General features: G+C 45.2%; 49 protein-coding genes (1 of these 49 running past the window's edge). 22 read left to right on the forward strand and 27 right to left on the reverse strand.

The window, feature by feature from the left end; genetic code table 11:
* The 4 genes from ACFI6J_RS07685 to minE form a co-directional block, all read left to right on the forward strand.
* Window positions 1-213 (forward strand): hypothetical protein (locus tag ACFI6J_RS07685; RefSeq protein WP_462585971.1); only part of this gene is annotated, 213 nt, incomplete at its 5' end.
* Between the two features lie 109 nt (window positions 214-322).
* Window positions 323-1,105, forward strand: a complete 783-nt coding sequence (gene minC, locus ACFI6J_RS07690; RefSeq protein WP_462585973.1) for a septum site-determining protein MinC — start codon at window positions 323-325, stop codon at window positions 1,103-1,105.
* 30 nt (window positions 1,106-1,135) lie between these two features.
* Window positions 1,136-1,945: a septum site-determining protein MinD gene (gene minD / locus ACFI6J_RS07695; protein ID WP_014977272.1), complete on the forward strand. Its 810-nt coding sequence runs from the start codon at window positions 1,136-1,138 to the stop codon at window positions 1,943-1,945.
* Window positions 1,945-2,205 carry a cell division topological specificity factor MinE gene (gene minE, locus ACFI6J_RS07700; RefSeq protein ID WP_014950572.1) on the forward strand — a complete coding sequence of 87 codons (261 nt, stop codon included), beginning with the start codon at window positions 1,945-1,947 and terminating at the stop codon, window positions 2,203-2,205. Before minD ends, minE begins: the two co-directional genes overlap by 1 nt.
* Window positions 2,206-2,253: 48 nt before the next feature.
* On the opposite strand, the gene ACFI6J_RS07705 is transcribed toward minE, so the two are convergent.
* A complete protein-coding gene (locus ACFI6J_RS07705; RefSeq protein WP_014980167.1) occupies window positions 2,254-3,087 on the reverse strand; it encodes a polyphosphate kinase 2 family protein in 834 nt (277 codons plus the stop codon).
* Window positions 3,088-3,335: 248 nt separating this feature from the next.
* Here ACFI6J_RS07705 and erpA point away from each other — a divergent pair, with 248 nt between their 5' ends.
* Together erpA and ACFI6J_RS07715 are read left to right on the forward strand one after the other, a co-directional pair.
* The gene (gene erpA, locus ACFI6J_RS07710; RefSeq protein ID WP_014950570.1) at window positions 3,336-3,680 is read left to right on the forward strand and encodes an iron-sulfur cluster insertion protein ErpA; all 345 of its coding nucleotides are present in this window, start codon (window positions 3,336-3,338) and stop codon (window positions 3,678-3,680) included.
* A 191-nt stretch (window positions 3,681-3,871) separates the two neighbouring features.
* Window positions 3,872-4,444, forward strand: a complete 573-nt coding sequence (locus tag ACFI6J_RS07715) for a glutathione S-transferase family protein (RefSeq protein WP_014980166.1) — start codon at window positions 3,872-3,874, stop codon at window positions 4,442-4,444.
* 72 nt (window positions 4,445-4,516) lie between these two features.
* Here ACFI6J_RS07715 and ACFI6J_RS07720 read toward each other — a convergent pair whose 3' ends face one another.
* Window positions 4,517-5,509, reverse strand: coding sequence for a D-2-hydroxyacid dehydrogenase (locus ACFI6J_RS07720; protein ID WP_462557674.1), 993 nt, complete (start codon window positions 5,507-5,509; stop codon window positions 4,517-4,519).
* A gap of 155 nt (window positions 5,510-5,664) precedes the next feature.
* Between ACFI6J_RS07720 and ACFI6J_RS07725 the strand changes: the two genes are divergently transcribed.
* Both ACFI6J_RS07725 and ACFI6J_RS07730 read left to right on the forward strand, forming a co-directional pair.
* The gene (locus tag ACFI6J_RS07725; protein ID WP_252118991.1) at window positions 5,665-7,476 is read left to right on the forward strand and encodes a trans-sulfuration enzyme family protein; all 1,812 of its coding nucleotides are present in this window, start codon (window positions 5,665-5,667) and stop codon (window positions 7,474-7,476) included.
* A 201-nt stretch (window positions 7,477-7,677) separates the two neighbouring features.
* The gene (locus ACFI6J_RS07730; RefSeq protein WP_014950566.1) at window positions 7,678-8,124 is read left to right on the forward strand and encodes an SRPBCC family protein; all 447 of its coding nucleotides are present in this window, start codon (window positions 7,678-7,680) and stop codon (window positions 8,122-8,124) included.
* 100 nt (window positions 8,125-8,224) lie between these two features.
* Here ACFI6J_RS07730 and ACFI6J_RS07735 read toward each other — a convergent pair whose 3' ends face one another.
* Complete coding sequence (locus tag ACFI6J_RS07735) at window positions 8,225-9,346, reverse strand: alkene reductase (protein WP_156086864.1); 1,122 nt, start codon at window positions 9,344-9,346, stop codon at window positions 8,225-8,227.
* Window positions 9,347-9,557: 211 nt separating this feature from the next.
* A complete protein-coding gene (locus ACFI6J_RS07740) occupies window positions 9,558-10,877 on the reverse strand; it encodes a carbohydrate porin (RefSeq protein ID WP_282763015.1) in 1,320 nt (439 codons plus the stop codon).
* A 499-nt stretch (window positions 10,878-11,376) separates the two neighbouring features.
* Here ACFI6J_RS07740 and fucP point away from each other — a divergent pair, with 499 nt between their 5' ends.
* Complete coding sequence (gene fucP / locus ACFI6J_RS07745; RefSeq protein ID WP_014950563.1) at window positions 11,377-12,714, forward strand: L-fucose:H+ symporter permease; 1,338 nt, start codon at window positions 11,377-11,379, stop codon at window positions 12,712-12,714.
* Window positions 12,715-12,961: 247 nt separating this feature from the next.
* Window positions 12,962-14,215 (forward strand): ArsB/NhaD family transporter, encoded by a 1,254-nt coding sequence (locus tag ACFI6J_RS07750; protein ID WP_039235284.1) that lies wholly within the window; start codon window positions 12,962-12,964, stop codon window positions 14,213-14,215.
* Window positions 14,216-14,278: 63 nt separating this feature from the next.
* Here the strand turns inward: ACFI6J_RS07750 and ACFI6J_RS07755 are convergent, their stop codons facing one another.
* A complete protein-coding gene (locus ACFI6J_RS07755) occupies window positions 14,279-15,481 on the reverse strand; it encodes an anhydro-N-acetylmuramic acid kinase (RefSeq protein ID WP_039226165.1) in 1,203 nt (400 codons plus the stop codon).
* A gap of 10 nt (window positions 15,482-15,491) precedes the next feature.
* On the reverse strand, window positions 15,492-16,817 hold the full coding sequence (locus ACFI6J_RS07760) for an OapA family protein (protein ID WP_014950560.1): 1,326 nt from the start codon (window positions 16,815-16,817) through the stop codon (window positions 15,492-15,494).
* Between the two features lie 316 nt (window positions 16,818-17,133).
* Between ACFI6J_RS07760 and tyrS the strand changes: the two genes are divergently transcribed.
* From tyrS to ACFI6J_RS07780, 4 genes are all read left to right on the forward strand, one after another.
* Window positions 17,134-18,333 carry a tyrosine--tRNA ligase gene (gene tyrS / locus ACFI6J_RS07765; protein WP_069944833.1) on the forward strand — a complete coding sequence of 400 codons (1,200 nt, stop codon included), beginning with the start codon at window positions 17,134-17,136 and terminating at the stop codon, window positions 18,331-18,333.
* A gap of 374 nt (window positions 18,334-18,707) precedes the next feature.
* Entirely contained in the window at window positions 18,708-19,415 is a 708-nt protein-coding gene (locus ACFI6J_RS07770; protein WP_278347238.1) for a hypothetical protein, read from the forward strand.
* A gap of 70 nt (window positions 19,416-19,485) precedes the next feature.
* Window positions 19,486-20,013, forward strand: a complete 528-nt coding sequence (locus ACFI6J_RS07775; RefSeq protein ID WP_278347239.1) for an RNA polymerase sigma factor — start codon at window positions 19,486-19,488, stop codon at window positions 20,011-20,013.
* Window positions 20,010-20,615 (forward strand): hypothetical protein, encoded by a 606-nt coding sequence (locus ACFI6J_RS07780; RefSeq protein ID WP_462585977.1) that lies wholly within the window; start codon window positions 20,010-20,012, stop codon window positions 20,613-20,615. Before ACFI6J_RS07775 ends, ACFI6J_RS07780 begins: the two co-directional genes overlap by 4 nt.
* 15 nt (window positions 20,616-20,630) lie before the next feature.
* Here the strand turns inward: ACFI6J_RS07780 and ACFI6J_RS07785 are convergent, their stop codons facing one another.
* The 13 genes from ACFI6J_RS07785 to gltB form a co-directional block, all read right to left on the reverse strand.
* On the reverse strand, window positions 20,631-20,984 hold the full coding sequence (locus tag ACFI6J_RS07785; protein WP_014950555.1) for a DUF1428 domain-containing protein: 354 nt from the start codon (window positions 20,982-20,984) through the stop codon (window positions 20,631-20,633).
* A gap of 97 nt (window positions 20,985-21,081) precedes the next feature.
* Entirely contained in the window at window positions 21,082-22,440 is a 1,359-nt protein-coding gene (locus tag ACFI6J_RS07790; protein WP_462585979.1) for an NAD(P)/FAD-dependent oxidoreductase, read from the reverse strand.
* 30 nt (window positions 22,441-22,470) lie between these two features.
* Window positions 22,471-23,076, reverse strand: coding sequence for a GNAT family N-acetyltransferase (locus ACFI6J_RS07795; protein ID WP_039235276.1), 606 nt, complete (start codon window positions 23,074-23,076; stop codon window positions 22,471-22,473).
* Window positions 23,073-23,474: a DUF2721 domain-containing protein gene (locus ACFI6J_RS07800; protein ID WP_061486467.1), complete on the reverse strand. Its 402-nt coding sequence runs from the start codon at window positions 23,472-23,474 to the stop codon at window positions 23,073-23,075. The genes ACFI6J_RS07795 and ACFI6J_RS07800 overlap by 4 nt, the downstream gene beginning before the upstream one ends.
* Before the next feature lie 136 nt (window positions 23,475-23,610).
* On the reverse strand, window positions 23,611-24,015 hold the full coding sequence (locus ACFI6J_RS07805) for a rhodanese-like domain-containing protein (protein ID WP_014950551.1): 405 nt from the start codon (window positions 24,013-24,015) through the stop codon (window positions 23,611-23,613).
* A gap of 133 nt (window positions 24,016-24,148) precedes the next feature.
* On the reverse strand, window positions 24,149-25,072 hold the full coding sequence (locus tag ACFI6J_RS07810) for a cobalamin-binding protein (protein WP_462585982.1): 924 nt from the start codon (window positions 25,070-25,072) through the stop codon (window positions 24,149-24,151).
* Window positions 25,072-26,016, reverse strand: a complete 945-nt coding sequence (locus tag ACFI6J_RS07815) for a cobalamin biosynthesis protein CobD/CbiB (RefSeq protein WP_462585984.1) — start codon at window positions 26,014-26,016, stop codon at window positions 25,072-25,074. The genes ACFI6J_RS07810 and ACFI6J_RS07815 overlap by 1 nt, the downstream gene beginning before the upstream one ends.
* Window position 26,017: 1 nt before the next feature.
* A complete protein-coding gene (locus tag ACFI6J_RS07820; RefSeq protein WP_014950548.1) occupies window positions 26,018-26,719 on the reverse strand; it encodes a 5'-methylthioadenosine/adenosylhomocysteine nucleosidase in 702 nt (233 codons plus the stop codon).
* A 164-nt stretch (window positions 26,720-26,883) separates the two neighbouring features.
* Entirely contained in the window at window positions 26,884-27,471 is a 588-nt protein-coding gene (locus ACFI6J_RS07825) for a DUF2726 domain-containing protein (protein ID WP_014950547.1), read from the reverse strand.
* A 209-nt stretch (window positions 27,472-27,680) separates the two neighbouring features.
* Window positions 27,681-28,130: a hypothetical protein gene (locus ACFI6J_RS07830; RefSeq protein WP_014980147.1), complete on the reverse strand. Its 450-nt coding sequence runs from the start codon at window positions 28,128-28,130 to the stop codon at window positions 27,681-27,683.
* Window positions 28,131-28,289: 159 nt separating this feature from the next.
* Window positions 28,290-29,807 (reverse strand): zinc-binding metallopeptidase family protein, encoded by a 1,518-nt coding sequence (locus ACFI6J_RS07835; protein WP_462585986.1) that lies wholly within the window; start codon window positions 29,805-29,807, stop codon window positions 28,290-28,292.
* Between the two features lie 128 nt (window positions 29,808-29,935).
* A complete protein-coding gene (locus tag ACFI6J_RS07840; RefSeq protein WP_014950544.1) occupies window positions 29,936-31,351 on the reverse strand; it encodes an FAD-dependent oxidoreductase in 1,416 nt (471 codons plus the stop codon).
* 13 nt (window positions 31,352-31,364) lie between these two features.
* Window positions 31,365-35,831, reverse strand: coding sequence for a glutamate synthase large subunit (gltB, locus tag ACFI6J_RS07845; protein WP_075176848.1), 4,467 nt, complete (start codon window positions 35,829-35,831; stop codon window positions 31,365-31,367).
* 662 nt (window positions 35,832-36,493) lie between these two features.
* Between gltB and ACFI6J_RS07850 the strand changes: the two genes are divergently transcribed.
* The 5 genes from ACFI6J_RS07850 (at window position 36,494) to ACFI6J_RS07870 (ending at window position 43,997) form a co-directional block, all read left to right on the forward strand.
* The gene (locus ACFI6J_RS07850) at window positions 36,494-37,429 is read left to right on the forward strand and encodes an N-acetylmuramoyl-L-alanine amidase (RefSeq protein ID WP_156086855.1); all 936 of its coding nucleotides are present in this window, start codon (window positions 36,494-36,496) and stop codon (window positions 37,427-37,429) included.
* A gap of 99 nt (window positions 37,430-37,528) precedes the next feature.
* Window positions 37,529-39,883, forward strand: coding sequence for an aerobic respiration two-component sensor histidine kinase ArcB (arcB, locus tag ACFI6J_RS07855; RefSeq protein WP_014950541.1), 2,355 nt, complete (start codon window positions 37,529-37,531; stop codon window positions 39,881-39,883).
* 174 nt (window positions 39,884-40,057) lie between these two features.
* Window positions 40,058-40,612, forward strand: coding sequence for a PH domain-containing protein (locus tag ACFI6J_RS07860; RefSeq protein ID WP_061486464.1), 555 nt, complete (start codon window positions 40,058-40,060; stop codon window positions 40,610-40,612).
* On the forward strand, window positions 40,612-42,318 hold the full coding sequence (locus tag ACFI6J_RS07865; RefSeq protein WP_462585990.1) for a PH domain-containing protein: 1,707 nt from the start codon (window positions 40,612-40,614) through the stop codon (window positions 42,316-42,318). The genes ACFI6J_RS07860 and ACFI6J_RS07865 overlap by 1 nt, the downstream gene beginning before the upstream one ends.
* A 101-nt stretch (window positions 42,319-42,419) precedes the next feature.
* A complete protein-coding gene (locus tag ACFI6J_RS07870) occupies window positions 42,420-43,997 on the forward strand; it encodes a sodium:solute symporter family transporter (protein ID WP_462585991.1) in 1,578 nt (525 codons plus the stop codon).
* A 10-nt stretch (window positions 43,998-44,007) separates the two neighbouring features.
* Here the strand turns inward: ACFI6J_RS07870 and ACFI6J_RS07875 are convergent, their stop codons facing one another.
* The 6 genes from ACFI6J_RS07875 to ACFI6J_RS07900 all read right to left on the reverse strand — a co-directional run bounded on the left by ACFI6J_RS07875 (window position 44,008) and on the right by ACFI6J_RS07900 (window position 52,177).
* Window positions 44,008-45,264, reverse strand: coding sequence for a response regulator (locus ACFI6J_RS07875; RefSeq protein WP_014950537.1), 1,257 nt, complete (start codon window positions 45,262-45,264; stop codon window positions 44,008-44,010).
* Window positions 45,265-45,385: 121 nt separating this feature from the next.
* Complete coding sequence (gene prpF, locus ACFI6J_RS07880; RefSeq protein WP_462585993.1) at window positions 45,386-46,567, reverse strand: 2-methylaconitate cis-trans isomerase PrpF; 1,182 nt, start codon at window positions 46,565-46,567, stop codon at window positions 45,386-45,388.
* 11 nt (window positions 46,568-46,578) lie between these two features.
* On the reverse strand, window positions 46,579-49,170 hold the full coding sequence (acnD, locus tag ACFI6J_RS07885; RefSeq protein WP_252118983.1) for a Fe/S-dependent 2-methylisocitrate dehydratase AcnD: 2,592 nt from the start codon (window positions 49,168-49,170) through the stop codon (window positions 46,579-46,581).
* A gap of 18 nt (window positions 49,171-49,188) precedes the next feature.
* Window positions 49,189-50,313 carry a bifunctional 2-methylcitrate synthase/citrate synthase gene (prpC, locus tag ACFI6J_RS07890; RefSeq protein WP_462557336.1) on the reverse strand — a complete coding sequence of 375 codons (1,125 nt, stop codon included), beginning with the start codon at window positions 50,311-50,313 and terminating at the stop codon, window positions 49,189-49,191.
* 260 nt (window positions 50,314-50,573) lie between these two features.
* The gene (gene prpB, locus ACFI6J_RS07895; protein WP_014950533.1) at window positions 50,574-51,449 is read right to left on the reverse strand and encodes a methylisocitrate lyase; all 876 of its coding nucleotides are present in this window, start codon (window positions 51,447-51,449) and stop codon (window positions 50,574-50,576) included.
* A gap of 65 nt (window positions 51,450-51,514) precedes the next feature.
* A complete protein-coding gene (locus ACFI6J_RS07900; RefSeq protein WP_014977261.1) occupies window positions 51,515-52,177 on the reverse strand; it encodes a GntR family transcriptional regulator in 663 nt (220 codons plus the stop codon).
* A 797-nt stretch (window positions 52,178-52,974) separates the two neighbouring features.
* Here ACFI6J_RS07900 and ACFI6J_RS07905 point away from each other — a divergent pair.
* From ACFI6J_RS07905 to ACFI6J_RS07915, 3 genes are all read left to right on the forward strand, one after another.
* On the forward strand, window positions 52,975-55,239 hold the full coding sequence (locus tag ACFI6J_RS07905; protein WP_156086848.1) for a TonB-dependent receptor: 2,265 nt from the start codon (window positions 52,975-52,977) through the stop codon (window positions 55,237-55,239).
* A gap of 126 nt (window positions 55,240-55,365) precedes the next feature.
* Window positions 55,366-55,638, forward strand: coding sequence for a hypothetical protein (locus tag ACFI6J_RS07910; RefSeq protein WP_039226219.1), 273 nt, complete (start codon window positions 55,366-55,368; stop codon window positions 55,636-55,638).
* Between the two features lie 51 nt (window positions 55,639-55,689).
* Window positions 55,690-56,022: a hypothetical protein gene (locus tag ACFI6J_RS07915; protein WP_014950529.1), complete on the forward strand. Its 333-nt coding sequence runs from the start codon at window positions 55,690-55,692 to the stop codon at window positions 56,020-56,022.
* Window positions 56,023-56,029: 7 nt separating this feature from the next.
* On the opposite strand, the gene ACFI6J_RS07920 is transcribed toward ACFI6J_RS07915, so the two are convergent.
* Both ACFI6J_RS07920 and ACFI6J_RS07925 read right to left on the reverse strand, forming a co-directional pair.
* On the reverse strand, window positions 56,030-56,650 hold the full coding sequence (locus ACFI6J_RS07920; RefSeq protein ID WP_014950528.1) for a response regulator transcription factor: 621 nt from the start codon (window positions 56,648-56,650) through the stop codon (window positions 56,030-56,032).
* Window positions 56,647-57,671, reverse strand: the 3' portion of a protein-coding gene (locus ACFI6J_RS07925) for a sensor histidine kinase (RefSeq protein WP_014977259.1). Its footprint extends 166 nt past the window's final position; the window shows 1,025 of its 1,191 coding nt (coding positions 167-1,191); the start codon falls outside the window, past its right edge; the stop codon is at window positions 56,647-56,649. The genes ACFI6J_RS07920 and ACFI6J_RS07925 overlap by 4 nt, the downstream gene beginning before the upstream one ends.

Genomic DNA, 57,671 nt, shown 5'->3' on the forward strand with positions numbered 1-57,671 from the left:
GTGCGATCTACGATCGCATTTTTTTGTGGTGAAAGAGACGTTTTTATACAAACAGGACGCACTAAAAACTCGCATGATCCACGCTTGATTAAAAACTGCTCAATGATTGGCACGTTCTTGGCTTGTTCTAGGGTTATTATCAGGGTAAAACGTGTTTTAACCGGTATACAGTTGCTGTATGCGAACGGGATTTTTGATACAGTGACACAATAAATAAATTGTATAGCTGCGTAAGACAGCAACAGACACTAGCGCTAATAGGTTTTGCTTATTGTCATGGCTAATTGCTATGAGGAAAGTGACGCCTTTTCGGGAAGAAAAAATGACAGAAACTTGCTTTCGCATGAAGGGCACTACGCTCACCAGTATTGTGTTAGAAGTAATAGATTTTGAGCCAGATAATTTTGAAGCTCAGTTATCTCAGAAGGTCGCGAGCGCGCCGCAGTTCTTTACCCGTTCCTCACTGATTTTACATTTGATAAAGCCTTTATCTGCTACAGAGTTCGAGCTGCTGGTGGCGCTATGTCGTCGATTGCAATTACAGCCCATGGCCGTGAAAGGTGAGGTGGCAGAGCTGAAGCCTACCATCAATGATTTGGGGTTAGCCGATGTAAGCCAAAGCAAATTTACAGACAGCGCCCTTCGTTCGCACAAAGCGAATGGTAGTGAAAACAATAACGGAAGCGGCGAAAACCCGTCTCAAACCGCACAACAAGATCAACCCGTTTCTGCGCCGCCAAAAAGTGAACCGGCTCCTGCAGCCGCAACCACGCTCAAACCTGCCAAAGTAATTAACCGTCCGGTACGTTCTGGTCAGCAAGTCTATGCCGAAGGCGGAGACTTGGTGGTAACGGCTTCTGTAAGCGAGGGGGCTGAGCTGCTTGCCGATGGTAATATTCATGTTTACGGCACCCTGCGCGGCCGCGCGTTGGCAGGCGTAAAAGGCAATACGGGAGCCCGTGTATTTTGCCAGTCGTTAGACGCGGAACTTATTTCAATTGCAGGGCAATTCATTATGCACGAAACCGTGAAAGGTGAATGTTGGAAGAAACCTGCACAAGTATATTTAGAAGAAGAAACATTACGTATAGAGCCGTTGGCTTAATGCTTTGTACGCACCAATAGGAAAGAATAGATGGCAAAGATTATCGTAGTAACCTCAGGAAAAGGTGGTGTAGGCAAAACTACATCGAGTGCAGCAATAAGTACGGGACTTGCGTTAGCAGGCCATAAAACGGTCGTGATAGACTTCGATGTGGGCTTGCGAAACCTAGACCTTATCATGGGGTGTGAACGCCGCGTTGTTTACGATTTCGTAAACGTCATCAATAAAGAGGCCTCACTTAAACAGGCACTAATTAAAGACAAAAGAACGGAGAACCTTTTCATTCTTCCGGCATCACAAACACGCGATAAAGACGCGCTTACCGTTGATGGTGTGCAGGCCGTATTAGACGAGCTTAAGAAAGACTTTGAGTTTATTATCTGTGATTCGCCAGCGGGGATTGAGCAAGGCGCACAGATGGCGTTGTATTTCGCTGATGAAGCCATTGTGGTTACTAACCCTGAAGTGTCGTCTGTACGTGATTCAGATCGTATTTTGGGTATTCTTCAAAGTAAATCGATGCGCGCAGAAAAAGGCGAACCGGTTAAAGAACACCTTTTATTAACCCGTTACAACCCAAGTCGTGTTGAAAGTGCTGAAATGCTAAGTGTTGCAGACGTTGAAGAAATATTGGCGATTCCACTATTGGGTGTTATTCCAGAGTCTGAATCGGTGCTGAAAGCATCTAACCAAGGTCAGCCGGTTATTCTTGACGAAGAAGCTAATGCAGGACAAGCTTATGCTGACGCTGTAAAACGTCTGCTAGGCGAAACTGTTCCACATCGTTTCCTAGAAGCAGAAAAGAAAGGGTTCTTTAAGCGTCTGCTAGGAGGGAAGTAATGGGAATTTTCGACCTGCTCAAAAAGAAGCAAAAGCCAAGCACCGCAGCGGTCGCCAAAGAGCGGTTACAAATCATTGTTGCGCACGAACGTAAAAAGCGAACAGAGCCTGATTACTTGCCAATGATGCAGCAGGAAATTATTCAGGTAATTCGCAAATACGTGACGATTGCTGACGATCAAGTATCAGTACAGCTAGACAATAACGATGATTGCAGCGTACTTGAATTGAACGTGACTCTGCCAGACAGCAATAACTAAGGCTTAATCGCTTTATTAGTTATGGCTGCCTGCCAGCGTTCTTTCACCTTAGTCGCTCATTAGATCCTCATCGACATCTAGTTGTTTGGAGGCAAGCGCGATTAAACGCTCATCAAGTGGAGGCACAGAGATATCTACGCCTTCACTGAGTTTGGCGATAACGGCGTCAAGTACGTTAACCCTTGCTTGCCACTTAAACTCCCCGTTAATTACATGCCATGGCGCATAACGCGTGTGGGTGTGCTTGAACATGTCATTTGTAGCTTCTACGTAGGCGTTTCGCATCTTGCGGTTATGCAAGTCTTCTTCGGTTAACTTCCAGCGCTTGAAAGGATTGTGCAGCCGCTCTTCAAACCGCTCCCGCTGCTCGCTTGACGAAATATGCATAAAGAGTTTGATAATACGAACCCCGCTGTCACTGAGCGTTTTCTCAAATGCGTTTATTTCTTCATAACCGCGCTGCCATACCTCTTCATCAACCAACTTATCTACTCTTTCTACAAGCACTCTTCCGTAGTGTGAGCGGTCAAATATTTTAAGTGTGCCAGGGGAGGGGATGTGTTGCCAAAAGCGATAGAGAAAGTGTTTGTCCTGCTCTTCTTTTGCGGGCTTTGCCACAGGAAATACGCTCACGCCACGAGGGTCTAATTTCTCAGTAATACGCCTTATAGCGCCGCCTTTCCCTGACGCATCCCATCCTTCAAACACAATGAGTGCTCGTTTTTTCTGATGAAAGTAAGATTGCTGAACGTGAAAGAGTTTTTCTTGCTGTTTTACTAACGCGTCTTTGTATTCTTCTTTGCTCGTAAAGCAAGACTGTCCGAAATCGTCAAACAGCACTGGGGGAGAAGAAGGTAATTGGGAGTTGTCGGTTGTACTCATATGCCGCCCCTTTATTCGTGTATCGCCAATATTTTAGATACGTTGACCACACTGCTATTTTCTATCTGTTAGTGTTAACTAGTTTACTTAACTTTTCTATCTCAACGTGCCACTTAACAGAAATGCCGTTAATGTGCAGTAACTTGAATCGTTAAGTTTTGCCCCAATAATTGCTAACTATCCGCAAGTATTAGATAATTGCGACCAAGCACAAAGTGCGAAAGCACGAGGTTAATGTAGAGGTGGGTATGTCTGTAGAAACGGCGTTGCCAATTGAGTTTTCAGACGCTGCAGCAGCGAAAGTGAAAGCCCTTGTTTCAGAAGAAGAAAATCCTGATTTGAAATTACGTGTATACGTAACAGGTGGTGGTTGTTCTGGCTTCCAATATGGTTTCACGTTTGATGAGAAGGTGAACGAAGGCGATATGACCATTGAAAAAGACAGCGTAACTATGGTTGTCGACCCGATGAGCTTACAATACTTGGTCGGTGGCATTGTCGATTATGTAGATGGTCTGGAAGGTTCACGGTTTTTAGTTCAAAACCCAAATGCCACGACGACCTGTGGCTGTGGTGCAAGCTTTAGCGTTTAAGGGCTTAAGCTATACACTACTACGCTTTTTAAGCGTTGAACGTTCAGCTTTGAGCGCTTGATGTTAATACGATAGGCATACATCGCATCATTTTGTATGCCTGTCGGTTGTCTTGTTCTCAACACTTCCTTTTATTTTCAAATTCCGGCTACACTGATTTCATAGAACGACTACGGTTTAGGACAGCGTTTATGAAATTATATGGCTCCACCACTTCTCCCTACGTGCGCCGCATTCGCATCGTACTTGCGTCTACAGAACATAAATTTCTTAATCTTCAAATTTTTTCAGGTGAAGATCGCGAGTTGCTCGCCTCTCGCAACCCTACGCTTAAAGTGCCTTGTCTTGAAGATGACGGCCAAATGATTTTCGACTCTCGCATTATTTATAACTACCTTGCCGATAAGCTTGATCACGAAGGGTTAAGTTGGGAAGAAGAGAATCAACTAACCCTGATTGATGCAGCTAACGACTCCTTTGTTCAGCTTATGCTGCTGAAACGTTCAGACTTTGATATTAGCGAAGACAAAATGTATTACCGTCTTCAAAACGAGCGAATTGAAGCTGTGTTAGATGCGCTGTCAAACCAGCTTGATGCGGGTGGATTTAGTGGTTGGACTTATCCCGAAATCTGTTTGTACAGCATGATTGACTGGGTACTTTTCCGTGAGCTACACAGCATGAAGGATTATCCTCAGCTGTTATCATTTCATGAAAAGCACCATGATCGCATTGAGATAACGGCAACTGACCCTAGAATTTAAGCGTCAGCGTAACCAGCTACAGACAGGCTGTATTTTAGCCTTGAATGGATGACGAGAAGGGCTATTTAAACACTAATAGCCCTTTGCAAAATCAAACTGATAATTAAGCGATTCACCGTTGATGTAACGCAGCGCATTCTCTAAAAACACGTCGGCTACGTCGCTTGGCTGTGATTCCGCTGCAGTGTGAGCGGTTACTGAAATACGAGGGTGCTGCCAAAACGAATGAGCGGGGTCGAGAGGCTCGTTACGAAAGACGTCCAATACTGCATGGGCCAATGCGCCGTTGTCTAAAGCTTGCAAGAGCGCATCGTCGTCAACCGCACTGCCTCGCCCTGCGTTAATAAATACACTGTGGGGTTTCAGCGCACTAAAAAATTCGTGAGAAAGCATGTTTTGCGTAGATGGCGTGTCGGGCATTAAATTCACCACGTGGTCACATGCTCTGGCAAACGCTTCGATAGTGTCGGGTGTATAAACAGCATCGGCACCTTTCACTGCTTGCCTGCTTCGGGTTAAACCCACAACGCTCATACCCAATGCGTGAGCAACGGGAATCAATGCTTGCCCAATACTGCCCAGTCCAGCAATGCCAAGTGTTTGTCCATTTAGCGGCATACGCTTTGATGCTTCCCAAATTGGCTGGGCGGCACGCTGGTTTTGCTCAAAAGCCTTTACGTTTCTGGCATGCCCAAGCAAGTAAGCAAAAACATATTCCCGCATTAGCTTACCAAAAATTCCCTTTAGTCCGGTAAGTATGTAGTTCTTCTTATCGGCATTTAGAAGGGGAGCATTGCCTGCCCAGGTAGACTGACACCAGGTGAGTGCTGAACATGTATCAATGATTCGAGACGCAAGGTCGGGGTCTGCAAGCAGTACCGTAACGGTTTCTGGATTTACATCTCCTGGGCATTGAGCAATTTTTTTAAGCGTTAAAAGCGGGAGACCATCAGCGCCTATGAAGTCGTTATTATCTGCTATTCTTTGGCGAATCGCTTCGGCAATATCATTCGACTCATCGCTCAAAATAGTCAGTTCAATCCTCTTTGAACTCCTTGCTGTCATTTGCTTAACACTCCTAAAGTAAACTTTTCTTTCCTCTGTCTGACTGCATAATCGTAATGCCAATTGTTCTAAAAATGTGATTTAAGTTTTACATTTTTGTAAACGGTGTTGGTGTCATGTACATGCACCTGAAGTCAATTTGCAACGGAATCGCTATGCAGTCAGAAAACAAATTCCAAAACTCAACAGATGTTGATGTAACGCACGCTAAGGTGCTTTCACCTAAGCGTAACACGACCCAAGCCGAAACAACGCAGGCTTTAGTTGAGGAACAATTATCTCATTTCGGTATAAATGCTGAGAGCGACTACGGTAGGGCACTCGCCAACACCGCTCATCACTTATATGGTGCTCAAGCCAGCGTTATGCAGCTATGGGATATTACGAGTAATACGCTACAAGGACTTGATAAAGAAGACAGACTGGCTTATTTCAACGCTAAAAAGTTTCTGTCTTTTCAAATTGCGAAGATACTGGATACGTTGCAAAACCCATTTCGTGCCACGTACCAAAGTTTGTCGAGTGGCAATGGCTCGCAAGGGCACTATCCACTGTTCGACAATGTCACGGCACTTTTTTCTGCAACACCCGTGGTGGTAAGAACAGCGACTTATGTGTATGCCTGTACTGAATGGGTCGACGACGCGTTTCAAGGCAAAGAATTTACTCACCAAATTTATTCACGTCTGTTAAACCCAACGAATATTTCCCTTGCTAACGCCATTGTGGATATGGAAGCGGGTCCTTACGCTGCCGAATATCTAGCCTGGAACTTCAACTCGGGCATGGCAGCCATTGATGCGTGTTTATCAAATGTTCTTAGTCATGGCGATGTACTGATTGTTTCGAGGAACGTGTACGGCGGAGTGTACCAGCTACTTCATGATTATTTCGCCCGCAGCAACCGAATGGACATACAGATTGCGTGGTTTGACGGTTATGACGCACAGAGCTTTGCAGAGTTCATGCAGCAAACTAAAACTGAACATGCGGCGCGCTTAAGCAATGGTGCGAAAATGCACGTGTATTTAGAGTCGCCTTGTAACCCACACGGTTACGTATTGGATGTGCCTGGGATCTGTGAATTAGCGCATGCACAAGATGCGTTGGTAATGTTGGACTCCACCCTTGCTACACCTGTACTGCATCAGCCACTTCAGCATAAAAACAAAGCTGCACGACCTGACTATGTGATCCACAGCTACACTAAAGATTTGTGTGGTAGCGGTGCTACCACAGCAGGCGTAGTTATTGGCGAAGGGCACCGCATGTTCCAGCCAAAAGGCAGTTCAGCAAATGGTGTTGATTGGTCACAGACCATGTTTTGGGATGTGTACTACATCAAAGGTGCGTTCTTAGACTCTGAAAAGGCCTTTGACGTATTAAACGGCATGAAGACCTTAGAGCAGCGCATGATGACCAAGGTCATCAATACGCAAGTGTTTACTGCATTTTTGAATGCCCACGATCAAATTCGCGTTAACTGTCACGCACTGCCTGAACACAGTAATGCCGGTTTGCGTGAAAAGCAGCATACACACGGCTGGCCGTGTACTTTATTCACGGTTGATATGGCGCCGGCAAACCTGCCTCGCGATGTATTTGTGCGGTTCTTCGATGCCCTAGAGCCTGCATTCAGCCACCAAGTGAGTATTGGCCAGAATAATACGATAATTTTATGCCCAGCGCTGACCTCTCACTCTGAGCTCAGTTCAGACGAGCAGAAGAAAGCAGGGATAGAACTGACGACTATGCGTATCGCCATGGGTACCGACAACGTTAAACAGCTCATTGCCCACTTTATGCTAGCCGCCAAACATTTTATCGAGCCTCATGTTCCAGGATTTTGTGAAAAGTTTATGGCAAATGCTGACATCGACAATCTGTATTTGTCGGTAAGTGAAAGAGTAAGTTCACAGCACTTTGGCAGCAAGGCCAGTATGGATTCACTGATGAAAGGTGCGTAGGTTCATTTTTTAGCTCAAGAAGTTGCTTTGAGCTGTCGATAAAAAATATTGAGGATGTTCTCCTTCTCCCGGGCCTTTCCTTACGCGGGCTCGGGATTTTTTTATTTATAGCAAAGGTAAATGACGCTAGAGCGCCTAACTTTTGTTATAAGGTAAGATAGACACAGATCTTTAACGTCAAAGAATATCTAAGGCAGCCTTATGCACGAGTTTAAAATTGATGTAACGCTAGATGCATCATTGCCCTTTGTTTTTGCAGCATTTCACGAGCCTGAATATCTTAGTGAGTGGTTTGCGCCGGGCGATTGTTCGGTCACACAAATCATGAGTGATTTCAAGGAAGGCGGTCGCTATCGCATAAAGATGATGGATCCCAGCGGTATTGAAATGTCATTGACTGGTGAGTACGTGACTATTTTAGCGAACGAGCAGCTGTCGTTCTCTTGGGCGTGGGAAGATGATATGGAAGAGTCGGTGATGACATCAGTGGACATTCACTTCGAAAAGACTGAAGAGGGGAATGTAAGGTTGGTGCTCATTCAGCAAGGCTTTCTCAATAAGCAAGAGTGCGATCAGCACAACTACGCGTGGATGTCGTGCCTAGAAAAACTTGCCGTATTAGCCGCTAAGAAAAAGTCGTTTAACTAAGGCCATATTTAAATAGTGAGAACGCGTTAGCATTACGCATCGTGTTATTTCAAATAACGCTTTTGAAAAGGGCAGAGCGCTAGGCTCTGCCCAAAGACAATCAGGTCAGCGAAGTCATCGCGTCCTTCCCACTCTTCTCGCGGTAGGTTTCAAAATCGTTGTAGCCTTCAACACCACCTCCGTACCACGACGATGGATCGTCAAAGGACTCGAGAGGGTAATTATGCTTAAATCGTGTCGGAAGATCTGGATTCGTGATCCAAGGTCTTCCAAACGCAATCATGTCACCATCGCCATCAGATAAACGTTTCTCGGCTTCTTCTTTGGTGTAGCCACAGTTTCCAATGATCATACCGTCGAATAGTGCTCTAAATTCAGCAAGGGTCATGGCTTCGCCTCGTTCATGGAAGCCAAAGGCCAAGCCATCCATTACGTGTAAATAACCTATCTCCAATTTGTTTAGCTGTTGGGCAACAAAGGTAAAGGTTTCACGAAAATCATCGGCCCCCATATCGTTAAATACACCGTTTGGCGATAATCTCACGCCAACGTGCTCTTTATCCCACACGCTCAACACTGCGTCCATCACCTCGGCCAAAAAGCGGTAGCGGTTATCGACACTACCACCATAATTATCGGCGCGCTGATTGCTGCGGCTATCCAAAAATTGATTGATGAGATAGCCATTTGCAGCATGAACTTCCACACCGTCGAATCCGGCTGCCTTGGCGTTAACGGCCGCTTTTTTGTAGTCTTGCACTGTGCGTTTTATATCGTCAAAGGTCATCGCCTTCGGCACTTCGTAGGGCTTCTTGCCTTTAGGCGTGTGAATTTCGTCCCCTTCAATTTTTATTGCTGATGCAGACAGGGGCAAATTTCCATTGTGGAAATCGCTGTGTGATGCGCGTCCAGTATGCCAGAGCTGCAAAACGATTTTTCCCCCTGCCTCGTGCACTCTATTGACCACCGAGCGCCAGCCCTCGACCATTTTGTCGGTATAAATTCCAGGGGTATCAACCCAGCCTATGCCTTCTTCTGAAATGGCCGTTGCTTCAGTAATAATGAGCCCTGCATCTGCGCGTTGTACATAGTGATCGCCCATAATTTTATTGGGTATGCGGTCGGCGCCAGCTCTACCTCTCGTCATAGGGGCTAATACCATGCGGTTTTGCAATGTATTCTCTGCCCAATCAAACGAGCTAAAAAGTACTGAGTCTGTCATTCTTATTCCTTATTCAACGTAGAATAGATTGATGTTGAAGCGCTAAGCGTATTGGTGCTCAAAACGCTATAAGATAGTAGTGAATACAGAGATAGCGAGAAGTTGGATTTGTGGAAAGTTGTCCTTGAAACTAATTAAACACAACGGCAGGGAATGGCATCGGTTTGAAAAAAAGCGCCCGAAGGCGCTGTAAAGTGTATTGCAGGGAGATTTAAAGTATCAAAGCCGCTAGGTTTACGTCGAACCTTAGGCCCAGAACAATCGCATCATCAAGTGCTATGACTCTGTCGCGCTGTGCGAATTGGTCGGGGTTGATAATGTAATGAACGTTCGGCTGAATTCTTACGTGGTCGTTGAGTTGATAACCATAACTTAGCTCTAACATAGTTTGGCTGCTTGCTGGTGTACCAACCCCGCCGTTTATGCTTCTTAATATACGCTGGTCTTCCAACGCTTCGTCACTGTACTGTTGGCGGGTAAATACGAAGCCAATGGTATCGTCAGGGCGTGAGGCCAGTGTGCCTCGTAATACGAAGCCCGCTTTTATATAGTAGTCTTCAATCAGCTCGCCCGATGTACCGGTTAGCACTGCACCGAATAGTGTTAACCCTTCTTTCGTTAGTGGGTTAGGACGAGTAACAGTTTGTTCAAAACGTGCGAATATACCCGAGCGACCGTTTCTAACAGCGTAATCATTGCCTGACTGCGCCGCATAGTTGCCCTCCTCATCAAAGACTGGGTCGGTGTAGTCTGCGCCATCGTACCAACCGCCAATTTCGTAGCGTCTTGGAAGTTCGTCATTGTCCCACGTAGTTTGATAGCCCAGAGTGAAGGGCACAACAACACCTGTAGCCTCATTAGTCGCCCAATCGAAGCCGTGATCGCCTAAGTCTTGATGACTGGTGTTATCTTCATAGACGCCGGTATGAAAGTATGTTTTTGGCGAAAGCCAGTATTTCGCATGGCCACCCCAACTTGAAACCGGCCACCAAGTAAAGTTACTGGTTCTAAATACAAAGGTTGGGTTCCCACAAGCAGCATTGGTTTGAAAGTACTGACAAAGTTCAGAGCCTAAAAAGCTGATATTCGCTACTGTGCGGCCACCTTCCAGTTCTAAATCGCCATCTAAAAACGAGGAAGAAATCGTAAACCGTGCAAGACGGGTATTTTGGCCGCCAAAGATTTCTTGTACGGACGTACTGTTACCAATGTAGTGCTCGGCTAAGTTTTTGCCGTGTCGGTTTGTCATGGCAATATGAATTTTGGTGTCTTTCCAGCCCGCTAGCGTATTTAAATCTAATTCCCCACCTACAAAGAGCTGACCAGCATAGGCACTGCCTCTGCGTTCACCACCGTCAATATTGGTGGCTGACTCACCCGTATAACTTGCTTGAAAGTCAAACGCGTCTTGAAACTTACTTTGTGATGCTGACGCAGTGGCGGCAACAATGGCGGTGCTTGCGAGGAGCGCTGTTTGCAAGCCTGTCTTACATCCAGAAAAGCGACGGGTAACTGTAGGTGTTTTCATCATTATTCTCTCAATTAAAAATGTTTATCAACCGCAGCTTGTTATAAGCGTGTGACTGATGACATCTACGCATTTGTTGCTAACTCCTTGTTGACGCAAGATAAATCAGAGTTAGCTAACGTTACAACGCGTTAACATATGCTTGTTTTGAACGAAATCTAACTAACCTTTGTTATTAAATCAACCTTGTTTATTTATTTCTTTTGCTACATTTGTGTGTTTTTCGTTAATAGTGAGGAGATGCGATGGCAATATTTCAAGGTGAGTAGAAAGCGCTCAGTGAGGCTTGCTATCTTGGTTATGTCATTGTCTGTTAAGAAATTTTCAAAGGCGGTTTTATCCGTTTAATAACAGTCACGGATTGTCTGTTAACGGTCGTCTACATATAAAGTCTAATTTTTAACGCAATTTGAAATAAGTAAATCAAATTGATTTATTGACAGAGGTAAAGAGCAATGCTTAAATTGGTTAACTAATTTTTTACAAGCGAAAGGCCGTTCTTATGAAAAACAACGCCCCTTTGGTTTCCAAAGACACACTGATTCCCTTTGTATTGTTAACGATTTGCTTTGCTGCATGGGGTGTGGCTGCGAACATGACAGACCCTTTGGTAAAGGTATTTAGTAAAATATTTACCATGTCGTCTTTGCAATCGGCATTGGTTCAATTTGCCTATTATGGCGCGTATTTTTGCTTAGCCATTCCTGCTGCTTTTATCAACAAGCGCTTTTCTTATAAAACAGGTGTATTGACCGGACTGGGCTGCGCGGCCGCGGGGGCATTTCTGTTTTATCCAGCCAGTCAAACCATGACTTACGGTTTTTTCCTTGCTGCACTTTTTGTATTGGCTGGTGGATTATCCATTCTGGAAACGTCGGCGAACCCTTACGTCATGGCGATGGGAAATCAAAAAAGTGCGACACGCCGTTTAAATCTAGCTCAAGCATTTAATCCTGTTGGTACTAATTTAGGTGTGTTTTTGGCTGCAACGCTTATATTACCAAACCTGAATCAGGCATCTGCACAAGAGCGTGCCGCCATGTCGGTAAGCGAGCTTAAAAACGTGATAGGGGCTGAGCTTGATGCGGTAATGCTTCCTTATGTAGGTATGGCATGTGTACTCGTTTTGGTTTGGGTTGCAATCTTCCTGATCAAAGCGCCAATTCAAGAATCGGTTGAGTCTAGTGTGGAAGACGTTAAGTTGGGCGCTTCGCTTAAGCGGTTAGTAGCCAACAAGCATTATCGGTTTGGCGTATTGGCTCAGTTTTTTAATGTCGGAGCACAAACGTGCGTGTGGACCTTCACTATCCAATATGCAATGAAAGCGACAGGTGGCAACGAAGTGAGTGGTGGTGAAATTTTACAATACAGCATGATTGTATTTCTAATTTCTCGCTTCGTGATGACGTGGGTTATGCAGTACCTCTATCCAGCTAGACTGCTAATGATCATGTCACTGATTGCCATGGCGCTATGTATCTTCATGACACAGTCTCCTAATTTAGCAGGCGTAATCGCATTGGTATCTATCTCTGCCTGTTTGTCACTCATGTTTCCAACGATTTACGGCATTGCGCTTGAAGGTCTGGGGGAAGACACCAAGCTAGGCGCAGCAGGTCTTGTGATGGCGATTCTCGGCGGTGCCATTATGCCGCTCTTCCAAGCCGCCATTATTGATAGCGCAGGTGTTGTTGTATCATATATTGTTCCAGCTATTTGCTTCTTGCTTGTAGGTGGCTACGGCTACTTCGATATGCGCGCTAAAAAGAGTAGCGCTAAGCCTCAGTCCGATATAGACGCAGATGCCCTTAAAAAGATGGAAATGGGAATAGCTAAGTAGTATTTCTTCAGAAACGTGTACGGGGCCAGTGATTCTATCACTGGCCTTTTTTGTATATTGAATACGTTATGTATTCCACTTTTTTGAGGAATGCACTCAATTAGTTAACAGCATTTTTTCACCGTATTTTCATCAGTTTAGTGCATGTTGAATATAACTGATTTTTCCCCTTGTATAGCGCAGAACACCTGCTAAAGCATGAACAGCAATCGTATAATTCACCCCTGACAATTTGGGAGTAAAACGTATGCTGGACTATGTGCTCATTGGCATAGCGGTAATGGCATTATTGGGTGTGGTATTTGAAGAAGTGCTACACGTGAATAAAGCCAAAACCACATTATTTTTCGGAACATTCGCATGGATCCTTCTTTTCATAGATGCGAATAGGGGCCCTCACCTAGCAGAGCTCAATGAACACCTCATAGAAAACATAAGCGAAATATCCACCCTCTGGTTATTCCTTGTAGCGGCAATGACTTTCGTTGCTTACCTTAACCGCAAAGGCATGATTGAAAACATGTTAAACATTATCATGCCGCAAAAAATAACCCTCAAAAAACTCATATTCTTTACCGCTATTTTTAGTTTTTGCTTCTCCTCGCTAGCTGACAACATCACAGCGACCTTGGTGTCTATTGCCATGGTTTTATCCTTGGGTTTGCCCTTTAACCAAACCATGCGATTTGCCGTGCTAGTGGTATTTGCGGTGAACTCTGGGGGCGTGTCGCTAATAACCGGGGATGTCACCACTCTTATGATTTTCTTGGATGATAAGGTCACTATAACTCAGCTGCTCTTACTTATTATTCCTTCACTCACAGCAGTACTATTTCTAGCGTTACTGTTGAGTATAGGTATGAAGGGGGAGGTTAAAATAAAAAAAACACGCCATGAACTTAGGCCGGTTGATTACGTAATTGCGGGAATATTCCTGTCCACTATTGTACTGACGTTAATTGCCAATGTGCTTTTTGCTATTCCACCTATGCTTTCGTTTTTAGCGGGTATGGCGGTTATGTTTTTAGTGGCAACCTTTATGGGAGAAGAAAAATATGATGATCCTATCTTGGACTATATTCGCCTAATAGAATTCGACACGCTTCTGTTTTTCCTTGGGGTGTTGCTGCTTGTCGGAATGCTCGATCACATTGACGCATTGGGCGCACTTTTACATGTATATAGCGTAATGCCTTCAACAGGAGCCAACTTTGTGATGGGGGTGTTGTCTTCCATGATAGATAATGTGCCATTAACTGCTGCGTTGTTAAAAGCGGACATTGCCATGTCGACAGCTGAGTGGATGGCGTTCACGTATGCAGTAGGCGTTGGGGGCTCGTTACTTATTATTGGCTCATCAGCAGGTATTGTTACCATGAGTAAGGTTAAGGGCCTGACGTTCGCCAAATACGGCAAGTTCGTGTTGCTTCTTCTTGCAGCGTATAGCGTGGGTTACGCGCTGGTATTGGTAATGGCGAATTTGTTTGTTACGGCAAGTTAAGGTGGTGACGTTGCTTTTATAAACAGAACCAATAAAGCGTTTGAGGGCGATAGCCTGTCGCCCTTACGCTTTTTTATATAACGCTCCGAGTACCGTGGCTTTCGAAGCCCCTGTGACTGCAGGCACATTGCCTGGAATATCATTCATATACGCATGTGCAAACCACGCAAATGCTGCGCCTTCAACGTGCTGTGGATGGATGCCCAGAGCATGGCTGTCTGTTACTACATAATCGCTTAAAGCATTGCTCAAGTTATGCATTAATGCTTTATTGAAAGCGCCACCGCCACACACTATAACTTCGCTTTTTGCGCCTTCTCTATTTGTTTTAGGAAAATGCTTCACAATTTCCTGAGCGATAGTGCTACCTGTTAGCGAAAGTAGGGTAGCTTGCACGTCTTTAGGGGCTAAATTATTGTTCTTTTCTTCGCTTTGCAGCTCTGCACTAGAAGGGAAGTAATCGGCGAGCGCATTGCTTAACCAATTAATATTGAAATACTCTCTGCCAGTACTTTTAGGCGCAGGCAAAGCGAAGTAATCATCCAGTAAGAGCCTGTCTAACAGACCTGAGTGACAATGCCCTGACGCAGCCCATGCTCCATCTTCATCAAAGCTCTTATTTAAATGAAGGCTTATCCACTGATCCATCAAGGTGTTACCGGGTCCGGTATCAAACCCTTTAGGTGGCGAAGCATCTTGTTTTGGCGCAAGCAGTGAAACGTTTGCTATACCGCCAATGTTAACGAGTGCCCGGTGTTTATCATCACTGGCAAATACTGCATTGTGAAAAGCGGGCACTAAGGGAGCACCCTGACCTCCAAGGGCTATATCTTTGCGCCTAAAGTCGGCAATAACATCAATGCCGGTAAGAACAGCGATGGTATTAGGATCGCCTATCTGACAGGTGAAGCCGCGTATGGATGATTCTGCAAAGTGTGCTGACAATACATCGGAATTCGGATGATGACGTATGGTTTGGCCGTGCGAGCCAATAGCCGTAATATCCGAAGGATGTAGGTTGTTTTTCTCAAGCAGCGCTAAGGTGACCTTTGCAAAGGTTTCAGCAACCAGTCTATCAGCGATGGCCAAACTATTAAGTTCATCAGGACCTTCACTACAAAGTGCATTGAGTGCAGTAAGTAATTCGGCAGAATAAGGAATTGAATGGGCGGCGAGGGTGGTGCAAGACGTTTGCGAGATGTCGCACAGGACGGCGTCGACGCCGTCCATGCTAGTACCTGACATCAGGCCAATATATTTTGCCATTTAGTCGTCGCTATTTCATTGCAAGCATAATGCGCTTGTTATTATCTAGCTGCTCTTGGCGTATTGCGGCAATTTCCATAAACCTTTCTTTCTCTTCCTTAGCAATAGGAAGCGCCTTTGGTAGCTCAACCGTACGAGGGTTTCGGTGAACACCATCCACTAAGAACTCATAGTGAAGATGGGCGCCAGTAACCATTCCTGAACTACCTAAATAGCCCACGGTTTGGCCTTGCTTAACCGTATCTCCTACCTTAACTGCACGCTTTTTAAAGTGAAGATATTTGGTCGTGTATTTCTCGCCATGCTGAATGAATACATGGTGACCGTTATATTTATCGTATCCGGCTTTAATTACCTTACCGTCACCCGCAGCCATAATTGGCGTACCAACCGCAGCAACGTAATCTGTACCGCGGTGCGCTTTCCAACGCTTTTGCACGGGGTGGAAGCGAGCTTTTGTGAAGTTAGAGCTTACATATCTAAAATTCACCGGCGCACGTAAGAAGCTCTTACGCATACTGCGCCCTTCAGGCGTGTAGTATGTGCCATCTTCGTGAAGAATAGCGCTAAAATGCTCGCCTTGGTTGGTAAACTCCGCTGCAACGATGTCGCCGTAACCGACAAATTCACCGTCAATGTATTGCTCTTCGAATACTACGTTGAACGTATCGCCAGAACGGATCTCAATGGCGAAGTCGATATCCCAGCCGAAAATACCCGCCAAATTCATAATTTGGTTGCTGGTTAAGCCTGCATCACTGGCGGCGTTCCAAAAGCTTGAGTGAATTTCACCTTGGGCGAAGTTGTAGCGAATGTCTACATCTCGCTTTTCAAGCTCAGCGGTTAAGGCGCTGTTCTCATCCGACGATTCTGGACGTACAAACAGGGTTTCAGTCGAAGACAATTTGTACTTTAGCTCGCCGAAGCTGCCGTCTTTATTCGCTTTAAACGATAGTTCATCGCCGGGCAATAAAGTAACCAGCGTTTTTGTTAGCTCTCCTGCCTGCGTTACGTTATATACGTCACGCGAAGTGAAGCCAGCACGCTTAAATAGCTTTGCTAATGTATCGCCACTGCGCACCTTGTACGTCTGCCATGAAGATTCTTCTTCACCAGAAAATACGTTGGTTGACGGCGCAATATGAAGCTCCACCGGATAGCGGACACCCGCATCCAGAATGTGTGCTTCTTGATGGCGACTGGCTTCTACTGGTTCACTTGGAAAAAGAATAAGCCCACCCAGAAATAAGCTAGCTACTGCTAACCCAGTTCTGTGCTGTTTCGGTAATTTTTTAAATAAATTGAGCGCTTTAGAAGCGTCTAATTTCTTTCTCATACTACTGCCCACCTGAGAAATGTTATGTGCACAACACTATTTCACATACGTTGCTTAAAAATGCAACTTTTCTCATTATATTGTTAGCGCAAATTGTTACACCCAATAGCTCTTATCATGAAGACTATTTCTTGAGTTTACTGAATACAGTCCCCGTTAATTCAGCACTCTATTTCCACGTTAAAAGCTGTTGGGTTTAACAACATGACTGTTTGTAATCCGTTTTTTGACGCGCAAACCTTTTAATGGTTCCGTTGTACGCGTAAAATGCCCGCCAATATTGAATATACAGTTTTTTTAAGAGTGTGACGTACAAATGAAAGATTGGCAAACAGCGCTAGCTGAGATTAAACGGGGCGTTGATGAAATACTCCCCGAAGAGGATTTAATTGAAAAACTAAAATCCGGCAAAACCCTAACCATCAAAGCGGGTTTTGATCCAACTGCGCCTGATCTGCATCTTGGTCACACTGTGTTGATCAACAAGTTGCGTACATTCCAGCAACTAGGCCACAAAGTTGTTTTTCTTATTGGCGATTTTACTGGCCTAATTGGCGATCCTACAGGTAAAAATGTAACACGCAAGCCTTTAAGTAAAGAACAGGTATTAGAGAACGCGAAAACGTATCAAGAACAGGTGTTCAAGATCCTTGATGAAGATAAAACGGAAATACGTTTTAACTCAGAGTGGATGGACGACCTTGGTGCGGCGGGCATGATCAAACTTGCTGCAAGTCAGACGGTTGCTCGTATGCTAGAGCGCGATGACTTTAAAAAGCGTTATAACAACGGTCAGCCAATTGCTATTCACGAGTTTCTGTATCCGTTAGTGCAAGGTTGGGATTCTGTTGCGCTAGAGTCAGACGTTGAATTAGGTGGTACTGACCAGCGCTTTAACTTGCTAATGGGTCGTGAGCTTCAAAAAGAGCAAGGCCAAAAGCAGCAATCTATTGTAATGGTTCCGCTTCTAGAAGGTCTAGACGGCGTTCAGAAGATGTCTAAGTCTTTAAACAACTACATTGGTATTACAGATGCGCCAAACGATATGTTTGGTAAAGTGATGTCTATTTCTGATGATTTGATGTGGCGTTACTATGACCTTCTAAGCTTCCGACCGCTAGAAGAGATTGCTGAGCTTAAAACTCGCGTTGCTAACGGTGAAAACCCACGTGATATTAAAATCATGCTGGCGAAAGAAATTATTGCACGCTTCCATGACGACGCAGCGGCAGAAGGCGCGCATCAGGACTTTATTCAACGTTTCCAGAAAAACGCTATTCCTGACGACATGCCCGAGCTTGAAATTGCATTGAGCGATGAAGGTATTGCCATTGGTAATTTGTTGAAAGAAGCTAACCTTGTAGGTTCGACTTCAGATGCTATGCGCATGATTAAGCAAGGCGCAGTTAAAATTAACGGCGATAAAGTGGAAGACACCCGCTTAGTAATCACCGAAAAAGGTGAAAATGTGTATCAGGTGGGTAAACGCAAGTTTGCGCGTATTACGCTAGCCTAATGTTTTTCTGATAGTTTTTGAAAGCCCGCTTAGTTAAGCGGGCTTTTTTTTGCCTGAAATATAAGTACTAGTGGATAGTAGGGCGATTATTTTTTTAGAAGGCCCTAACTACTCATACAAAGTTAAGCATCAAGCCAAATTTGAAAGTGGGGGATATTGGCTTTAACGTTTATAAGTAATTGTCGTTAAACGTTTTTTATTTTTCTTACTTTTTTTTTGAAAAAGTTTGTCAGGATTTTGCAATCGCTATCGTCTATAGGGGAAAAATCAATCAATGAACCCAACCGTACGATAAGCAGTTAACGCGTAGCAGGCTGGGATGAAACAACAGTGAAACTCAATACTAACGCTTACGCAATGCAAAGGATAAAAACATGACAACGGTAACTTCAACTCGTGCAACATACCATCAGGCTAACAAGAGCCTTCCTGCGAAGGAAGCGTTCATATGGCTGAAAGAGGGGTGGCAGCTTTTTATAAAAGCACCTTTCAAATTATTGGGGCTTTCTTTTGTTACTTTATTTGCCGCGGGGCTCATTCAAGCGCTAGCAGGGCCAATTGGCTTAGGCATATCGAAATGGGTAGGTCCGCTTCTGGCTACCGTAATGTGGTTGGCCATTGCCAACTTAGCAGAGAACAACAAGCTGAGATTGTCGGGCGGTACCCTGCGCTCATGGACAAATGTCGCTTTGTGGAGTTTGACCGGGCCAGTGATCGCATGGATCCAATTTCAAATTGGCGCTATGTTAATGGGCGCAGATGCAGTGGCGGCGTTAGCAAATGGTGTTGTAGTAGATGTACCCGCTTGGAAGGTCGGGCTAATGATGGGCTCGGCAACACCAATAAATTTACTGCTTTTATTTGTACCTATGTTGCTTATTTTAAAACATCGCTCAATCCCAGCATCTTTTAAAAATAGTATTGCTGTAGTAGTGGGCGCTTATAAGCCGATGTTGATAATAGGTGCCATGATTTTCTTAACAGTTGCACTTGCGCCCTATACTTTCGCATTGTCGGGATTAGTGTTTGGCCCTATTGTTTCATGTATGTGCTTTATTGCTTACCAGCGCTTATTTCGCTAATCAGCTAGGAAGCGTAATTCAACTGCTCATTTAAAGCGTGGAATTAAAAAATAATAAAAATGGAAATGCAGTGAAAGAAACCATTCAAATAGAAAAACTGCTTAGTGAATACGCGCCGCTCATGGCGCGTATTGCGGCAACATTTGAGGCTAATAAATCACTTCAAGATGAGCTGATACAAGAAATGTCACTGGCGGTTTGGCGCGCTTTTGAAGGTGCCTCAAAAGACAGTGATAGTGGCTTTCGCGGTGAGGCAAGTGTGAAAACGTTTGTTGCTAAAGTTGCGCATAACAAGGCGGTTGATCACGTGATTAAAGAGCAGCGGCGTAAAGAGTTTACCCATGACGGCGAGTTTGATTCTTCTCATGCAACTAGCACCAGTTCATCTCGAGATGCCACGTTACAAGAGAATGCGATGGATCTTTTGACAGGCTTACGTCAACTAGAAATAAAGTACAGACAGGTACTGGCTTTGTTATTAGAAGGTTTCAGTCAGCTGGAAATAGCCAATATGTTAGGTATCAAAGAGAGTGCCGTTGCTAAGCGAGTAAGCCGCGCCCGCCAACAGCTAACGCAGATAATGGAGCAACAGCCTTGAGCGAAGAAAAATTAAGTATGGCCGAGAACAGCACGCAAATGAACGAATTAGATAAGCAACTCGCTCAGTGGCAAAGTGCCTACAAGGATGCAACCCCTTCAGTAGATACAGATTCACTGATAAAAGAAACCAAGAGCGCAAGATTTAAACTTAAACTAAAAGGTGCCGTTGATTTGGTGCTCGGGCTAGCGGTTTCTGTGTGGTGTTTAACTTTGGTGTTGTTCGAGCCACTTAGCACGTATCAATTTTTGCTTTTCATGGTACTTACACCTATTCCCGCCGCTTTCGGGGCATGGGGATATTGGGTAAGGCAAAAGCAGTGGAAGGTCCAGACGTTAGACGTTCAGTCAATGTTGGCGTTTAAACAAAACCAATTAAAACAGCAATTACATTACTGGAAAATCAGCCTCTATGGATGCTTAGCTTTGTGGTGTGGATTGCTGGCACTCGCCGTTTTTAATGTACTGATGTTTAATGCCTTCACACTGTGGGGAACACAGCTTTTGATAAACAGTGTGGTCGTTTTTATCGTATACCGCCGGTACAAAAAGTTAGCCGCCGACTTGCCGTCGGCGTTAGCGAAAATAGACGATATGAAATAGCTGAAATTAATAGTCTTATAATTCCAGCATTGGTACGAAGCCCCCATAAATAAGGCGCTTACCGTCGAAAGGCATGGGGTTTTCGTTTTCCTGCATTCTTGGATCTTCCATCACCTTTTTCCAAGCAGTATCACGTACTTCTTTTGAAGGCCAAAATGCAATGGAAAACACCACGGTTTCATTTTCTTTGGCTTTAACAGCCATCGGGAAAGACGTGACTTCTCCTTCAGGGACATCGTCACCCCAAGCTTCAAGTATTTTAGTCGCACCATACTCTTTAAAAATATCGCCAGCGAGTTTGGCGTGCTCAATGTATAACGCTTTATTTTCAGTGGGAACGGCTACAGCAAAGGCATCGATATATGACATGAGGTGACTCCGTCAAAGAATAGATACCTAAAATAGCCTAATTTATAGACAGCATGCAATGCTTAACATTAAGGTGAATCGTAATTTATAACCATTACTAGCGTTCTGCTATTTTCGCCCATTGGTACAAGCCATGCAGTGCTAGCCTTCTTGCTTTTGCAAAGGGGTAGGTTTTCAAAGGAGAACGATAAAGGGGAAGCGATAAATCGACGTCATTGTTACCCATCATACGTTGAGCGAGTCGCTGCCCTGCAAACGCGGCAAAAGATACGCCCGAACCGCAATACCCCATGGCGTAACCGATATTACCGCTAGAGCGGTTAGAATTGTTGCCGCTAACCTCATTGTCGATAAATATCCGCGGCATGCTGTCTAACGATACACTTACCCAACCACTCCAAAAATAATCCATGGCTATACCGCTAAGTGAAGGGAAACTTTTTACCATAGCGCGGTATAGTCGCTGTTTCTCTGACGCGTTATCTGCATCTTTACCTTTTACGGCACCACGACCGCCGAATAATAATCTGCCATCTGGCAAAACACGGTAGTAGTATTTCATCATCCGTGTATCCATAAAGCTCATTGGCGTGGTTAGGCCAGACTTTGCGCGCTGTTCGCTACTCAATGGCGCAGTGACAAAAATGCTCGACTGAACAGGAAATTGCTTATTGTCTACGCTGTCATGAAAGCGCTTAGGGGTATAAGCATTAGTAGCAATGAGTATGTGTTTGGCCGAAACTGACCCGCTGGGTGTTGCGACAACATATCCGGTTTTGTGCTTTTCAATGCGAATGGCTGGCGAGTCGTAAAAAAGCGTTGCTCCAAGCTCCTTTGCTACTCTTGCATATTCGCTTACTAATTTTAGTGGGTGTAAGCATGCACCCTTTAGCTCAACGCCACCATACGCCCCTTCAATACCAAAGCGCGCAGTAAGGTCTTTTTCACTAAGTGGAGAGCTCGTTACGTTGAAGTGTGACTCAAGATGCTTAGCACTGGCACAGAGTAGTTCGGCTTGCTTTGGGTTATGCGCCAGTTTTAAATATGGTCCTTCTACCAAATCGACCTGCATATCAAAGTCTGCAATACGTTGTTTAAGCAGGTGTACCGCGCCATCAAACTCGCCCTGCATAGCTTTGGCGATGTCACGACCCCACTTGTCCTCTATGGCGCTTAAGCTCAATCGGCCGCTACCCGAGAGGATAAAGCCTCCGTTACGGCCCGCACAGCCAAATCCCGGTGAATTCGCATCAAGTAGCGTGACTTCTTGTTTCGCTTGAGCAAGTGTGATGGCAGCTGAAAGACCGGTATAACCACCACCAATGACGAGGTACTCAGTGTTTACATTCTTGTTTAAAGGCGGCAGTGTTGGTGGTTTGTGTGTGGCATGCCAGTAGCTGTTTGCCGCGGGTAACATTGATGAAACGCCGCGTGAAATAAGAGGATCGTAGGTCATAGAATAAAAACGTTTTTACCTTTGGCGTACTTATGGGGCTTGAAATTGAAGTAGCATTTCCGCACCTTCACACTCGCAATAACCCTCGCATACAGGGCAATCGTAGCCTTCGTGAATAGATGCGTAGCGCCATTTATTGGGGTGTTTCTTGATAAGCTGCCCCCCATTTTTAGTGAAGTACTTAAATGCGCTGTTGCCAGGGCTTGCCAACCAAATATGTGCTAAACCCGCTTCTGCGCCTTGAATTTGCGCACATTCAATCGATTTACTTAATAGTCTGCTGCCAATTCCACAGCCCTGCATTGCGGGGTCTACCGTATTACATTTGAAATAGCACACGGTATTTGGATCTACTGGCCAAAGGGAAGGGCTGCACCACTCATCTGCTTCCCATTGCGTATGCGCAAAGGTGAGCCTGAAACCAACAACTTTTTGTTTGTATAGGGCTACCCAGCTAGCATTAGTATTGCCAACAAAGCTCTTTGCATAGTAATCAGCAAGTAGCTCGTTGGTTAGGTAGTTATCTCCGTGCACGTGATTGCCAAGAGCAATCACCCCTGCAAAAAACTCAGGCGCTAGAGACTCGTAGCTGATATCACTTTGAATTATGTGGCTCAAATGATTTGTGGGCTTCATACTTTTTCTTTACGCGGGGCGTTTTTCATCCCGTCAAGGTGCACATCCAAGGCTTCAACTGATATCAATATTTCTCTTACCGACATCCATAGTGAATATAGAAGTGATACTAAACTTGCAGCAAACACCCAGTTTCCTACCTGTTGATAGGTGAGGTATATCGCTAGCATGGATACTACACAAAGAAAAAAACTACCCACACCTGCTATTTGCATTCGCTTAATAAGTTGAATACGTAATCGAAGGTTTTTTATTTGTGCTTGAGTATTATCATCTCTCTCTTCTTTTGAAAAGTTTCGGATAATAGTTGCAAGCGTTAAAAAGCGATTGGTATAGGCTAGAAGCAATAAAGAAATCGCCGGAAATAACATGGCCGGAGTAGCAATATCTATTTTCATGGGTGTTTCATACAATCGTCGAGTAAAAAGAGTGTATCACAGGGGCTCAGTTACACACAGTAATCAGCCAAGAGGTTGAACTTACAACATCTTTAGTGCCAAAGACTAATACGAAGGAGAAGGCGGAATATTGAGTCTACATTCGGTCAACTGTCATGCCAGCGGCACTCCAGCCTAACATATCGCCTTCTAAATGCATGACTTCAGAAAAATCGAGTTCTTCCAATACTTTCATTGCCAGTTTGGCTCTTCTGCCTGAACGACAATAAATGATAATAGGCTTGTTTTTGTGGCCTTCTAATTCGCTAAGGTAGTCATTGATATTTTCATGGGGCATATTTACTGCGCCAGGAATGTGACCATCGGCGAATTCTTGCGGAGAGCGAACATCAATAAGGAGCCAGTCGTTGTTTGCAACTCGCTCGATAAGGTATGGTGATGCGGCAACAGAGGCTTGCGCGGTCGCTTTCGCTGTGCACTGAAGCGACACAAACAATGCAACACTGATAACAACTAGAAAACCCGCAACAACAATCCGCATGAATAAAAACTCTTACCTTTTTATAGAAGATTAGAACCTGCTCTTATTCTGTTACACAAAGGCGCTTAAATTGAGCCAAGTCGGTGTGTATCAATTGAAAACAGCCCAGCAGGTCTAGACTTAAGTATAACGCTTATGCGCTTTCTTTAATACCTTTACAGAGTACTTTTAGTTCATTTATTAATCGCAATGAAAACCGACTGGTTACGTCTGGATCCACAACAATTAAGGGGGCTTTGAGGAAAGAGCGATGATCACGCCAGAATACCTCAAGTTCTGAATGCGTACTTTTAGATGCCGCAATGAGTGCATGAGGTTGGCGAGTAAGTACATCTTTTAATGCGACTTGAGGATAGTCTACAGGACTGTCTGCAAATAATGTTTGAGCACCACACACATTCAGCAGTTGGTTACCCCACGCGTTGGGACCGATGGTCATAAGTGGAGCAGTCCACGAATAATAAAATACTGGTATAAGCGAGGATTTGTCGTATTTACTTCGAAGTTCGGCTAGTTCGTTGAGAAAATCATTGGAGAGCTGGGTCGCCTGCTTTTGCGTATTTGTAAGTGCCCCAAGCCTTTTAATTTCGCTGGCTATATCAGTGATATTTTCGACCTTGCTGCTAAATACGTTTAGACCCATCGAGGAAAGCTTATGGATATCTTGCGGCTTATTGCCTCCATCCCATGCAAGAATTAAATCAGGTTCTAACGCCACAATGGTAGCGATATCGGCACCTTGAAAATCCGCCACCCGCTTAATATTTTTCGCGGCGTCAGGATAGTCGCTATAGTCGCTTACACCTACAAGGTTAGGGCCTAAGCCCAAACTAAATGCCCATTCGGTAAGGTGGGGCGCAAGGCTGACTATCTTTTGCTCGACGGAATTTGATAAGGCGCTTGATTCCGAGCTTGGTGCAACATCGGCAGAAGCAAATTGATCTGAATGAGCTAGGTGCTTTGTCTCGGCATCTGATTCTGACTTAGCAAATGTGAGAAGAGGTAAATAGCTTAAAATTACAAAAAAAATGGTTTTCATCATAACTGCTGTTTTCATTAGGCTACGGCCATTGCCAGCATAGCTAACGATGCGAAGGCGCTAACCGCAATCATGGCATGAGTAACCGTATTTTTGGCTGTCAACATGTGAGAGTACTTTACCTCGTTAGCGCCTCCCACGCGGGTGTATCGAATCTTCTTGTTGGCATAAATTGCTGGGCCGCCGAGTTTAATATCAAGCACACCGCCCATAAGTGCAAGCAGTAGCGACGTTTTATCTTTCACTGGGGAGCGCTTTATGGCGCGAAACCCTTTAATAGGATGGCTGACCAGTAGTGTTGCTAGACCACCAATGACCGCGGGCGGCATATTAAGTAAGTAAACAAGATTGCGTACGGGTTTGGCAAAGAAAGTCATTGCAGGGGTTCGGTAATGCCACTGCCAAGATGTGAGCAAAAGCAATCGATAAATGAGTGCGCCTATGGGGCCTGCCACTACAAAGTAGAAAATAACGCCGCAATAAAGATAAAGAAACTTCAGCCATAGCGATTCTATCGCGGCTTTGGCAATTCCTATATCGGAAAGTGAATCGCATTGACGTGCAGTAATGGTTTGCGCCATTTCACGTGCGAGGGATTTTTTATTTCTTCCCACACTCGCCAGCACTTTTTTGTACTGTTGACGCTGGTAACCGTAGTCGAGCAGTGCGACAAGAATAATCGCCTCAAAGAATACGGGGTATTGGGCCATGTACACCAAGATGGCAACACATACTACCAATGGCGCAAGAAGAACTAGGGCGGCTAATGAGCCTGAAATATAGTGCTGAGACCTACCGTATTCATGAGAGGGCACCACTTTGCGCCCCATTTGCTGAACGAGGTAGCGCATGAGCGTTAATGGATGAGTACTTTGGGGCCAGCGCCATAATGCGTCAATGGCGATAGCCAGCCAAAGTACGAATAGCGACTGGTATTGCGGGTCGCTAATTACCTCTGTCATCTTATTTTGCAAGAGCCTTAATCATTGCCATAACTAATTGTGCTGAGTGTTTAGCGGCAGTGTCTAGATACTCTTTAAAGCTCACTGACGACGTTTTTCCTGCAATATCCGACAATGAACGAATGACAAGGAAAGGCGTGTCGAGCATATGGCAAGTTTGACCTATAGCTGCACCTTCCATCTCAACCGCTTTCATGTCTGGGAAGTTTTCACGCAGTTCTGCTACAGCTTCGTCGCTACCGATAAACGCATCGCCCGTACAGATTAAACCTGTTGTCGACTGAAGTGAGGTAATGCCTGTGGCAGCACTACGAGCGGCTTCCATTAACCTTGTATCGCAACGGAAATCTTCAGGCATACCTGCGCATTGACCGAGCTTGTAGCCAAAATGGGTTAAATCGGCATCATGGTGAATAACGTGACTGGCGATCACTAAATCACCGATGTTTAGATTCTTGTCGAAACCTCCGGCAGAACCGGTATTGACAACAGCATCAGGGGCGTACTGTTCGATAAGTACAGTAGTAGCAATTGCTGCAGCCACTTTACCAATACCGCATTTTACTAGCACCACTTCTATGTCGTTAAGTGTACCTTCGTAAAACGTCAGGTGCTTCCACTGGGTTTCTTTTACATTCCAAAGTGACGCTTTAAGTAGCGCAACTTCTTCGTCCATTGCACCTAAAATACCAATTTTTTTCATAACTTTACCGACGGTGTTGAGGGAATTTAACGCGTGAATACGCTGCTGAAAGCGTTAATTGTATAAGGAAAACGGGCAAACTGACAGAAAAATGCCTCTGTTACCGCTATTTGAGAGTAAGAAAATAGCAAAGCAACAAAGGCCAGGGGAAGTGGGGTTATGTCTTAAGCTGCAGCTGGTCTGCTTGAACGCACTGGGCGAGTCGGGCGCTTTGGTGGCTCTGGATTATGCGTTGGCAGCTGTGCCATTTTTTGCTGTAAACGGCGATATGGAATGAGTTTGTTTTCCAAACACTCGCGAATATCGTCAACGGTATAACCAGATTTCACTTTAATTCTTGCATGAGGAAGGCCGGCAGCATCAAGTGCTCCGGTTACAAACCAGTCTTTTTGTGATTTATAACCATCTTTGCCTTGGCTATGAACTAAGTCGATAGCAAGAACAGGACTCATGTCGTGTTTATCTACTAATACAAAGTCGAGCTGTCTGCTAGAAGCTCTGCTGATGGCTTGGCTTGCCGTCTTTTTATTTGCAGACTGGCGAACCGCCACTAAATCGTTAAGACGCACACGGCACACTATGCGAAACTCTCTTCCCATAGCCTGTTCGATAAGGTTTAAAAAAGAGTGCTCAACGGGGGTGAACAATTGCGGCTTTCGCCTAAATGGAAATGCGACACCGCCGTCTGACAACTTTATGGCACCCAGTGCAACGACAATAAGTAACATCATTAGAATAATTGCCAATTCCATCGTAACCCTCGCAAATATCAATAGTTAAAGCCCACGGAATGCGTAATAAAGAAGCCCGCTAAAGTGTTTATATCGAAAAAAGCTTGGGCTCCGTTTGCAGTTCGAGCGTCATAAAAATGACACTCACTGTTACCGTGGAGTGGTTATTGATGATTTTGCAAAGCAGATGCCAACATGAGTAGATTTCGTAGTTGTCTTGCTAAAAGGGCTTATTTCGTTGTGGATGTAACAAGAATATCCACTTGAGAGCCAGTATTATCTGGGCTGATTATTACTCTGACCCCTTTATCTTCTGAGGATAACAACGTGCGGCCGCTAACTGGCGTGTGAGTTTTTAAAGCGGGGTGCGCCGTTTGGTAAACATTCAGTAATTCACTCGGGGAGCGAGGAGAGTGGTAAACCATTACTGCTGTCTTGCTTTCGTCAAATGCTTGGCATTGTCTTGCATCATCAGAAATCTTAACTTGCTGAAAATCAGAAGGGCAAGACATGATGCTTGGCTTACTAGGTGAAGAGTTGACGCTTTGTTTCTTAGTTTGGTTGTTAACTTGCGCATTTAATGAAGCGTCAACAGCAATGGTATCAGCTAAGCTGGCATTGCTCGCTGCTATCGCCAGTGTTAGACAAAATGTAAGTTTCTTAATGTTTAAATGCTGCATAGATAGATTCTTCACCCGATGTGCGATGTCTTTAATTGCTTAAACGATAGTAGAGTCGTAACTCTCGCGCTTCAACTAAACCTTGGTCTATTAACGTATATTAGTGAGGTTTTTCGTATAGGTTTTGGTTTAAAGCATCACTTCATCACTACAACTCTATTACTGGTCATAAGGCGTGGTCAGTAATTGATACAGCGCATTTGTTCCACTGTAAAAGTTCCCTATACGTAAGTTTTCATTAGAGGCGTGTTGATTGTTATCAGCATTGACTAATGGAATAAGAATTACCGGCTTCTCTATACTGTTTACTAGCGGTGCGGTTGGAACAGTACCCCCCATCATTGGAATAACTACAACCTTCTCATCGCTTACAGATTCTAGTGCCTTTTGCGCCCATAGACCAACTGGCTCATCGAGGGACGTTTGTAGTGCTGCAGTGCCGGGGCTAACTTCTATAAGAATGAGTTTTTCATGCTTTAGACGGGTTTCTTTTGATGGCAATTCGTCCACAATGTGATATCCCTTAGCTGTTATATAGTCTTTTAACAGCTTAACTTGTCTGGACGAGTGAGCCTCTTTTGTAGTTCTAATATCGATGGACGCTGTAGCGCTAGCCGGAATGATTGTCCTTACTGCTGTTGTGCTTGCAGCGCTCAATCCATTGATATTTAAAGACGGAAGACTAATGGATTCATAGTAGTTGCCACCTACAGACTCTGACTTTGCTACCCCAAGGCGTGCCAATAGTGCAGTTTCATCAATAGGAATGTCTCGAAGCACCTGTTTTGTTTCTTCTGACAGAGGAGCGTCTCCGTAATAATTAGGAATAGTCACCTTACCATTTTCATTTTTCATCCCTGCTAAGAGTGTTGAGAGCATAAAAGCGGGGTTTTGAATGTAGTTGCCAAAGTGCCCACTATGGCTATCAGAGTTTGGTCCGAAAACAGTGAGCTTAACCAGTGTCGCACCGCGATGACCGAAAACCACGGTAGAAGCGTTGGATGGATGCATGGGACCGTCTAACATTACTACGGCATCTGCAGAAAGCTGCGCTTTGTTTTTTTCTATCACTTTTGCGAGGGTAGGAGAGCCACCTTCCTCGTTTGAATCAAGGAGCACTTTGATATTAACTGATGGCGTCACCTTATTCGTCGAAAGTGAGTTTATGGCTGCTAGTAACATCATAATTGGGGCTTTGTCGTCAGATGCCGAGCGCGCAAAAATACGCCAATTAGGGTCATAGTCTTTATCGAGTAAAGAGAGTGGTTTTTCAACCCAGCTGTCATTTTCTTCGATTTTTAGAACGGGCTGCCAAGGGCTGTCTTGTTCCCACAACTCAGCGTTAACCGGTTGACCATCCATATGTGCATAAAAAAGCAGGGTAGGGGCATTTTTCCCAGCTAGCATGTAATCAGCATACAGCATCGGCATGCCGTTGTTTTCCAGCAGCTGAGTATTAAAACCATACTCGCTGTATTTCGTTGCCGTCCAACGCGCAACCTTTTCTATATCAGTTGCTGATTGCGTTGCAACGTTGGGTAGCGTGAGATATTCCAAGTAGTCTGCGAACACTGCTTTAGCCGAGCGAGTGGTAAGTGCGTTACTTTCCTCTGCCTGGGCGCAATATGAAACGGAAACTAAAAATAACCCGTAAAGTAGCCCTGTCCGCAATCTCATGATGTCATCTCTTTATTCAATTATTCTATCTAATGTAAATCGTATCTCTTTAGTTTTAAATAAAAAAAGCTCGATAGCAGAACTATCGAGCTTTTCGTGAATGGACAATAGGCCTTAGTTAGCGAAGGTTAAACGCCAATATAGTCCATAATCCCTTCTGCGGCTTTACGGCCTTCGTCGATAGCAGTAACAACCAAGTCACTACCACGTACCATATCGCCACCGGCAAAGACTTGCGGGTGAGAGGTCTGGTAAGCAAATTTGCCAGCAGATGGCGCGCGTACGCGACCTTTTTCATCGAGCATAATGCCGAAGTCAGCAAACCATGGCGCAGGGCTGGGCTGGAAGCCGAAGGCGATAATTACCGCGTCTGCTTCTAGTACGTGCTCTGAACCTTCCACTTCAACAGGGCGGCGGCGACCATTGGCATCCGGTGGCCCCATTTCGGTTTTAACCAGCTTAACACCACATGCCTTACCGTTTTCATCTACTGCAATGTCTAGCGGCTGAAGATTGAATTTAAACTCAACCCCTTCTTCTTTTGCGTTAACAACTTCGCGGCGAGAGCCCGGCATGCTTTCTTCGTCACGGCGGTATGCACAGGTAACTTGGGCAGCGCCTTGGCGGATTGACGTGCGAACACAGTCCATCGTGGTATCACCACCACCTAGAACTACTACGCGCTTGCCTTTCATATCAATGTAATCAGCAGGATCTTTTTCAAGGCCCATTACGCGATTGGTGTTGGCGATAAGGAAAGGTAGCGCTTCGTGAACGCCTTCAACTTCTTCGTTATCGAAGCCACCTTGCATAGACTTGTACGTACCCATGCCTAAGAAAACAGCATCGTATTTATCAAGCAAATCCTGGAACTGTATGTCTTTACCAATTTCAGTGTTAAGTACGAACTCAACACCCATCTCGGTAAAAATTTGGCGGCGTAGCTTGATCACGTCTTTCTCTAATTTAAAAGACGGGATACCAAATGTAAGTAGGCCACCAATTTCTTCGTATTTGTCGTAAACAACAGGTTTAACGCCGTTACGAACCAGAATATCAGCACATGCAAGACCAGCAGGGCCTGCACCTACAATCGCCACTTTCTTATCGGTCCATACCACGTCAGACATATCTGGGCGCCAGCCCATTTTGAATGCCGTATCGGTAATGTATTTTTCAATACTACCAATGGTCACTGCACCAAAGTCATCATTCAGCGTGCATGCACCTTCGCACAGTCTGTCCTGTGGACATACGCGGCCGCATACTTCAGGCAAGCTGTTGGTTTTATGAGAAAGTTCCGCAGCTTCTAAAATGCGGCCTTCGTTCGCCAAGCTTAACCACTGAGGAATGTAGTTGTGCACTGGGCACTTCCATTCACAGTATGGGTTACCGCAGTCCAAGCAGCGATCTGCTTGGCCTTCGGTTTGAGATTGGCTCAGCGGTTGATAAATTTCCGCGAACTCTTGTTTACGTACCATGATCGGCTTTTTCGGCGGATCGATACGTTCAACATCGACAAATTGATATACGTTCTTTGCCATAAACTAAATCCTCCTACTGAGCCTGAATGCGTAATTCAGCACTTGAACGACTGATGTGACCAAGCAAGTTTTTCACATCACTGGTTTTTGGCTTAATAAGCTTGAAGCGTTTCAGCGTTGCGGCGAAATCAGTAAGCAACGACAACGAGTGCTCGCTTCCTGTTTCTTCGTAATGCTGATTAATTAAGCCACGTAAGTGCTCAGCAAGAATCGCTTTATCTTCAATTGGCATTACATCGACCAGTTCCGCATTTACACGGTTATCAAGGTCGTCGCCATCATCCATAAGATAAGCAAAACCACCAGTCATACCTGCACCGAAGTTAACACCAACCGGACCAAGTACAGCCACGATACCGCCTGTCATATATTCACAGCCGTTATCGCCAATGCCTTCAACTACCGCAATAGCACCAGAGTTACGTACGCCAAAGCGCTCGCCAGCACGGCCAGCAGCAAACAGCTTACCGCCTGTTGCACCGTAAAGGCAGGTGTTACCCATAATGGCGCTGTCGTGGGCGTCGTAAGAGATATTGCGAGGTGGGTGAATAACAAGCTTACCGCCGGTCATCCCTTTACCTACATAATCATTGGCATCACCTTCAAGGTGCATATGCAGGCCGCCAGCGTTCCACACACCGAAGCTCTGACCCGCTGTACCGGTAAGTTCAACTTTGATAGGTGTATCTTCAAAGTCGTGGTTACCGTGGTGTTTAGCGATTTCACCTGATAGCAATGCGCCGACAGAGCGATCCGTATTGCGGATTGGGTATTTAAGGGTAATAGATTTACCTTCAACAACCGCTTGCTGGCCGTCTTTAAGCATCTGCGCGTTCAATTCACCTTTATCGATAGGTGCGTTGGTCGTTTGTGAGCAGAATAAGCGCGTATGGTCGCCTGCTTTAGGCTGCGCTAGCAACGGAGACAAATCTAAACGGTTTTGCTTAGCGGTAATGCCATCTAAAACTTTAAGTAGCTCTGTGCGACCAACAAGGTCGTCGAACTTAGCAATACCCATAGACGCCATGATTTCACGCACTTCTTGAGCAATAAACTTGAAGTAGTTCATTACCATATCAGGTAAGCCAATGAAGTGGTCGTCACGCAGTTTTTGATCCTGCGTTGCAACACCGGTCGCACAGTTGTTCAAGTGGCAAATACGTAGATATTTACAGCCTAAAGCCACCATTGGACCTGTACCAAAACCAAAGCTCTCAGCGCCTAAAATACCGGCTTTTACTACGTCTAAGCCTGTTTTCAAACCACCGTCGGTTTGAACGCGTACTTTGTGACGTAAGCCGTTTTCAATAAGCGCTTGCTGAGTTTCAGATAAACCAAGCTCAAATGGGCTACCCGCATACTTAACTGATGTTAGCGGGCTTGCACCTGTACCGCCGTCGTAACCTGAAACGGTGATAAGGTCGGCATAGGCTTTCGCTACACCTGTTGCAATGGTGCCAACACCCGGCTCAGATACTAGCTTAACGGATATAAGTGCCGTTGGATTAACCTGTTTCAAATCGAAAATTAGCTGTGCCAAATCTTCAATTGAGTAAATATCGTGGTGTGGTGGTGGTGAAATAAGGGTTACACCCGGCACAGAGAAACGTAGCTGTGCGATGTATTTATTTACCTTATCGCCAGGAAGCTGACCGCCTTCACCCGGTTTTGCACCCTGCGCCACTTTAATTTGAATAACGTTTGCGTTAACCAAATAGTGTGGCGTTACACCAAAGCGACCTGAAGCCACCTGCTTAATTTTAGAGTTCTTTTCAGTTCCAAAGCGAGAAGGGTGTTCGCCACCTTCTCCCGAGTTAGACTGACCGCCCAGGCGGTTCATGGCAATCGCTAGCGCTTCATGCGCTTCAGGGCTTAGTGCACCAATTGACATTGCCGCAGTATCAAAGCGTGGGAATAAGTTTTCCGGTGCTTCTACTTCACTAATATCAATAGGGTCGCAATCAGGGTTTATAGCTAGCAAGTCGCGAATGTGCGCAGGCGCACGCTCGTTAACAAGCTTTGCATATTGCTGGTAGTCGTCGTAGTTACCAGACACCACAGCTTTTTGAAGCGTACTGACTACGTCTGGGTTATAGGCGTGATATTCGCCACCGTGCACGTATTTAAGCAAGCCGCCGTGATCGACAGATTTACGCTTAAGCCAAGCAATACGGTTTAGGTTGATAAGATCTTGCTGGAAATCATCGAAGCCCGCACCTTGAATGCGTGAGGTCACACCTTTAAAGCATAACTTCATCACTTCATTGTTAATACCCACTGCTTCAAACAGTTTAGAGCTACGGTAGCTAGCAACAGTGCTAATACCCATTTTCGACATGATCTTGTACAAGCCTTTGTTGATACCCTTACGGTAGTTCAACGTGGCCTGCATAGGAGAAATATCTAGCTCGCCTTTTTCACAAAGCTGCTCAATAGTTTCATATGCTAGGAATGGGTAAACCGCAGTGGCACCTAAGCCAATCAACACCGCGAAATGGTGTGGATCGCGGGCACTTGCTGTCTCAACAACAACGTTAGCATCGCAGCGCAATGACTTTTCAACTAAGCGACGTTGTACCGCACCAACTGCCATTGCAGCAGGGATAACCAAGCGATTTTGTTTAATGTTTCTGTCAGACAGAATAACGAATGCAGCACGCTTGTTTTTAACCAGCATTTCTACTTCGTTACAAACGCGCTCGATGGCTTTCTTCAAACCTTCTTGCGGCGCATACTGAAGCTCCACGACTTCTGAGTAGTAGTTGTCTGGGTTAAATTCGCGCAGTTGCTTAAGGTCGGTATACATTAGCACTGGCGAGTCAAACAATACGCGGTCAGCGTAACCTGAGGTTTCGCTAAATACGTTTTGCTCGCGGCCAATACAGGTTGCCAACGACATAACGTGGTTTTCACGTAGCGGGTCGATTGGCGGGTTAGTTACCTGTGCAAATTGCTGACGGAAATAGTCGTAAACCGTACGCTGACGAGATGACATAACCGCCATTGGCGTGTCATCACCCATTGAACCAACCGCTTCTTGACCGTCTTTCGCGAGTACTTTTACAACTTGTTGAATTTCTTCATAGCTGTAGGCGTGTAGCTTGTGGTACACCGCCATGGCATCGTCGTCAAACACGCGTTTACCAATTAATGACGCATCAAGCTTTTCAATTGGTGTAAGTCGACGAATATGCTTATCTAGCCACTCTTTATAAGGGTGACGTGCTTTTAAGTCTTCATCAATTTCAGTAGAGCGCCAGATTTTGCCTGTGTATGTGTCTACAGCAAGCATTTCACCTGGGCCTACACGGCCTTTTTCAATTACGTCAGCTTGCTCGTAATCCCAGATACCTACTTCTGAGGCTAGGGTAATGAAACCGTTCTTAGTAATAACGTAACGAGCAGGACGTAGACCATTTCTATCAAGGTTACAGGCAACGTGGCGACCGTTAGTTAAAACGATACCCGCTGGGCCGTCCCATGGTTCCATGTGCATAGAGTTAAACTCGTAAAATGCACGAAGATCATCGTCCATGGTCTTGTTGTTTTGATAGGCGGGTGGAACAAGTAACCGCATAGCACGGAATAAATCCATACCGCCGGCTAAGAATAGCTCCAGCATGTTATCCAGCGATGATGAGTCTGAACCTTCAGTATTAACAAAAGGTGCTGCATCTTTAAGATCTGGAATAAGTGGCGTTGCGAATTTAGCAGCACGTGCCATGGCCCAGTCGCGGTTTCCTTTAATGGTGTTAATTTCACCGTTGTGCGCAAGGAAGCGGAAAGGCTGAGCAAGCGGCCAGCGTGGTAGTGTATTTGTTGAAAAGCGTTGGTGAAAAACGCAAATTGCGCTTTGCATACGCTCATCGGCAAGATCGTGATAAAAGGCGGGTAAATCTTTTGGCATTACCAAGCCTTTGTAGATCGTTACCAAGCCCGACAAACAAGCTACGTAAAAATCGGGATCTTTCTCAAGACGTTTTTCAGCGCGGCGGCGGATCATATACAAACGACGCTCAAGGTCGCGTTTTCTCCAACCTGCTGGCGCGTTCACAAATACCTGTTCAATTTGTGGAACACCCGTTAGCGCTAATTCACCCAGTACTGAGTGGTCGACAGGCACTTCGCGCCAACCCACTACTGAAAGTGTTTCTTTTTCTAGTTCTTCATTAAGTACTTCACGCGCGGCTTGCGCAAGTACCGGGTCCTGACTTAAGAAAATCATGCCCACGCCGTATTTTTTGCTGAGTTTCCAGCCATTTTCTTCGGCGATTGCATGGAAGAACGCATCCGGTTTCTGTAGTAATAAACCACAGCCGTCACCGGTTTTCCCGTCGGCGGCGATACCGCCACGATGCTGCATACGGTCAAGACCGTGTATTGCAGTAGTTACCAATTCATGACTGGCTTCCCCATGAGTGTGAGCGATTAAGCCAAACCCACAGTTGTCCCGGGAATCATTGGGATTATATAAACTCATCTCTTAACTCCTTCAACCTTTTGACTGGGCAAGGTATGCGTTGCGTGTAGATGCGCCTAGGTTTGCGTATCACAACATTATTAGACGTCTTTTATGCCTGCGAGCGGTATTGCTCGCGGCGTGCGCCTTTCTTGTCGTTATTTTATTATTAGAGGATTCCAGTCGTTTCCGCATTTTTATGCATTATTGCGATGCGGGCCGTACAAAATACCCACATTAAAAACTAAAATCAAACGCTAAAAGTATAAGCTTTATAGTGAATTAGTATAAATATAATTAAATATATATTAATCAGTTGTTTACGTGGCGTCATTTATGTTTGTAACAAAAATGTTATCAGTATTGCAAAGTGAATAACTCACCCCTTATAAATGATACTACTTCTCATTTGCGTTTTATTAATGAATAAATATGCTTTGAAATTGATGTTTTATGTTGTCAATAGCGGTTTGCGGTGTATTTTTATTAATTTGTAAAGCTATGGTTCCACTAATATAAGTAGTTTGCTATATTGATTGAAAATTAACCACAGGTAAGGCTCGTGGTGCGCTGAAGGATGTTGATAGAGAGCCCTGTGTGTGAATTGAGTGTACGCTTATGTGGAAGGCGAAGAATAAAAATTCACTGTGGTGGCGTGCTGTTAAGACAATAAGGATTATTGTATGAATACACTACATGCTTCACCACTGCCTTTATTTAGTATAGATGATCATATTCTAACTGGCGACAATATCACCTTCAGGCTTTCTCCTAACACATCTGGGCGTTTTCAATCTGGATCTCCCGATACTATTGTTATTCATTTTACCGCCGGTAGTAGCCTTTCATCTTCGGTGAATGTCTTGACCAATGCCGATAGCGGTGTGTCAGCTCACTTTGCCGTTGGACGCAATGGTGACATTGTCCAAATGCTTCCGACTAATAAAATAGCGTGGCACGCAGGAGAAAGTTATTACGAGGGGCGTAGTGGCTTGAATCAGTACTCTATCGGCATTGAATTAGACAATGCCGGCCAGCTTAAGGCAAGAGGAGATGGCACCTTTGAAAGTTGGTTTGGCGAAATTTTTGGCGAGAATGAAGTATTAGCTGCCCAGCATATTAACCAACAGTCTATGGGCTATTGGCACAAGTACACCGACGTACAAATTGTTAGGACGCTATCGCTGTGTAAAGCGTTGTGTAGCCACTACAACATCTCTACTATCGTCGGGCATGAAGAAATAGCGCCGTCACGAAAGGTCGATCCTGGCCCCGCTTTTCCCCTTCAAAGACTCAAAGCCGCTGTTTTGCAAAGTGATAGTGAAAGGTGGGCAACTGAGTCAAGTGATTCGAATTCACAGCGAGAGGCGCATGATCAAATTCAGCGGGATCTCGCTAGCCCTGTAAAGCGGGTGGCCAATGTAAGTGCCAATTCGCTGAATGTGAGAAAAGGGCCAGATGTTTCGTACCCAACTGTCGAGAACGGTTTGAATAAGGGCGAAGTGCTAAAAATACTGGAAAAGCGAGGGGAGTGGGCGAAAGTGTCTTACACGAAGGTGGGATGGGTGAATACCAAATACATTAATGAAATTACTGAAAAGTCGCCTTTCAAATCCTAATTCTGAGCAGGGCCACAGAGTTATGCTTTGACAAACCGCATTCCCGAAAAGAGGAAAGCCTGATAGGATAACCGCAAAATAAGCTTAAATTAGACGTACATGCATTCAGATTCACCAAACGATTCTTGGGCAATTCGCTTTGCCCAATTTGTTCAGCGTTTTGGCACTCTAAAGCTCAGCATATTGTTTGTTGTTCTTTCGCTTGTGTTTACGCTAGGGGGCTCATACGTAATTCGCGTGAGCATGGGAAGCCAGGTTCAGCCCGATGACTTCATCAGTGCTGTAGTACTGACCATGTTATCTGCGCCTTGGGTACTTTATTTCTTTAGTGAGTTAATCAAGCAATTAGAAAACTCACGTACCAACTTAAAGGAAGTGGTAAGCCAGTTGGAAAGTTTGCGTGAAGAAGATGTCTTTCTTAACCGCGAACTTCAAAGCAACATCAGACAGCTTAATCACGAGATAGAGCAGCGCAAGCAAGCACAAGAAGAGCGTGAGGCGCTGTTTAAAGACTTAGAAAAAGAAATTCAGGATAAATCAGAACAAGAAGCACAAGCACGCCGCTTATCAACCTTGTTACGTTCAATCATCGATGCCTCACCAGACTTAATATATTACCGAAATGAAGAAGGCAGGTTTGCTGGTTGTAACCGTATAGCGGAGCTTATGACGGGCAAAACCGAGCAAGAGCTGCTTGGCTTAACGCCAAAAGACGTATATGAGGAAGAGCTTGCCCGCCAAATTGTAGCGAGTGATCACGAAGTTCTAGAAACCAACGCCAGTATCACAGAAGAGCTGTGGCTTCGCTTTGCTGATGGACGTCGTCGTTACTTCGAAATGAAGCGTGTACCTTTCTTCGATAAAGACGGTAATCGCCTTGGCTTGTTGTCGTTCGGTCGAGACATGACTGAGCGTAAGCAGGCTGAAAATGCTGCTGCAAAAGCAAGTACCGACAAAACTCGCTTTATCGCAACCATAAGTCATGAGCTACGCACACCGCTAAACGGTATTGTGGGCTTAAGCCGTATGCTGCGTGATACCGAGTTGAGTGAAGAACAATTTAACTGGGTAAGTACGATATACGCCAGCGCTATAACATTAGGTAATATTTTTAACGATATTATCGACCTTGATAAGTTAGACAGAGATAAGCTTGAGCTGAGTCTAAAAACCATATCGTTGAAAGACTTTACCGAAGAACTTAGCAGCATTATTCGTCTACTTGCAGCCGACAAACAGCTAGAGCTTAAAACGACAATTAACGAGCCGCTTCCCCGTCTTGTTGAAATAGATGGTACGCGCCTTCGTCAGATATTATGGAACATCCTGTTTAACGCAGTGAAGTTCACACAAAAAGGTCACGTAAGTTTAACGGTTTCATCGACGAAACCTGATGGTGATAAGGCGTATGTGACATTTGTGATTGAAGACACGGGCGTAGGTATTCCTGAAAGCGAAATTGATAAGATTTTTGCCATGTACTATCAGGTTGATCACCCTGACCACCAATCGGCCACAGGTACCGGTATTGGATTGGCAATTTGTAAGCAAATGGTCGACTTGATGAAAGGTGAAATTCACGTTTCAAGTAAAGTGGGTAAAGGCACCCGTTTTGAAATTGTGTTGCCTGTTCAAATTTCTAATAGCCCGATGAAAGTCGCGCAGCTTCAAGTGACAGGGCTCAATATCTTGTTAGTAGAAGATATTGAATTGAACGTAATGGTCGCTAAAGCCTTGCTCGAGAAGCTTGGCCAGAAAGTCGATGTAGCAATGACCGGTCAAGAAGCCATAGACAAAGTCAGGGAAAACCAATACGACCTTATCTTGCTTGATATTCAATTGCCTGACATGACAGGATTCGATGTGGCAAGTACGATTATTGAAGAAGATCTGGTTATGCAAACGCCTATCGTGGCGCTAACGGCAAACGTCATTAAAAAGCGTGATGAATACTTAGAAAACGGTATGGATGACGTTATTGCGAAGCCGATTAAAAAATCTCGCGTTATCGAGGTGTTTAACGAGCTGTTCCATGCACCACCTGCACCGCTTGAAATTGATGGCGAAGTAGAGCGCCCCGAACCTAACAAAACATTAAGTAACATTTTAGATATGGACTTGTTACAGATGTTAGTTGATACCATAGGGGATGAAATGGTGCGCGCTAGCGTTAAAGTATTCCAAGAAAAAATGCCTGAATACATGGAAATACTGCAGCTAAGCTTAAGTGCGGACGAAAAGTCAGAAGTGTGCTCACAGGCTCACAAAATTAAAGGCGCCGCTGGCTCTGTTGGTTTGGCTCGTGTACAGCGTATTGCTAATCAAATTCAACAGGGCGACCACCCTACATGGTGGGAGAACGTGCATGATTGGGTGGAAGAGCTACAAATGGCGGTTCAGCACGACATGAAGGCACTACACGATTGGCTGAATGAACAGCAGGTTGATGACTAGTTAGCATAACGCGCTCTTTAATAGGAAACGTAAAAAAGAGGGCTTGCCCTCTTTTTTGTTATAAAAACTGCGCTTGAGAAAGCGGTCAGAGCAGCGTTGCTAAGTAGCTAAGCCTCTCCTTAAAAAAAGCGGCAGGCTGATCTTATTTATACAGTGGTAAAAGGAATTAATGCGATGACAATTAGCGCACAACAAGAAACCGTGTTTTCAAATAATCAGCTCAGTGTTGAGGAAATTCCCTCACTTCAAACGCTCGCATTACTTCCTATATCCAAAAAGTACCGGACACTAAATATCCTCTCCATTGGATTGATAGCCTTAGTGCTAATCGGTATTGCTTCTGCGTTACGATTCCAAAGCTTTTGGTCATTGCCAGAAGGACTGCTGCAAGCCTACCCGTATGTTGTTGCTGGTATCGTCGCTGTAGGCTCTCTATGGGCGCTGTACCACTTTTTTGCTGATGTACGCATATTTTATGCGATTCGAGAGCAAGACATCAGTAAGCAGTCAGGGCTAATTTTTAGAAAACTTTCGTGCCAACCTATTTTGCGTGTTCAGCATGTAGAGGTTAATCGCGGTCCATTGGACAGGTGGGCGGGTCTTGCCTCACTTCAGGTGTTTTCGGCTGGTGGTGAAATGCACACGTTTGAGATACCTGGGTTAAGCATTGAAAGGGCAGAGCAGTTGCGTGAGTTCATTCTTGCTCATAAAGATATAGGTGCACGCTAATGACGGCATCAGAAACGCCCTCACACCAAGCGCCTACACTTAATCAGTCAAAAGAGCTGAAAGAAGATACTGCGCTCAAGTCCCATGGGCAAGATGCTAATATGGAAGAACCGAAACTTAAAGTAGAAACGGGTGATGAGTGGCAGCGCCTCTCTCTAATTTCTATTTTGTACTTTACTATTCGCAATTTTACCAACTCGGCTCAAGTGCTTATTTATACCATTCCCGCCTTAGCCATATCGTTCAATATTTGGGATAACCTGCTGTCGCCTGAAGTACTAATCGGTGCTGGAATCCTTTTTCTATCTACCAGTGTTAGCGGCGTAATAAGCTTTTTAATGTACAAGTTTCGCGTGCACAACCAGCACGTTGAGATTCATCATGGCGTGTTCCAACGCCGCTATACCAACTTGCCTTTGTGGCGTATTCAAAACGTTAAGATAGAACGCCCTTTTTATTACCGACCTTTTGGGTACGCGTTAGTGGTGCTTGATACCGCAGGAAGTGGGAAAGAAGAAGCTAAAATTGTAGCGGTTCCTGAAGATTATGCTGAAGCGCTCAAAAAGCAGGTGTTGTATGAAAAAGCGCTGCACGATGAGGGTGACCTGGATTGTTTGCCAAATGAAGATATATCCGACGAGCAGAGTTCGTCTTTTCCCACGCCACGAACGCGCACTAAAGCGATAGATTCTTCCCATTCAAATGAAGAAGTATTAAATCGACGGTCCGTGAAAGACATCATTATTCACGGTATCACCAACAATCGCGTGTGGATCATACTGGGTGCTGCGGCACCTTTCTATGACGATGTGTTCGGTCTGGTTTCAGAGTGGTTAGCCGATAAAGGCTTGCAGCTTAATCAGCTGGTTGGTGAACAAACGGTTGCGTGGTGGCAATTTGGATTGTATGCCTTTGTCATTCTCATGATGCTTATGGCGTTAGTGGCACTGCTGAGTGTTGGTGGCGCGCTTTTCACTTTTTACGGCTACACACTTTCACGAACAGGTGATCGCTATATCCGTCGCAGCGGCTTGCTTAATAAACTGGAAGTCAGCATGCGAGCTTCACGCATCCAAATGATTACGGCGAAGCAAGACTGGCTGGATAAAATACTAAAGCGGGTGAATTTGTATTTTGAGCAGAACTCAACGGCTGGGCAGCAAATGCAAGAACTGATGTCGCCAAATAAGCTTATTGTGCCATCGGTAACCGAAGATGAAGCCTTCGCGCTTAGTCAAGAAGTGATGCCAGGATGTGACCTGCGAGGTCAAGATTATCAAACCATTAGTAAGCGATTTATTACTTTTTGGTTGCTTGCGGGCTGGACGTTGCCTTTTATTACCTTTTTCACTATTGGCGCTGTGTCATCCCATCTAGATATTATGATAGGTTCACTCGTTGTCTTTAGTGCGGTATCGCTGTTACTCACGCTTAGGTGGTGGCGATGGGGTATAGCCTACGACAGTAAGTACGTTTATGTAAGGCGAGGTAGAATAGGCATCGACTATCAATGCTTTGAGCCCTATAAAGCGCAGCAAGTTATCGTTAAGCAAAGCGTGTTTATGAAGCGAAGAAAACAGGCCACCGTTAAGTTTGTACTGGCTTCGGGGGCGGTGACTGTGCCGTTTCTACCAGAAGACTACGTTAATAAACTAGCTGATAGTGTGCTATTCGAGGTGGAGTCAACCAGAAGGTCTTGGATGTAACGTACACTATTTCTTTGAACGCTGCTTTTTTATACGTTTTTTATGCAAATAGACCGAGTTTATGTAATGGTAGGTATTTAGTTGCTTAACCTTGCGTCTATATGGATATTCTTGATTACAGTGTCATCGCGATTTACCTCATCACTTTACTCGTCATCGGCTTTAGCTTGCGTGGACAGCAGTCAAAGAAAGATTATTTTCTCGCTGGAAGAAGCTTAAGTTGGAAACCGCTGTTACTTTCAGTGATGGCAACGCAACTCTCGGCGGTCAGTTTCATTTCCGCTCCTGCATTTGTCGGCTTCCGTGAGGGTGGAGGGCTGATTTGGCTCTCTTATGAACTAGCAGTTCCGTTAGCCATGCTTTTACTCATTAGCACCGTGTTTCCTACATTATACCGAAGCGGTGTGGTGAGTATTTATGACTATCTTGAGCGACGTTTCTCTACCTCTACCCGTATTTGTATCAGTGTTGTATTTCAATTTAGCAGGGCCTTCGCTACCGGCATAATGGTTTACGCGCTATCCATTATATTGCAAGGAACCATGCAAGTTTCATCCACGCAGGCAATATTACTCATTGGTGTGATTACCGTTTTGTACTCCTTACAAGGAGGCATGAAAGCAGTTGTATATGGTGACGCGGTACAAATGGTTGTCATCGTTTTGGGCACAGCTATCTGCATTGCTTTTGGTCTTAACGCATTAGGCGGTTGGGAGCACTTTTTACAGTTACTTCCAAGCGAGCGGGTCTCTACCCTTAATTTTTCATCTCTGGGTTTTGATGGTGACGGCTTCGGCTTTTTTCCTATGGTGCTTGGTGGCGTGATCCTCTACGCCTCATACTACGGTTGTGATCAATCAGAAGCACAGAGGGCATTGTCAGCGAAATCGGAAAGCGATCTTAAAAAGATGATGTTAGCCAATGGCATTTTCAGGTTCCCTATAACACTTCTATATTGTTTAGCAGGCTTGGTGGTCGGCACACTAGCGTTTAACGACGCCAACTTGCTATCGCAAATTCCTAAAGATAATCCGGATTGGCTTATGCCGGTCTTTATTCTTAATTATTTACCTCATGGGCTTATCGGCTTGCTTGTGGTCGCTATTCTTGCTGCAGCCATGTCATCACTGAGCTCAGCAATAAACTCTCTTGCCGCTGTTTCGCTTGAAGATTATTTCAAACTCACTCGGAAACGCGCAAAACCTGAAGGCTACCTGAGTCATGCTAAGTTTGCGGGCTTGCTTTGGGGAGGGATTATTTTGCTGCTTTCGCTCAATGCTGGCGATATAGCGCCTACCGTAATAGAAGCGGTGAACAAAGTGGGCTCTGTTTTTTTTGGTCCTGTCTTGGCTGTGTTTCTACTTGGCATGCTAACGAAGAAGATAAATGCCACACAGGTCAATACCGGCCTGATGTGTGGCGTGCTGACTAATTTGTCGTTCGCATTTTTTGTCGAGGACGTGTTTTGGTTTTGGTGGAATGTAACGGGGTTCGCGAGCACAGTGATACCCGCTATTATCTTGTCTGTTTTGTCAGCTAATGATGAAAACGATACAGCGACGATCACCACCTCTGTTCAACGACGCTTACTGATTGATAAGCCGATTGCCACCCTATTGCTTGGCTATTTTTGCTTATTGGTCGTTGTTTGCTACTTAATGCCGCGTTGGCTGCAGTAGACTCAGTGATTTACGCCTCTACTGTTTTGGCGACTGAGTCTCTCAGAATGATCTGATCTTTGCCTGCGTGCTTAGCTTCGTATAAGCGCGCATCAGCCACTTCTAACTGCGACTCCAAGCACTTGTGTTCCTCGGTACATACGCCGATACTGCACGTGATATTGAACTTGTGATTGGTAAAAATAGTAGAGCGCACTGCATCCATAAACGCTGAAAGCGCAGATAGATACACTTTAGGTGGCCTTACCGATACCACTGTAAATTCTTCACCCCCATAGCGCACAATAAGATCGTCGGGGAAGTAATCTTTTAACAATGCTGCAAATTCCTGCAATAACATGTCACCCGTTTTATGGCCGTAGGTATCGTTTACACTTTTGAAGTTGTCAGCATCGATCATAGACACAATGACATCCTTTCTCGACGCTTTATTGGCAAACAACTCTTCTGCTTTTTCGTAGAGAAAACGGCGATTGTATACCTTGGTTAGCGGGTCTAAGTTTGCTGAATTTCTAATGGTTTGAATCATTTCTTGTGATTCAAGGTTTTGCATAATTCTGCAGTAGAATTCTTCGTGATAAAACGGTTTGGACAGGAAGTCATTGGCGCCGCTTTTAATGAATTTCGAGGTCAACACGCTGTCGCCGTTTGCCGATAAACCGATAAATACCAAGTCTTGCATGCGTTTTTCGTGGCGTATTGCTTTAACCAGTTCATAGCCGTCCATATTGGGCATACGGTGATCGGCAATAACCATCTTAATATCGCGGTGATTATCAAGCTCTTCCAACGCTTCTAAGCCATCGTTCGCTTCATGCACCTGAAATTGGAATTTGCGAAGTAATGAGCAAATGTGATTTCGGCTCGTTCTAGAATCTTCCACTACCAACACTTTGGTAGTGAGGTTCTTTCTTAAGCGGTCTACAAGTTTAGACACTTGAAGGTATGAATAGCGAGACTCTTTTGTAATGTAATCCAGTACGCCCTGATCAAGTAACTGAGCACGGGTAAATTCGTCGAAATTCCCAGTAAGTACGATGGTTGGAACGTTGTAAGAGAGTGCAAGCTCAACGCTCTCGCCGTTGGGAGCGTCGGGAAGGTTTAAGTCGACTATGGCTGCCAAGTATTCGGTGTCACTCTCGAGAGCACTTTTCGCTTCCGCAAGATCTTCGCACAGATCACACGTAAAGTGAGGATTATCCTCAATAAGTTTGTTTACAATCTTTCGGACAGTGAGACTGTCTTCTACTACAAGAACTTTATACATGTGATCTACTCTCGGCACTTAGGCTTCGATAATAACCAATTATAGACAAAAAAGCCCTCAAAGAGAGGGCGTTTTATACTTATGTCTAAATAATTTTATTCTTATATAACATTGCGTTGTACTAACTTTGTTCAGCGGGAACACGCACGGAGCCTTCCATCAAAATACGTGCGCTTCTGCTCATTACAGCTTGCTTAATTTGCCATTTGTTATCTTCAAACGTCGCTTTAGCACCTACTCTTAGCGTTCCTGATGGATGCCCAAAAGTAACTGAGTCTCTTTCGTCGCCGCCAGCTGCGATATTTACAAGAGTGCCGGGTATCGCCGCAGCCGCTGCGATCGCGACTGCTGCCGTGCCCATCATAGCATGATGAAGTTTCCCCATAGACAGTGCGCGAACCAATACATCAATGTCTGAACCCAAAATATCTTTGCCACTGGAAGCTTGGTAACCTCTTGGAGGTGCAACGAACGCGACTTTTGGTGTGTGCTGCCTGTTTGCAGCTTCACCCACATCATTGATGAGCCCCATCTGAACCGCGCCGTGTGCACGAATTGCTTCGAACTTGGACAGCGCCTCGGAGTCGCTGTTTATATCATCCTGCAGTTCAGTGCCTGTGTAGCCAATATCTTCTGCGTTGATGAAAATAGTCGGAATACCCGCGTTTATCATGGTCGCCTGAAGTGAGCCTACGCCTGGGACTTCAAGTATGTCGACTAATCGTCCTGTCGGGAAGATTGCCCCTTCACCGTCAGCTGGGTCAACAAAGGCTACTTCTACTTCTGCGGCAGGGAAGGTGACACCGTCTAGTTCAAAATCGCCAGTTTCCTGTACTTCCCCGTTAGTCATTGGCACCTTAGCGATAATGGCTTTGTTGATATTGGCTTGCCAAATGTTGACGGTGGCAATGCCGTTTTCTGGTAATTTACTTCTATCCACTAGCCCATTGGTTATCGCAAATGCGCCTACGGCTGCCGTTAGGTTTCCGCAGTTTCCACTCCAGTCTACGAATGGCTTGTCTATGGCTACTTGACCAAATAGATAGTCGACATCGTAACCTTCACGTTCACTTTTGCTTAAGATAACGGTTTTGCTGGTACTTGATGTAGCACCGCCCATACCGTCGGTTTGTTTACCGTACGGATCGGGGCTGCCAATTACGCGCAGAAGCAGGGCATCGCGCGCCGGACCTGGCTTTTGCGCGGCTTCTGGCAAATCGGTTAAATTGAAAAACACACCCTTACTGGTACCGCCACGCATGTAGGTAGCCGGTACTCGAAGTTGTGGCGCATACTTTGTCATGTTTTTTCCCCTCAGCTAGCTTCAGCTTCTAAGAAGTCCTTGGCGAAGCGCTGTAATACACCGCCTGCGCTGTAAATAGAGACTTCTTCTGCGGTATCTAGGCGACAGGTTACTGGTACTTCTAGCTGCTCACCGTTTTGGCGGTTTACTACTAGCGTAAGCGTTGCACCTGGTGACGGTTCGCCGCTTACGTCGTACGTTTCTGTGCCATCTAGCTCAAGGGTTTTACGTGTAGTGCCTGGTTTAAACTCAAGCGGTAATACGCCCATACCAATTAGATTAGTGCGGTGAATACGTTCGAAACCTTCAGCTACAATCACTTCAACACCCGCAAGACGTACGCCTTTAGCTGCCCAGTCTCGTGACGAGCCCTGACCGTAGTCAGCGCCAGCTACAATAATCAGCGGCTGTCTGCGGTTCATGTAGGTTTCGATAGCTTCCCACATGCGCATAACTTGTCCTTCTGGCTCAACGCGCGCCAGTGAACCTTGCTTCACTTCACCGTTTTCCAGCACCATCTCGTTGAACACTTTCGGGTTCGCAAGGGTAGCGCGCTGTGCGGTTAAGTGGTCACCACGGTGTGTGGCATACGAGTTAAAGTCTTCTTCCGGTAAGCCCATTTTGTGGAGGTATTCACCTGCCGCGCTGCTGGCTAAAATTGCGTTTGAAGGCGACAAGTGATCGGTGGTGATGTTATCTCCCAAAATAGCCAGTGGACGCATACCTTTCATGGTGCGCTCAGCATCCATTGCGCCTTCCCAATAGGGCGGGCGACGAATGTAGGTGCTCATTTCACGCCAGTCATAAAGCGGGTTAATGTCTTTTCCGTAGTCAACGCTAAGGTCGAACATTGGCTCGTACACTTTTCTGAAGTGCTCTGGCTTCACCGATTTCGCTACAATAGCGTCAATTTCTTCGTCGCTTGGCCAAATGTCTTTAAGCGTTACTGGGTTGCCTTCTTTGTCGGTGCCCAATACGTCCTTTTCAATATCAAAGCGCACGGTACCGGCGATGGCGTAAGCTACAACCAGTGGTGGCGATGCTAAGAATGCTTGCTTTGCGTAAGGGTGAATACGGCCGTCGAAGTTACGGTTACCCGACAATACTGCTGTTGAGTAAAGATCGCGGTCGATGATCTCTTGCTGAATTTTGGGGTCTAGCGCGCCGCTCATACCGTTACAGGTAGTACACGCAAAGGCAACCACGCCAAAGCCTAAATCTTCCAGCTCGCTCATCAGGTTAGCTTCTTCAAGATACAGCTTAACGGCCTTAGAGCCTGGTGCTAGTGAGCTCTTAACCCACGGCTTACGGGTTAAACCGCGCGCGTTGGCATTTCGAGCAAGTAAACCAGCAGCAATTACATTGCGTGGGTTAGATGTATTAGTACAGCTTGTGATTGCCGCGATAATAACCGCGCCATCAGGCATTTTGCCTTCCTCTTCGATCCACTTCGCTGCTATACCGCGACTTTCTAAATCGCTGGTAGGTAAACGTGCGTGTGGGTTAGAAGGGCCAGCCATGTTACGGCCAACAGCAGAAAGGTCGAACGTAAGCACCCGCTCATACTCGGCAGTTTCTAAATCATCAGCCCATAAACCTGTGTGCTTAGCATATTGCTCAACTAGTGCAATTTGCTTTTCCTCACGTCCTGTTAGGCGCAAGTAATCAATAGTTTGCTGGTCAATGTAGAACATGGCTGCAGTGGCACCGTATTCCGGTGTCATGTTCGAAATGGTAGCGCGGTCGCCAAGCGTTAGATGCGATGCACCTTCGCCATAAAATTCCAAATACGCAGAGACTACACGCTCTTTACGCAAGAATTCAGTTAATGCTAGTACGATGTCGGTTGCGGTAATGCCAGGCTGTGGTTTACCCGTTAGCTCAACACCTACAATGTCAGGCAAACGCATGTAAGACGCCCGGCCTAGCATAACGCTTTCCGCTTCAAGGCCGCCAACGCCTACGGCAATTACACCAAGTGCATCAACATGCGGCGTATGGCTGTCTGTACCCACTAGCGTATCAGGGAAGGCAACGCCGTCGCGAGCTTGAATAACCGGCGACATACGCTCCAAGTTGATTTGGTGCATAATGCCGTTACCCGGGGGGATAACATCCACGTTCTTAAATGCCGTTTTTGTCCAGTTGATAAAGTGGAAACGGTCGTCGTTACGTCTGTCTTCAATTGCACGGTTTTTTTCAAACGCGTCTTTCTCAAAACCAGCATGCTCTACAGCTAATGAGTGATCCACAATCAACTGTGTTGGAACTACGGGGTTAACCTTCGCCGGATCGCCGCCCTTTGCGGCAATAGCATCGCGAAGCCCCGCTAAGTCTACCAGTGCCGTTTGACCTAAAATGTCATGACACACTACGCGAGCAGGAAACCACGGAAAGTCCAAGTCGCGCTTGCGATAAATCAGCTGTTTAAGTGAGTCGGTAAGCATTTCAGGGGCGCATTTACGCACCAAGTTCTCAGCCAGTACACGTGAGGTGTAAGGCAGCTTGGCGTAGGCGCCAGGCTCAATAGCATCTACCGCTTCACGGGTATCGAAAAAATCGATACCCGCGTTAGGAAGCGGTTTACGGTAATCAATATTCATAAAACCCCAACCTTAATCTTAAGCGCGTTCGCTAATAGCTGGCACTGGGCGTAGTTCTTCGCCGGTATATTCTGCTGACGGACGAATAATACGGTTGTCAGCGCGCTGTTCCATAACGTGTGCCGCCCAACCAGTTAGACGAGACATTACGAAGATTGGCGTAAATAGCGGTGTAGGAATACCCATGAAGTTATACGCAGAGGCGTGAAAGAAATCGGCGTTACAGAAAAGCTTCTTCTCGCGCCACATCACTTCTTCACAGCGAACAGACACAGGGTAAAGTACGTCGTCGCCCACATCGGCAGCGAGTTTTTCAGACCATTGCTTAATGATCTCATTACGCGGGTCTGACTCAGAGTAAATCGCGTGACCAAAGCCCATGATCTTCTCTTTACGCTCAAGCATGCCCATCATTTTTTCTTCTGCGTCATCAGCAGAGGTAAAGCCCTCGATCATTTCCATGGCGGCTTCGTTAGCACCACCGTGAAGTGGACCACGCAGTGAGCCGATAGCACCCGTTACACAAGAATGCATATCAGATAAGGTTGAAGCGCAAACACGTGCAGTGAAGGTAGACGCGTTAAATTCATGCTCTGCATAAAGAATTAACGATACATGCATAACTTGCTCGTGAAGTTCACGTGGCTTTTCGCCGTGAAGCATGTGAAGGAAGTGACCTCCAATTGAGTCGTCATCGGTTTCAACGTCTACGCGCACGCCGTCGTGCGAGAAGCGGTACCAGTAACAAATGATACTTGGGAAGCATGCTAACATACGATCCGTAACATCTTGTTGCTGGTCGAAGCTGGTTTCCATTTCAAGGTTACCTAGCATTGAACAGCCCGTGCGAAGTACGTCCATTGGGTGGGCATTTTTCGGGATGCGCTCTAGCACTTCTTTAAGTGCTGTTGGAAGGCCGCGCATGCCGCGAAGTTTTGTTTTATATGCGTCAAGTTCAGACTGATTAGGTAGCTTGCCCTTAAGAATAAGGTACGCCACTTCTTCAAATTGACAGTTTTGCGCTAAGTCTTTTACGTCGTAGCCACGATACGTTAAACCAGAACCTGATTTACCTACGGTTGATAATGCTGTTTTGCCTGCAACTTGGCCGCGTAAACCCGCGCCACTTAACTGTTTAGCCATCTTGTTGTCTCCGGTCTTGTATAATTTGTAAGGTACTTTTTTAAAAATTTAGAAATAAAAACTATATTTGAACTCATCAGGCGAGTGGGGTGCGAGGCACCGAGAGAGTGGGGGCGGTGCACGGGGCGTTACCCCTTTGAGGCATGGATGCCGAAACGGAGCCCCCATGGATGGGTTCACGGCGTGGTAACGCCCTGTGTACCGTTTCAGCTTCAATGGTGCCTCGCACCTCACTCGCTTCCTGCTATTTCGTATTCGTGTTAGTTCTTACCTTCTGCGAATAGAGCATCTAGTTTTTGCTCGTACTCGTGGTAGCCAAGATAATCGTACAGTTCCATGCGTGTCTGCATGCTGTCGACAACGGCTTTTTGATCGCCGTTTTCAAGTATAGATTTGTAAACCATTTCTGCTGCTTTATTCATCGCACGGAATGCACTTAGTGGGTAAAGCACCATGTCGGCACCCCATTCACCAAGCTCTTCTTTATTCCATAGTTCGGTTTTGCCGAACTCAGTGATATTGGCAAGGATCGGAACGTCTAGCGCTTCAGCAAATGCACGGTAATGTTCTTCGGTTTGCACTGCTTCGGCAAAAATACCGTCAGCACCTGCTGCAACATAGGCTTTTGCACGTTCAATGGCTTTGTCTAAACCTTCTTGTGCGAATGCGTCGGTGCGCGCCATAATGAAAAAGTCTGGGTCAGTTCTGGCGTCAACTGCAGCTTTTATACGGTCTACCATTTCTTCTGTGCTAACAATTTCTTTGTTAGGACGGTGACCACAGCGCTTTTGCGCAACCTGGTCTTCCATATGAACTGCCGCCGCGCCTGCTTTTTCCATGTCGCGAATAGTTTTGGCAATGTTAAATGCTCCGCCCCAACCGGTGTCGATGTCTACCATTAGCGGAAGATCGCACGCGCTGGTAATGCGCTGAACGTCTGCAATCACATCATTAAGTGACGTCATGCCTAAGTCCGGTAGGCCGTAAGACGCATTCGCTACGCCTCCACCTGAAAGATAAATCGCTTGGTGCCCAATAGCCTTTGCCATCATGGCAGTATAGGCGTTAATGGTGCCGACAATTTGTAGCGGTTTGTTGTTCTCTAATGCGGTTCTGAATTTCTTTCCTGCACTCATGATAATCACTCGCTTATTTGAAAGTAGGGTAGAGGTGAATTAGGTATGAAGAAGACTGAGTGGTGTTAACCATGATTAAGCTTCTTCTCAATATTATTTTTTGAATAAAGAATATGGCGACGCATTAGCATTTCAGCCAGTTCCTCGTCGCGATTGGCAATAGCGTTAACGATGTGTCTGTGTTCATCAAAGGCGGTACTTACGCGAGGGCCAGCCATACCGAGCTGTACGCGATACATACGAACAAGATGGTAAAGCCCGTCTACAAGTACGCTGATGAGATGATCGTTTTTACTGCCGGTTACAATTCTGTAGTGAAAGTCTACATCGCCGGCTTCTTGATAATAGCTTTGACCGTCTTTTACTTTATCGAAGTGGCTATCAAGCAACGCCTGCATGTCGGCAATTTCTTCATCGCTCATGTAGCGTGCAGCCAAGCGGGCGGCCATACCCTCTAATGCTTCGCGCACTTGGTATAGCTGAATAAGGCCTTCGGGGGACAGTGCAACCACACGGGCACCCACGTTAGCTTTACGTTCCACCAAGTGACAGGTAGCGAGACGATTGATGGCTTCACGAATAACGGCGCGACTGACTTCATACTTTGTCGACAATTCCATTTCACTCAGCTTACTGCCTGCTGGAATGATACCCTCAACAATATCCTTTCTTAATTGAAAGAAAGTGCGGTCGGCATTGGTGATGGCTTGTTCGCTTTTTACTAACACTGTATAGAATCTTAAAATGGCTAATGTCGACAATATATGCCCATTTTGGCGTTTTTTCAACCTTAAAAGGTTTGGATTGTCGACAACGAGAGTAAGATATTAGTCTGATAGTCTTGTTTAGAGGCCTGTGTTGACAGTTGTGCAATGGTTTAATGCGATACGCAAACAGAGCCATGTGTCAGCTTACGTCTATTAGGCGAACCTTGCGCAACCATATTGATAGCTACTGCCCGGACGGAGGAGGGAAATTGGTAACGAAAGTTACATACAGAGGTTCTGAGCTAAAGAATGATTCAAGCCAATGGTGATTTGTTTAAAGTTTGTCCATTTGGTCTAGGTCTTCTTTACTTTATTCGCTTAGGTGTTGTGAAGAGATAGAGTAAATTATCTTTATGATATCTAATTGTTTTTATGGAATTTATATATACTTTTTGTTTGATGCTTAACCTAACCAATTAGTCTAATTTTGAAGTCTTATTTTAGTAAAAGTGTAATATTTTACTTTGCAAGATCGTAATCTAACGGTAACATATCGTTCCAGTCTTCAAGCCTAAATTCTTCGTACTGAATTTTAGAGGGCTGGAAAAGTAAGTTCTACTTTTAAAGCAGAGTTTCATTGAAAGTAAGTTTGTAATGTTTTATTGCGACTTACTTTTTTATTGCCTGTAATCCAGTATAAGCACAAGGTTATGTGCGCCTCTTAAATTAGTGAGTTTAGTCTTTCAAAGTTCCAAAGAAGAACTTGAAGCGGCCTAAAAATATTATTACACCTAACACTCACGCAAAGGGGTTATACCATGAAAACCAATACTGACGTGTCTAAGGCACTCGCCAGTAAGCTTTCACCTGTCGCACTAGCAGTAGCGATGACCGTTCCAGCAATTTCAAATATTGCCGTTGCCCAAGAAGCAGAAGCAACTGAAGAGCAACAATTTGAAGCCATTACCGTTACCGCAACAAAACGCCCTCAAGTTATCTATGAAGTTCCAATTGCTATTAGCGCCTTCGATGGCGACAAGTTAGCTGACCAAGGTATTACTGACCTGACTGACGTTGGTAAATTCGTTCCAAACCTAAATGTTACTGGTTTCTCTGCCGGCCACACATCGTCTGTAAACCCATTTATTCGTGGTATTGGTCTTCAAGATCACCTAATCACAACCGATCCGGGTGTGAGTGTTTATGTAGACGGTGTTTATCTGGGCCGTCAGGTTGGTCAAAACTGGAGCCTAAATAATATTGAGCGTATTGAGGTACTTCGTGGCCCTCAAGGTACGCTATATGGTCGTAACTCGATTGGTGGTGCAATTAACATCATCACAAAAGAGCCAGACCAAGGTGATGCAACCAAAATCAACACTGAATTTGGTACACGTGGTCGCGTTAAAGCTGATCTTTTTGTTAACCACGGTCTTTCAGAAACCGTAGCGTTTAACATGAACCTGTCATTTAACAAGCGCGATGGTCTTGGTGAGTTCATCAACGTACCTAACGCCGAGTACGATGTTGGTGAGACTGAAGATGTTTCTGGCCGCGTTTCTCTTAAGTGGGAGCCATCAAATGACTTCCGCATGGTATTAACTGCAGATGCTAACAATGGCGACGGCGGTCTGCGTCCTTACACTGTGCTAATTGATGAAGTGGGTTCAGATCGCTATTTCGGTGGTCAGAATGGTGTTGGTGTACCGTTACGTAACACAGATGTGACACCTGAAGGCGCTGATATCTACGACAATGCAACAGGTACTGAAGCAGTAACTGGCGTGTCGAACGAAGCGCGTGGTCTTTCACTCACTACTGAGTGGGACATTAACGAAGACTACACTGCAAAGGTTGTTGCAAGCCAGCGTACATCTAAGTACAAAGCAGGTCTTGATGATGACGGTACAATTTACTCGTTAGATCAGTTCCCTGAGCGTGGCGAAGCCGATCAAACATCAATCGAACTTCAGCTTAACGGCTATATCAACGAATACACTGACTTTGTTGCTGGTGTTTACTACTTCAACGAAGAAGGTAGCAACCGTCAAGGTGACGACTCTAGTTTTGACGGTGGGGCTAACCTGCTAGAACTCGATCAAGAAACCACTTCAAAAGCGGTTTACGTTAACGTTCGCCGTGACTTAACTGATGAGCTTAGCCTTTCTGGTGGCCTTCGTTACACGAAAGATGAAAAAGAAGCATCAGCGAACGTATTTTCAGCACTTGGTACTATCTATGATTCAAATGATTGGGACGAAGTGACGTGGGAACTCGCCACTAACTACACATTTGAAAATGGCATGACAGGCTATGCGACAATTCAGTCTGGCTACCAGTCGGGTCAATTCCCAGCACGTCCTTACTGCCTAATTGGTGAGTTCTTCGGTGCAGGTGGCTTTGATGATATCGAAGGCGCTCAAGCGGCGGTTCGCGCAAATAACTGTTTTACGGCGTCTGACAATATTACTGCTACTAACTATGAAGTAGGTATTAAAGGTCGTGTGAATGATTACTTCGACATTAGCGTTGCAGTATTTAACACTGAGTTTGAAGATCTTCCTTACCAAGTAAGTCGCGTGAGCGAAGGTGGTTTCGACACCGCAAACCTTGTGGTAGAGCAAACATCTCGTGGTGTTGAAGCTGATGCTACGTTTACCTATGGCAACTTCAGCATGATGACCAGCGTTGGTTATATGGATGTTGATGTTGAAGAGCAAGATGGATTCAATCCTGTAGCGCCACTTACTCCAGACCTAACCCTTGCAATTGGTCCGCAGTATACCTTTGAGCTTGATGGTGGTGATTCAATTCGCGTACGTGCAGATTACTCATATCGTGCAGAAATGTATGGTGAGCCTACTTCAGCACCTGAGCGTATGACTAAACTTGATAGCCGTGAGCTTGTTAACTTCGACATCGCTTATACGCCAGCGAATGATGCGTATACTGTTGCACTTTACGGTCGCAATATTTTTGATGAGCGTTACGACAATGCACGCTTGAATACAGGTGACTACATCCTGCAAATTCTAAGCAACGACGCAAGCGAGTTTGGTGTTAGGTTCTCAACTGAATTCTAATAGCTACAACGAGTTACAATTATAAAGCCAGTCTAAAGACTGGCTTTTTTTTGCTTATTTTTTCTTGTTTTATCTTCATTATTAGCATAGTTTTAAAACTGTTCTAAAAATGCCCAGCAACTATTTATGAAAGTGAAAGCACTTTACGGTATTGGTTTTCTTGTTGTTAATATGCTTTTGTCAGGGTGTACCTACACGGTGTATTTACCCGACGATGAAGATATAAACGCGAAGAAAAACGGCAAGGTTGCAGTTGCTAAACCTGAATTTGGTAACCAATGTCGTTATAGCGGAAACGGTGAGTATGGCGCGTGCCCAACGTCAAATAGTGAAATGGTTGGAACATCGTGTTCTTGTCCAACACCTTCAGGGCAGATTATGGGAACGGTGTCGAAATAGAAGACGTGCTTTTGTAGTAAGTAGGGCCTTTCAATCATACGGAGATGGAGCGTGGGATTGTTTACCAGTTTTAAAAAATCGCGGTTAGAAAAAAAGTTTAAGAAAAACGAATGGGTAATCATTCAACCTATTCCGTTCGCTCAATTTGAACAACTTATCGTAGACCATGTAGACGGAGGTTGGGAAATAGAAGATGACTATGAACGGCTCGCTGAAACGACCGCTAAGTGGCAGTGTGAATTACGCAAAGGTACGAGTATTTTAACCTGCGTATGGACCGCTAAACAGCAAGGTATCGTATACGGTCCCGAACGCGTGCTTACCGGTTTGTCTGAAAAGCTAAATATACCGACGTCTACAGCAATTGCTACGACGTGGTTTTAAGCCTTTATTAGAGCCAACCTTTTTGTTTAGCTATGCGAGCAGCATCTACGCGGTTGGTCGCATCGAGCTTTGAAATAGCCTCTGAGAGGTAGTTTCTTACCGTACCTTCAGATAAAAACAGTGATTGAGCAATGCCTTGGGTTTTAAGCCCTTCTGAAGCAAGTTTTAGTGCGGACATTTCTTTTTGCGACAGTGGATTGTTGTCGTCAAGAGCCATGATGGCGAGCTCAGTCGAAATTACCTTTTCTCCCGCAGAGACTTTGTGAATGGCATCTATCAGGTAGTCGCTGTCAGACTCTTTCAATATAAAACCCTTAACCCCTAAACTTAATGCACGCTTGATGTAGCCTGGTTTAGAAAAGGTAGTCATTAATACCACCTTGGTATTGAGATTTTGCTTTGCAATGTGGGCGGCTAGATCTAGCCCTGAAACCAGCGGCATTTCAATATCGCTCAAAATAATGTGTGGTGCAGGGTTATCATTTAAATAATCAATGGCTTCCTTTCCATTACTGCACTTTTCAACAATGGTTAAGTCGTCTTCTAATGACAGAAGCATGGCAATGGCATCGCGAACCAGCGACTGATCTTCAACAATCAAAATGGTAGTTGGCGCTTTTGAGTTCATAGGGAAGCCTTATGTGACAAAGCTTGCTCGGCAGTAAGCTGAACCCTGACAATAGGGTGGGGAAGGAAAGAAATGTCCACATCCGCATGAATAGACGCCGCGCGTTCTCTAATTCCCATTAATCCGTTTCCTTCTTTAATTGATGCGGTGTTCTCAACTACGCCATGATCTTTATAGGTCATTTTCACGGTTTGCTCATTAACTTCAAGACCAAGGGATACCGCGTTACCGTTTGAATAGCGCAAGGTATTGGTTGTCAGCTCTTTGATAATAAGCGCAAGCTGGCTTTCTTGTTTAGCGCTTAAACGTGCTTCAGCGCCGCCTTCAATATCGGTTGTAACATTAAAGCCGTTTTCTTCTAACAGTGATTTGTCTTTTGCTATTTCATCGCTAAGAGAAAGCTGCTTGATATCTGACACTGCTTGACGAATATCACTCAGTAGCGCTTGAGAAAGCTGTGCCAGCGCTTTTACCTCGCGATGCGCGTCTTCAATCTTATCTTTGCTTATAAGTTTATCGGCCAGTTGTGCCTTTAACGAAATAGAGCTGAGTGCGTGACCCGCAACATCATGTAAGTCTCTGCCTATTCGCTCACGTTCAGCGATCGCAGACAATACTCGTAGTGCTTCGGCCTGCTGGCTCTCTTTCAGACTATGAAGCGTTTCTTTGCGCTCCATAACACCAAACCCGAATAGCACTAAGCTGTTGAGCAACGAAGCACTTAAAAGAAAATGTGCGTTATTAAATACGGTAATGTGCAGTGACACGAGTACCAGCATCATCATGCCTATGCTCATTATGCCTGTCTTGAGCGAATTGTAATAACCTACGATAAAAGCAATAAAGCCGATAATGGTTGCGCCACCAGGGTTTTGAAAGCTGCATGCTACCGAAAGTAGAAACATGAGTAGCAAATAAGTGGGCAGTGTTTTAACAGGCTGGTTTATGGCTTTAATGTAAAGAATGACAAAGCTAAGGTATCCCAGGGTTTGAAGTACCCATGTTTCGATGGGAAGAGGAC

Source organism: Alteromonas sp. G4i13 (assembly GCF_054960505.1).

Excerpts from the sequence above, each read along its gene's own strand:
- minC (WP_462585973.1), top strand. The coding sequence starts at position 323 with ATGACAGAAACTTGCTTTCGCATGAAGGGCACTACGCTCACCAGTATT.
- minD (WP_014977272.1), top strand. The coding sequence starts at position 1,136 with ATGGCAAAGATTATCGTAGTAACCTCAGGAAAAGGTGGTGTAGGCAAA.
- minE (WP_014950572.1), top strand. The coding sequence starts at position 1,945 with ATGGGAATTTTCGACCTGCTCAAAAAGAAGCAAAAGCCAAGCACCGCA.
- ACFI6J_RS07705 (WP_014980167.1), bottom strand. The coding sequence starts at position 3,087 with ATGAGTACAACCGACAACTCCCAATTACCTTCTTCTCCCCCAGTGCTG.
- erpA (WP_014950570.1), top strand. The coding sequence starts at position 3,336 with ATGTCTGTAGAAACGGCGTTGCCAATTGAGTTTTCAGACGCTGCAGCA.
- ACFI6J_RS07715 (WP_014980166.1), top strand. The coding sequence starts at position 3,872 with ATGAAATTATATGGCTCCACCACTTCTCCCTACGTGCGCCGCATTCGC.
- ACFI6J_RS07720 (WP_462557674.1), bottom strand. The coding sequence starts at position 5,509 with ATGACAGCAAGGAGTTCAAAGAGGATTGAACTGACTATTTTGAGCGAT.
- ACFI6J_RS07725 (WP_252118991.1), top strand. The coding sequence starts at position 5,665 with ATGCAGTCAGAAAACAAATTCCAAAACTCAACAGATGTTGATGTAACG.
- ACFI6J_RS07730 (WP_014950566.1), top strand. The coding sequence starts at position 7,678 with ATGCACGAGTTTAAAATTGATGTAACGCTAGATGCATCATTGCCCTTT.
- ACFI6J_RS07735 (WP_156086864.1), bottom strand. The coding sequence starts at position 9,346 with ATGACAGACTCAGTACTTTTTAGCTCGTTTGATTGGGCAGAGAATACA.
- ACFI6J_RS07740 (WP_282763015.1), bottom strand. The coding sequence starts at position 10,877 with ATGATGAAAACACCTACAGTTACCCGTCGCTTTTCTGGATGTAAGACA.
- fucP (WP_014950563.1), top strand. The coding sequence starts at position 11,377 with ATGAAAAACAACGCCCCTTTGGTTTCCAAAGACACACTGATTCCCTTT.
- ACFI6J_RS07750 (WP_039235284.1), top strand. The coding sequence starts at position 12,962 with ATGCTGGACTATGTGCTCATTGGCATAGCGGTAATGGCATTATTGGGT.
- ACFI6J_RS07755 (WP_039226165.1), bottom strand. The coding sequence starts at position 15,481 with ATGGCAAAATATATTGGCCTGATGTCAGGTACTAGCATGGACGGCGTC.
- ACFI6J_RS07760 (WP_014950560.1), bottom strand. The coding sequence starts at position 16,817 with ATGAGAAAGAAATTAGACGCTTCTAAAGCGCTCAATTTATTTAAAAAA.
- tyrS (WP_069944833.1), top strand. The coding sequence starts at position 17,134 with ATGAAAGATTGGCAAACAGCGCTAGCTGAGATTAAACGGGGCGTTGAT.
- ACFI6J_RS07770 (WP_278347238.1), top strand. The coding sequence starts at position 18,708 with ATGACAACGGTAACTTCAACTCGTGCAACATACCATCAGGCTAACAAG.
- ACFI6J_RS07785 (WP_014950555.1), bottom strand. The coding sequence starts at position 20,984 with ATGTCATATATCGATGCCTTTGCTGTAGCCGTTCCCACTGAAAATAAA.
- ACFI6J_RS07790 (WP_462585979.1), bottom strand. The coding sequence starts at position 22,440 with ATGACCTACGATCCTCTTATTTCACGCGGCGTTTCATCAATGTTACCC.
- ACFI6J_RS07795 (WP_039235276.1), bottom strand. The coding sequence starts at position 23,076 with ATGAAGCCCACAAATCATTTGAGCCACATAATTCAAAGTGATATCAGC.
- ACFI6J_RS07800 (WP_061486467.1), bottom strand. The coding sequence starts at position 23,474 with ATGAAAATAGATATTGCTACTCCGGCCATGTTATTTCCGGCGATTTCT.
- ACFI6J_RS07805 (WP_014950551.1), bottom strand. The coding sequence starts at position 24,015 with ATGCGGATTGTTGTTGCGGGTTTTCTAGTTGTTATCAGTGTTGCATTG.
- ACFI6J_RS07810 (WP_462585982.1), bottom strand. The coding sequence starts at position 25,072 with ATGAAAACAGCAGTTATGATGAAAACCATTTTTTTTGTAATTTTAAGC.
- ACFI6J_RS07815 (WP_462585984.1), bottom strand. The coding sequence starts at position 26,016 with ATGACAGAGGTAATTAGCGACCCGCAATACCAGTCGCTATTCGTACTT.
- ACFI6J_RS07820 (WP_014950548.1), bottom strand. The coding sequence starts at position 26,719 with ATGAAAAAAATTGGTATTTTAGGTGCAATGGACGAAGAAGTTGCGCTA.
- ACFI6J_RS07825 (WP_014950547.1), bottom strand. The coding sequence starts at position 27,471 with ATGGAATTGGCAATTATTCTAATGATGTTACTTATTGTCGTTGCACTG.
- ACFI6J_RS07830 (WP_014980147.1), bottom strand. The coding sequence starts at position 28,130 with ATGCAGCATTTAAACATTAAGAAACTTACATTTTGTCTAACACTGGCG.
- ACFI6J_RS07835 (WP_462585986.1), bottom strand. The coding sequence starts at position 29,807 with ATGAGATTGCGGACAGGGCTACTTTACGGGTTATTTTTAGTTTCCGTT.
- ACFI6J_RS07840 (WP_014950544.1), bottom strand. The coding sequence starts at position 31,351 with ATGGCAAAGAACGTATATCAATTTGTCGATGTTGAACGTATCGATCCG.
- gltB (WP_075176848.1), bottom strand. The coding sequence starts at position 35,831 with ATGAGTTTATATAATCCCAATGATTCCCGGGACAACTGTGGGTTTGGC.
- ACFI6J_RS07850 (WP_156086855.1), top strand. The coding sequence starts at position 36,494 with ATGAATACACTACATGCTTCACCACTGCCTTTATTTAGTATAGATGAT.
- arcB (WP_014950541.1), top strand. The coding sequence starts at position 37,529 with ATGCATTCAGATTCACCAAACGATTCTTGGGCAATTCGCTTTGCCCAA.
- ACFI6J_RS07860 (WP_061486464.1), top strand. The coding sequence starts at position 40,058 with ATGACAATTAGCGCACAACAAGAAACCGTGTTTTCAAATAATCAGCTC.
- ACFI6J_RS07865 (WP_462585990.1), top strand. The coding sequence starts at position 40,612 with ATGACGGCATCAGAAACGCCCTCACACCAAGCGCCTACACTTAATCAG.
- ACFI6J_RS07870 (WP_462585991.1), top strand. The coding sequence starts at position 42,420 with ATGGATATTCTTGATTACAGTGTCATCGCGATTTACCTCATCACTTTA.
- ACFI6J_RS07875 (WP_014950537.1), bottom strand. The coding sequence starts at position 45,264 with ATGTATAAAGTTCTTGTAGTAGAAGACAGTCTCACTGTCCGAAAGATT.
- prpF (WP_462585993.1), bottom strand. The coding sequence starts at position 46,567 with ATGACAAAGTATGCGCCACAACTTCGAGTACCGGCTACCTACATGCGT.
- acnD (WP_252118983.1), bottom strand. The coding sequence starts at position 49,170 with ATGAATATTGATTACCGTAAACCGCTTCCTAACGCGGGTATCGATTTT.
- prpC (WP_462557336.1), bottom strand. The coding sequence starts at position 50,313 with ATGGCTAAACAGTTAAGTGGCGCGGGTTTACGCGGCCAAGTTGCAGGC.
- prpB (WP_014950533.1), bottom strand. The coding sequence starts at position 51,449 with ATGAGTGCAGGAAAGAAATTCAGAACCGCATTAGAGAACAACAAACCG.
- ACFI6J_RS07905 (WP_156086848.1), top strand. The coding sequence starts at position 52,975 with ATGAAAACCAATACTGACGTGTCTAAGGCACTCGCCAGTAAGCTTTCA.
- ACFI6J_RS07910 (WP_039226219.1), top strand. The coding sequence starts at position 55,366 with ATGAAAGTGAAAGCACTTTACGGTATTGGTTTTCTTGTTGTTAATATG.
- ACFI6J_RS07920 (WP_014950528.1), bottom strand. The coding sequence starts at position 56,650 with ATGAACTCAAAAGCGCCAACTACCATTTTGATTGTTGAAGATCAGTCG.